Below are 57671 nucleotides of genomic sequence, written 5' to 3'. Positions count from 1 at the left end.
GAGCAGGTAGAGCGCCGTCAGGTAGGCGCCGTAGAGGAAGGCCGGGACCGCCAGCAGGATGCCGCAGGCGCTGACCGCGCGCAGCGGCCAGTTGGTGAAGGCCGTCAGGCCGTCCAGCGCCAGGCGCGCCAGGTGGACGGGACGGAACTTCGTCTCGCCGTGCGCGCGCGCGGCGGGGGTGTAGGGCAGCGCCAGCGTGTTGAAGCCGACCCAGGCGTACAGGCCCTTCATGAAACGGTTGCGCTCGGGCAGGGCCAGCAGCGTGTCCACCACGCGGCGATCCATCAGGCGGAAGTCACCGGCGTCGGCCGGCACCTGGAAACGCGCGCCGCGGTTGAGCAGCGTGTAGAAGCCGCGGCTGCCCCAGCGCTTGAGCGCGCCCTCGTCCTCGCGGTGCTCGCGCACGGCGTAGACCATGTCGGCACCGCGCCGCCAGGCCTGCAGGAACGCGGGGATCAACGCCGGATCGTGCTGCAGGTCGGCGTCCATCATGAGGACCAGGTCGCCATGCGCCTCGACCAGGCCGGCGCTCAGCGCGGCCTCCTTGCCGAAGTTGCGGGACAGGCGGATGCCGCGCACGCCGGGCTCCAGGCTCCATCGGCGCAGCAGCTCGGCCGTGCCGTCGGCGCTGCCGTCGTCGACGACCAGGATCTCCCAGCCGCCCAGGCCCGTCGCGGCGCAGGCCTCCAGCGTCGCGCGCAGGCGCGGCAGCAGCTCGCGCAGGTTGGCGGCCTCGTTGAACGCCGGGACGATGCAGGAGAGCGTCGGCGTCGCGGCGCCGCGATGGACGCCGTCCAGGCGCACCGCGCTCGCGGGCGACGCCACGTCGATCGCCGGCGCGGCCGAGCCGGCGGCCCAGGCCGTCGGGCCCTCGCCGTCGGGATGGAAGGAGACATGCATCCCCTCAGGGTGAACCCGGAGGCTGAGCGGATGCTGAAGAAGGCTGTCCGCAAGCCTTCTGATCGCTGACGGTCCCGTGACACCGGGCGCGGACCGATCGGATTTCAGCCGCGCTTCAGAGCGGCTTCAGTCGGCCTTCAGCAGAAGACCTCGCCGCCGACGAAGACCTTCAGCGTGCCGGGCTCGATCGGGCACCAGGCCTCGCCGCGGGTCAGCGGCTCGGTGGCGACGATGGCGATGCGATCGTCCTCGGTGGTCTTGGCCGCCAGATCCACCGTCAGGTCCTCGTCCTGCAGCGTCACCGCGCCGAAGGGCGGCTGGCGCAGCAGGTAGTGCAGATGGGTCGAGCCGTGCGCCCACAGCGCCTGCCCGTTGGACAGCAGCATGTTGAAGGTGCCGTGGCGGTTGAGCTGGGGCAGCAGCTCGCGCAGCGTGTGGTTGAGCTCCTCGATCGCCGGCATCCGCGCATGCGCCTTGGACAGCTCCTGCATCAGCCAGCAGAAGGCCTGCTCGCTGTCGGTCTGGCCCACCGGCTTGAAGGCCGCGTGCAGCCGCGGGCTGAAGCCCTTCAGGTCGCCGTTGTGGGCGAAGACCCAGTAGCGGCCCCACAGCTCGCGCACGAACGGATGCGTGTTCTCCAGCGAGACCACGCCCTGCGTGGCCTTGCGGATGTGGGCGATGACGACGTCGCTGCGGATCGGGTAGGTCTTGACCAGCTCCGCCAGCGGCGAGACGCGCGCGCTGTGGTGGTCGACGAAATGGCGCAGGCCGCGGCCCTCGAAGAAGGCGATGCCGAAGCCGTCCTTGTGTTCATGCGCCCGCGTGGTCAGGCCCGCGAAGCTGAACATCACGTCGGTCGGTCGGCGGGCATTCATGCCCATGAGCTGGCACATGGCGGTCTCCGGCCCGGGTCACTCGAGGAACAGCCGCGTCAGGCCCTTGAGGCTGACGAGGTTGCCGGGGTTGCTGGTCTCGTTGAGCACGCCGCTCATGCGGCGCAGCAGGCGGTCGCTCTTCTTCGCGCGCCAGATCAGCAGATCCGCCAGCCAGGGGAAGCGGTTGACGCGGTTGCCACGCTCGTAGAGGTCGTACTTGGGTTGCAGCGCGCGCAGGCCCTGCTCGTACAGCTCGCGCACGCGTGCGTCCTCGGCGACAGCGGCGCCGCGATGCGCCAGGATGGCCTCGGCGGCCAGCAGGCCCGTCTCCATCGCCTTGCCGATGCCCTCGCCGGTGAAGGAGTAGGTGGAGCCGGCCGCCTCGCCGGTCACCAGCAGACCGGGGCGGCTCCAGCGCGCGCCCTTGAGCGTGCAGCGCAGTGGGGCGCCCTTGAGTTCGCCGATCAGCTCGCCCTCGGCCATCAGGCGCTTGGCGGGCGGGTAATGCTCGACGAAGGCGTCGAAGATGGCGCGCAGGTTGACGTCCTTCTTCTGGCCCTTGCCGGCCATGTCCTTGTGGCTGTCGGTCACGCCGACGCCGATGTTGAAGCTGCCGTCCGGCGCCGGGAAGATCCAGCCGTAACCCGGCTGCACCGGCTTGCACCACACGACTTCCAGCGCCTTGATCTCGCCCACCAGCGCGGGCGCGCGGACGTAGCCGCGCAGCGCGACGCCGCTCGGGGTGTGGCGCTCGCACATGCCGGCGGCGGTCAGCGCCTTGGGCACGGCGCCGGTGGCCAGCACGACCCAGTCGGCGGCGATCTCGTGGGCCTGGCCGTCGATCAGCAGGCGGGCGCCGCGCACGCGGCCCCGCGCGTCCTCCAGCGCCGCCTCGAAGCGGGCCGGGGCGATGAAGCGGGCGCCCGATTCCTGCGCGCCCAGGTTGAGGATCTCGTCCAGCACCTTGCGCGGCAGCACGGCCAGGTGGCCGGGCACGTCGATGCGGCCGCCGCGCGGCCCGATGCAGCCGACGTGCGAGGCGCGCTGCGCGCGCGCCATCACGCGGTCCAGCAGGCCCAGGCGCTCCAGCGCCTTGTGGGCATCGGGGATCAGGCCGTCGCCGCAGACCTTGTCGCGGCCCAGCGGCTGCTGGTCCACCATCACCACGTCCAGCCCCGCGCGGGCCAGCCAGCGCGCGGTGGCGCTGCCGGCGGGACCGGCGCCGATGATCAGGACTTGGCAGGACGTGGGCAGGGCCGAGGTCGACACGACGGACATGAATGGATTTCGCGAGGGTGGCGGGAATCGGCCATTCTAGGGAGCCCGCGTCCGGCATGGCCCGGAATGAGCCCTGGAACGAAAAAGGGCGGGAGGGTCTCCCCTCCCGCCCTGTCGCGGGGCGAGGGCCCGAAGGCCCGTCGCCGCTGGCGATCCGACGTTCCTCAGAACGAGTAGGTCGCGCGCACGTAGTAGGCGCGGCCCGTCGGGTCGACGTAGCGCGAATCCCAGCCACCGCCCTGGAACAGGTCTTCCTGGTTGGTGAACGGGGGAGCGCGGTCGAACAGGTTGCGCACGCCCAGCGTCAGCGCCAGGTCCTTGCGCGGCGCCCAGCTGCCGAACAGGTCGAAGGTCGTGTACGACGCGACGCGGGCATGGGTGCTCGGGTCGAAGTCGGCGTAGCCCGACTTGTAGCGCATCACGACGCCGGCACCGAAGGTGTCGTACTTCCAGTTCGTCGTCAGGTTGTGCTGCCAGCGGAAGACCGGGCCGGACTCGCCGTAGGTGCCCACGTTCTGGACCCAGTAGCCGTCCTTGAAGTCCTGGAACTCGTACTTGGCGACGTAGGTGCTGTTCAGCGCGAAGTCGAACTGGCCGATCTTGGTCGGCAGACGGTACTGCGCGCTCAGGTCCAGGCCGTTGGTGCGGACCTTGCCCAGGTTCAGCAGCGTCTGGTCGACGTAGCCGCAGTTCGTGCCCGGGCAGCCCAGGCTCGACAGCGACAGCGTGTTGCCCGGCGCGAAGTGGAAGTACTGCTGCAGCGCGGGGTAGTCGTAGTAGCTGTTGAACAGCGCGAACTGCGGGATCGAGCCGATGTGATCCTTCAGCTGCACCCACCAGAAGTCGATGCCGAAGCTGGCGTTCGAGATCGGCTCGTACACGAAGCCCAGGGTGGCGGTCTTGGACTTCTCGGGCTTCAGGTTCGGGTTGCCCGAGTTCATGACCTGGAACTGGCCCTTGCACTGCGTGCCGGTGCCGTCGGGGCAGGTCAGCGGGTTGGCGTAGTTGCCGCCCGTGTTCGTGAACGACGAGTTGCCGTACAGCTCATACAGCGTCGGGGCGCGGAAGCCGGTCGAGGCCGAGCCGCGCACCAGCAGTTCCTTCATCGGCTGGAAGCGGAAGCTGACCTTGGGGTTGGTCGAGCTGCCGAAGTCGCTGTACTTGTCATGACGCAGCGAGGCGGTCAGGTCCAGCGTCTTGAGCACCGGCACGTTCAGCTCGCCGTACAGCGCGTAGACCTTGCGCGACCCTTCCGAGCGGAAGTTGGGGTCCACGCCGGTGGAGGCGACCACCTTCTGGGCGAAGTCGACGTCGGCGGCCGACTCGAACTTCTCGTGGCGGAACTCGACGCCCAGCGCCAGCTGCGCGGCGCGGCCGACGTTCAGCCAGTCGCCCACTTCACGGCTGGCGTGCGCGTTCAGGTTCTCCACGGTGCCGGTGGCGTACTGCAGACGGCCGCTCAGGGCGGCGTCCTGCAGCAGCTGCGTGGCCGCGGCGGACTGCTGGCCGAACGGGTTGATCACGCCGGTCAGCAGGCCTTCGCCGATCATGTCGCCGTTGGCGTAGCCGCCCACCAGGTACTGGTCGACCTTGTTGCGGTTGTACGAGAACGCGCCGGAGTAATCCCAGCCCAGGCCGTTGCCTTCCGCGGTCAGCAGCAGGCGGCTCTGGTTGTTCTTGTTCATCTGGACGCGATCCCCGTTGGGGAAGTCACGCCAGTAGACGTACGCGTAGCCGGGCTGCACCACCGCCGGGTTGGGGAAGGCGCTCGACGGGGCGTTGAAGGTCTGGCCGGCCAGACCGTCGTTGAAGGTCGGGCTCAGGGCCGGGTTGTTCGGGTAGTACTGGGTGCCCGGGTTGATCACGTAGCCGCCGTAAGGCACGGGGGCGACGGTGGTGGTCACCTTGTTCTGGGTGACGAACAGCTCGGCGCCCAGGGTCAGGTCCGCGTTGACCGCGAAGGTGCCCTTGAGCATGCCGGAGGCGGTCTCGGTCTTGGGCGCGTAGTCCACGAACGAGGAGGTCGTCAGCAGGCAGTCGCCGTCGACGTTGACCATCTGCTGGCCGCCGCAGGCGCTGCCGGCGGGGTTGTAGAAGGTCTTGCCGTCCTGCGTGTAGTTGGCCGGGTCGGTGCTGTAGGACAGGCCGCCGTTGGTGCGCGCGTTGTAGGGGCGCTGCAGGCCGTTGATCGGGTCCGACTTGCGGTAGCTGGCGAAACCGAAGATGTTGAAGCCCTGCTTGTCCAGGTCGCCGTAGCCGAAGCCGGCGTTGACGGTGCGGGACTTGCCGCCGGACTTCTCGGGCGAGTCGAAACCGACGGTGATGGTGCCGCCCTGGTAGTTCGACTTGGTGATGAAGTTGATCACGCCGCCGATGGCGTCGGTGCCGTACAGCGACGAGGCGCCGTCACGCAGCACTTCGATGCGGTCGATGGCCGCGAACGGGATCATGTTCAGGTCGGGCGCCGAGCCGTCGACCGCGTTGTTGGCGATGCGCTGGCCGTTCAGCAGCACCAGGGTCTTGTCGGCACCGATGCCGCGCATGTCGGCGAACGAGGCGCCGCCGCTGCTCGAGCCCACCGACTGGGTCGTGTTGGTCGAGGCCTGGACCGAGGTCAGGTTGGCCATGACCTGCTCGACCGACGTGATGCCCGACTTGCGCAGGTCATCCATCTTCACGACCGTCACCGGGACCGCGGTCTCGGCGTCGATGCGCTTGATGGCGGAGCCCGTGACGACCACGCGCTCCAGCTTGGTCTGGTCCTGTTCCTGGGCCAGCGTCGGGAACGACGCGGCCGCGACGGTGGCGGCGACTGCCAGGCTCACCGCGTTCAGCTTGTACATCTCTGCACTCCTATGCATGGACGGCGCGTGTAAACGCCGAGACGGCGCGGTAGCGCCGCGAAAAAGCGCCAATGGACAGGTGTCGTCATGGCGCTGACAAAACAGTGTGCTGAGCGTCGTGTTTCCCGATGTTGCTCCCGTGCGCATGCCGGGTAGAAACCCGGCTATCGAGGGTTAACCCTTAACAAATTTACGCAATGAAGTCGCACGTGAGCAACGGATGCGCCCCGGTGTGGTGCGAGGGCAAACGGCGCACCAGGGTGGGGCGACGCGACGGGTGAGGCGGAGATGGCGCCTCAGAGGCGGGCGAATGGCGGACAAGGATCCGAACGGCTCATTCGCAAGGCCCGGTGCGATGTTGCTTATGACCAACGTCATCCCCATGCCGTTTCTCATGTGCAACAAGACATACTTCTTTACATGTGGGCGATAGTCCAAATTGGTGCGCAAAAATTTGTTAGTTAAATCAAAGGGTTAGCCGATGTTTATTTGTGCACTTGGCTACTGAACGTATCTTCACGAAGGCGCATGGAGCGGGCGCATTAGGCGGTTACCCGAAGCAGTCGGCCCGGTGACGGTCTCTAGAATCGACCGCTCATCTCGCCCGGCGCGACGTCCCGCCCCATCCGACCTGGATCGGGACAGGGAGGCCGGGCCAGCGGACAGGTCCACAAGCCCACACGCATTCCTTCGGAGAAGTCATGCACCAACGTTCAAAGATCGCCTTTGCGGCAGCCCTCGCGCTGGGCACCCTGGCCGGCGCGGCCTCGGCCCAGCAGGCGTCCCCCCAGCAAATCGAACGCGTCGAGATCACCGGCTCGCGTATCCGCCAGGTCGACTCGGAAACCGCCCAGCCGGTCGAGAAGATCACCGCGGAAGCCATCCAGCGCACCGGCCTGGTCACCCTGGGCGACGTGCTGAACCAGCTCACCTCGGCGGGCACGCCCGACTTCAGCAAGGGCTCGGTGCTGACCTCCAACCGTGAACAGGGCGGCCAGTACATCAACCTGCGCAACCTGGGCTCGCAGCGTCTGCTGGTGCTGCTGAACGGCAAGCGCTGGACGCAGTCCGTCGACGGCTACACCGACATCTCCACCATCCCCTCCGCGCTGGTCGACCACATCGACGTGCTGAAGGACGGCGCCTCCTCGATCTACGGTTCCGACGCCATCGCCGGCGTGGTGAACGTGGTGCTGAAGAAGAGCCTGGACGGCGGCAAGCTGAGCCTGTACTACGGCGCCAACGAAAAGGGCGACGGTCAGGCCCAGGACGCCTCGCTGGCCTACGGCATCAGCAGCGACAAGGGCTCGCTGATGTTCTCGGTCAACGTCAACAAGACCGACCCGGTCTGGGCGAAGGACCGCGCGATCACCGCGGCTTCCTACGGTCCGGACCCGGATCGCTTCAGCAGCTCCTTCGGTACCGGCCCCTGGGGTCGCATCCGCCAGGTCGGCCCGAAGGGCACGGCCGTGGGCTTCAACCAGTACCTGAACCACACTGGCACCTACCTGGGTGAAGGCACGGGCTCGGCCTCCAACAATCCCGCGAACTATCACACCTATGCCGGCGCGCTGAACGACACGTTCAACTCGACCAGCCAGATGATGTTCCAGGGCGAGAACGAGCAGAAGTCGTTCTTCGTGAAGGGCAATCTGGACATCACGCCGGACATCCGCTTCAACAGCACCGCGATGTTCTCGGAGCGCAAGTCCGTCGGCCAGGTCGCCGGCTACCCGCTCAACAGCCTGAGCCAGCCCAACTTCCCGGTCTACGTCGACAAGGACAGCTACTACAACCCGTACGGCAACCAGGTCGCTGGCGCCGGCAACGGCCAGAACCTGTTCTTCTATCGCCGCACCGTCGAAGTGCCGCGCGTGACGAGCAACACCAACCGCACCACCCACCTGGACGCGGGCCTGGAAGGCGATTTCTCGCTGCTGGGCAACCCCTGGACCTGGGACGTGGGCGTGAACTTCAGCAAGCAGGACGGCACGGTGCTGAGCACCGGCAACCTGAACCTGCAGCATCTGAAGGCGGCCCTGGGCCCGTCGTTCAAGAACGCCGATGGCGTCGTCCAGTGCGGCACCGCGGCCTCGCCGATCCCGCTGACGCAGTGCACGCCGTTCGACATCCTGGGTGGCCCCTCGGCCTCGACCCCGGCCGCCATCGACTACGTCATGGCCAAGCTGAACTCGCAGTACGGCTCGACCACGAAGTCCGCCACGGCCAACGTGTCGGGTGAACTGTTCAAGCTGCCCGCGGGCGCCGTCGGCATCGCCGCGGGCTTCGAATACCGCACCCAGGAAGGCTACGACCTGCCTGACGAGCTGGCCCATTCCGGCCTGTCGACCGACCTGGCCGGCAACGCCACCCGCGGCAACTACAACGTCAAGGAGGCCTACGCCGAACTGAACGTGCCGCTGCTGAAGAAGGTGCCGATGGCCGAGCTGCTGAGCCTGAACCTGGCTTCGCGCTACTCGGATTACAGCAACTTCGGCAACACGACCAACAGCAAGGTCAGCTTCATGTGGAAGCCGATCACCGACGTGCTGGCTCGCGGCACCTGGGCGCAAGGCTTCCGCGCGCCCCCGGTGGGCAACACCTTCGGTGGCGGTCAGCAGTCCTTCGACTCCTACCTGGATCCTTGCGATTCCAAGTACGGCGCGGCGGCTTCCGACCCTGCCGTGGCGGCGCGTTGCGCTGCCGGCGGCGCGCCGGCTGGCTTCCGCCAGACCGTGCAGTCCGGCGCCCAAGTGCAGGGCGGCGGCGGCCAGGGCATCTACCCGTTCAACGCCAGCCTGGGCAACGGCGGCCTGACGCCTGAGAAGGCCACCACCAAGACGCTGGGCGTGGTCTACAACCCGTCCTGGCTGCCTGGCCTGGAAACGGGTCTGGACTGGTACAACGTGAAGGTCAAGAACGCCATCTCCGCTTACAGCGCGGGTGACATCCTGAACCGCTGCTACGTCCAGGGCATCTCGTCGTTCTGCTCCAGCATCACCCGTGATGCCGCCGGCATGGTCGCGACGCTGTCGCGTGGTTACGCCAACCTGGCCGCGCTGGAAACCGCCGGTCTGGACCTGAGCGTGAACTACCGCTTCAAGACCTCGTACGGTCAGTTCTACGTTCGTACCGAGACCAGCTTCGTCACCAAGTACCGTCGTCAGGACCAGCCGGGTGCGGACTTCGTGAGCTACCTGGGCGAGTACGGCTACAACCGCGTCAAGTCCAACCTGTCGCTGACCTGGAACAACGGTCCCTGGACCGCGACCTGGGGCACCCGCTACTACAGCGCGGTGAAGGACCAGTGCTGGGACACGACCGAGACCGCGACCTGCACGAACCCGACCGGCAGCGCCTCCTGGGGTGACGGCGCGGGCTACAACAAGCAGTCCGCCCTGTTCTATCACGACCTGAGCGTGGGCTACACGACGCCTTGGAAGGGCCAGATCATGGTCGGCGCCAACAACGTGCTGGACAAGAAGCCGCGCGTCGTCCTGAACGCCAACTACACGCTGGGCGGCAACTCGTCGTCGTCGGCCGTCGATCCGGATCTGCCGATCGACCGCTTCCTGTGGGTCCGCTACAACCAGCCGTTCTGATCCCCGGATCACTCGGCTGACCGGAGTCGCCCCGCGTGAGCGGGGCGGTCTTCCGGATTCCCACGCACCCCGGTCGCCTCGGCGTCCGGGGTGTTTTCATTTCCGGCGGCCGATCCACCGATCGGCCGCCGTCTGATCTCCCGACCAGACGCCCGATCAGAAGCCGGCGCTCACGCGGACGAAGACCGCGCGGCCGGTCGCGTCCGTGTAGCGGGAGTCGAAGCCGCGCTGCGATCGGCTCGACTGGTTCGAGAACGGCGGGTCGGTATCGAAGAGATTGCGCACGCCCAGCGTGACCGAGGTGGCCTTCCCGAACTGGTAGCTGCCCGACAGGTCCACCAGGGTGTAGGGCTTCACGTCCCCGTAGAACGAGGGACCGCCCACCACGGTCGCCGCGTCGTTCTGGTCCCGGTAGCCGCTCTGGTGCCGCACCGCCAGCCGGCCGCCCCAGGCACCCCGGGACCAGCTCGCGGACAGGTGGTGCTTCCAGCGGAACATCACGCTCTCGTCCCGGTAATAGGCCAGGCGGCTCTTGAACGGATCGTCCGGGCTGTCCTGGTAGAGGTAGCGGTGGACGTAGGTGCCCTCGTAGCTCAAGGACAGGTTGCCCCAGGCGCCCAGACTCTGCTGGTAGGCCGCGCCCAGATCCAGGCCGTCGGTCTTCACGCGACCGATGTTGTCGGCGATGGTGGCCAGATAGCCGATCGCGGGGCTGCCGCCCCACAGGCCCTGGCAACGCTGCAGCTCGGCCTGCTCGCTGGCGGACAGGGCGTTGCAGCGGAAGATGCGGGCGGCGTAGCGGTCCGGGTTGGCCAGGATGGTGTCGACCGGCAGCGCGGAGATCTGGTCGCGCAACTGGATGTTCCAGTAGTCCACGGTGAAGGTCAGCTGCTTGACCGGCTCGAAGACCGCGCCCACGGTGAAGGTCCTGGACTTCTCCGGCTTGAGCTTCGGATTGCCGCCCAGCTGCACCTGCGGCTGCTGGCTGCAGTCGCGACTGCCGATCCCGCCCTTGGCGATCAGGGGCTTGCCGTTGGCGTCGCACAGCAGCGGGTCGTTCTTGGCGCCGGCCGCGTAGGTGACGGACTGTGGCGCGTAGAGGTCGTCCAGGGCGGGGGCGCGGAAGCCGGTGTTGTAGGAGGCGCGCAGCGCCAGCGACTTCATCGGCTGCACCCGCAGGCCGATCTTGGGATTGGTCGTGCGGCCGGCGTCGGAGTAATCGTCCGTGCGCAGCGCCAACTGGACCTCCGCCATCTTGTGCAGCGGCAGCAGGAGCTCGATCCCCAGCGCCTTCACGTCACGGCGACCGCTCACGTGGTTGGGCGAGCGTCCGGCCGACGGGATGGACAGCACCACCTCGTCGTGGGTGTCGTTGCGGTAGTCCTCCTTGCGGAACTCGCCGGAAATCGCCATCGCCGCGCGCCCGCCGGGCAGCGCGAACAGCTCGCCGCTGACGCGCGCGTCGATGCTCCGGGTCGTGCCGACCGCGTCGCTGAACACGCCGCGTCGCTTGGCCTGCTCGATGATCGCCAGCTGCGCCGGCGTGGCCGGCGCGAAGGGATTCAGCCGGCCGGCGGCGACCTGGTCGCGCACGAAGGCCGCGTTCACGTAGCCGTCGACCGCCTCGTCGCTGGCCCGGCTGCGCGAGTACAGCGCGCCGACCTTGTAGTCCCAGTCCCTCACCGTGCCCGAGACGTCGGCCACCAGCCGCTCGGCGCTCGAGTGCGCGCCATTGGTCCGGGGGCCCGCCGGCACCATGCGCCAGCCGGCGCTGACGGGCCGGGTCGTGTCCAGCCCCGGATAGGTGCTCGGGTAGAAGGGGTTGTCCGGCCGGATCGTGAGGCCGGAGACCGGATCCGGGGCGACGCGCGAGGTGTTGTCGTTGGTCGTCGACATGCCGTCCAGCGTGAACAGGTGGTCCTCGCCCAGCTTCGCGCTGAAGCGCCCGGCCAGCGTCTGCTGGCGGACGTCGGGCAGGATGTCGATGGTCGAGCTGAAGTCGAAGATGCAGGCGCCGGGATTGGTCGGACTGAGCAGCGACAGCGGCGGCGCGCAGCCGGGGGCGGCGGGATTGCCGCTGAGGTTGCCCTGGCTGAAGTTGCCCGGGAAGGTGGTGCCGGAGCTGCCCGACACGCCGCGCGCGGGCAGGATGCCGGTCTTGGCGAAGTCGCGGTCCAGGGCACGCACGCGCTGCTGGCGCCGCTGGTCGAAGCTGCCCCAGACGTTGATGCGGTCCTTCTCCAGGTCGCCGAAGCCCAGCGACACGGAACCGCCCTCCTTGCGACCGCCCGCCTGCTGCGGCCGGCTGGCCTCGACGACGAGCTGGCCGCCGCGGTAGCTGTTGCGGGTGATGAAGTTGATGACGCCGCCGATCGCATCGGTCCCGTAGACCGCGGACGCGCCGTCGCGCAGCACCTCGACGCGGTCGATCACCGCGAAGGGGATGGCGTTCAGGTCGACCGCGTCGGCGCCGAAGGCGAAGGCCGTGACGCGGCGGCCGTTCAGCAGGATCAGGGTCTTGTTGCTGCCCAGGCCGCGCAGGTTGGCGTAGCTGGCGCCGCCGGTGCTCGCGCCGATGGAGTTGGAGCCCGTGTTGCTGGACTGGCTGGCGGCCAGCAGGTCCACGATCTGTTCGACGCTGCTGACGCCGGATCGGCGCAGGTCCTCGACCTTGAGCACCGAGATCGGCAACGCGCCCTCATCCGCGATCGACCGCTTGATCGCGGAGCCGGTGATCTCGATGCGTCCGAGCTGCTGGGGCGTGGTCGGGGCGGCGGTCTGGGCGTGGGCGGTGCCCAGCGAGGCGACGGCCAGCAGCGCGGCCAGGCCCACGGGATGGCGACGAGGCGTTGGGGTCATGAGTTTTCTAAAGTGATAAAACTGAAACTTTAGAAAGGCGCGACGCCCGTGGTAGATCCGGAATGACCCCTATTTGATAAAAATGATCGCCGTGCGATTCGGGCGCGCGGCCTCAAGGAGGAAGCGGCCCACTCGGGGCCGCTTCCGCTTCAGGGGGCAGGCGCCGCGTCAGCGGGCCTTGCGCTTCTGGCGCCAGGCGTGCAGCAGCGGCTCGGTGTAGCCGCTGGGCTGCTCGCGGCCCTTGAACACCAGGTCCAGCGCGGCCTGGTAGGCCATGCTCTCCGGATGGCCGGCCATGGGTTCGTAGAGGGCATCCCCGGCGTTCTGGCCGTCGACTACCGCGGCCATGCGCTCGAAGGTCGCGCGCACCTGTTGCTCGGTGACGACGCCATGGAGCAGCCAGTTGGCCACGTGCTGGCTGGAGATGCGCAGCGTGGCGCGGTCCTCCATCAGGCCGACCCCATTGATGTCCGGCACCTTGGAGCAGCCCACCCCCTGGTCGATCCAGCGCACCACATAGCCCAGGATGCCCTGGATGTTGTTGTCCAGCTCCTGCTGCTTCTCGGTGTCGGACCAGGTCGGCGAGGCGGCCACCGGCACGGTGAGCAGGCGCGCCAGCAGCTCGGCGCGGTCGACGGATGGCGCCTCGGCCTCGATCTGCTGCTGGACCTGGGCGACGCTGACGCGGTGGTAGTGCAGCGCGTGCAGGGTGGCGGCCGTCGGGCTCGGGACCCAGGCGGTGTTGGCGCCGGCCTTGGGATGGGCGATCTTCTGCTCCAGCATCGCGGCCATCAGGTCGGGCATGGCCCACATGCCCTTGCCGATCTGGGCGCGGCCGCGCAGGCCGGCCGACAGGCCCACCAGCACGTTGCTGCGCTCATAGGCCTGGATCCAGGCGCTGGACTTCATGTCGCCCTTGCGCAGCATCGGACCGGCCAGCATGGCGGTGTGCATCTCGTCGCCGGTGCGGTCCAGGAAGCCGGTGTTGATGAAGGCCACGCGGCTGGGCGCGGCGGCGATGCAGGCCGCCAGGTTGACGCTGGTGCGGCGCTCCTCGTCCATGATGCCCAGCTTCACCGTGGAGGCCGGCAGGCCCAGCAGCTGCTCGACGCGGCCGAACAGCTCGTTGGCGAAGGCCACCTCGGCCGGACCGTGCATCTTGGGCTTGACGATGTAGATCGAGCCCTGGCGCGAGTTGCGCAGGCCCGAGCCCGACAGCTGGCGCAGGTCGTGCAGCGCGATCAGCGTGGTGATGACCGCGTCCATGATCCCCTCGGGGATCTCCTTGCCGCCGTCGAGCAGGATGGCCGGGTTGGTCATCAGGTGGCCGACGTTGCGCACGAACAGCAGCGAGCGGCCGGCCAGCACCACGTCCTCGCCGCCCTTGGCGGACTTGTAGACGCGGTCCGGATTGAGGCGGCGCACGAAGCTGCGGCCGCCCTTGCTGACCTCCTCCGTCAGCGAGCCGCGCAGGATGCCCAGCCAGTTGCGGTAGGCCAGGAGCTTGTCCTCGGCGTCGACCGCGGCGATCGAGTCCTCCAGGTCCAGGATGGTCGACAGCGCGGCTTCCATCAGCAGGTCGGACACGCCGGCCGCGTCGGTCTTGCCGATGGCCGAGGCGCGGTCGATCTGGATCTCGAGGTGCAGGCCGTTGTGGCGCAGCAGGACGGCGGTCGGTGCGTTCGCCTCGCCCAGGTAGCCGATGAACTGGGCCGGATCGGCCAGCGCGGCGACGCGGCCGTCCCGGAGCGTCACCGCGAGCGCGGTGCCGTCGACGCGATAGCCCGCGGCGTCCACGTGCGAGGCGCCCGCCAGCGGCGCCGCCTGATCCAGCACCTCGCGGGCGAAGGCGATCACCTTGGCGCCGCGCGCCGGGTTGTAGCCGCCGGCGCGCTCGGCGCCATCGGTCTCGGGGATCACGTCGGTCCCGTAGAGCGCGTCGTACAGCGAGCCCCAACGCGCGTTGGCGGCGTTCAGCGCGTAGCGGGCGTTGAGGATGGGCACCACCAGTTGCGGGCCGGCCTGGATGGCGAGCTCGGCGTCGACGTTCGAGGTCGTGGCGCGCGGATCGGCCGGTTGCGGCACAAGGTAGCCGATGCTCGTCAGGAAGGCCTGGTAGGCGGCCATGTCCTGGATCGGACCGGGATGCGCGCGGTGCCAGCCGTCGATCTCGGTCTGGAGCCGATCGCGCTCGGCCAGCAGGGCGGCGTTCTTCGGGGCCAGGTCATGCGCCAGCGCGTCGAAGCCGGACCAGAAGGCGGCCGGCTCGATGCCGGTGCCGGCCAGGGCCTCGGTCTCGATGAACCGGGCCAGGGCGGCGTCGATGTGGAGGCGATGGTGTTGGCTGCGTGCGCTCATGGCGGCTCCTGCAAGAGACGGTGGAAGGTCGAGGAACGGGGGGGAGACGGGTGATCCACGGAGGATCCGATGCGTCCGACTGTAGGCCGGGAAGGCGGGCCGATTCATGTCGGCCCTGGTCGGAGATCCCTGACTTTTTTGCACAAATCGCAACGACAAGGGTCTTCATTCATTGCCTGAGGCGATGGAACGGTCCAACAATCGCCGGCCATGGATCGCCTCAAACAGATCGAGTCCTTCGTGCTGGTCGCCACCAAGGGCAGCCTGACCGCGGCGGCGCAGGCCGAGGGCGTCGCCCCGGCGGTGATGGGCCGGCGCCTCGACGCGCTGGAGGCGCGGCTGGGCGTGAAGCTGCTGCTGCGCACGACGCGCAAGCTCACGCTGACGCACGAGGGCAGCGCCTTCCTCGAGGACTGTCAGCGCCTGCTGGTGGAGTTCGCCAGCGCGGAGGCCAGCGTCAGCGCCGGCGGCATCCAGGCCAGCGGGCATCTGCGCATCACCGCGCCGGCGGGTTTCGGGCGGCGCCACGTCGCGCCGCTGGTGCCGGACTTCCTCGCGACGCACCCGGAGGTCAGCGTGTCGCTGAACCTCAGCGATCGGGTGGTCGACATCGTGAACGAGGGCTTCGACTGCGCGGTGCGCGTGGGGGATCTGAGCGACTCCAGCCTGATCAGCTCGCGGCTGGCCGACAACCGCCGGCTGTGCGTCGCCGCGCCGTCCTACCTGAAGCGGGCCGGAACGCCCAGGCATCCGTCGGAGCTGATGCGGCACGAGTGCCTGACGCTGAGTTCCGACGCCAGCCAGACGCGCGGCTGGGCCTTCCGCGTCGACGGCCAGGTGCAGCATCTGCGGCCCAGCGGCCGCCTCGATTGCAGCGATGGCCAGGTCTTGCACGACTGGTGCCGGCAGGGACTGGGGCTCGCGTGGCGCAGCACCTGGGAGGTCGCCGCGGCCATCGCCAAGGGCGAGCTGGTCAGCGTGCTGGACGACTTCGCCGCGCCGCCCAACGGCATCTTCGCGATGCTGCCGCAGCGCAAGCACCTGCCGCTGCGGGTGCGGCTCTGGATAGACTTTCTCAAGCAACACTACGGCAGCGCCGACTACTGGGCGCGCGCCTCCACCTGGGAGACCTCATGAAGCAAGAAGCCCTGCTCGCCGGCCTGCACCTCCTGGCGATCCTCAGCCTGGTCGTGTTCCTGTCGAGCCAGGCGGCGCTGTGCCGCATGGAATGGCTGAACGCCGCGGTGGTGCGGCGTCTCGCGCGGCTGGACGCGATCTACGGCGCGACCGCGGTGGCGGTGCTGCTGACCGGCATCGCGCGCACGGTGTGGGGCATGAAGGGCACGGACTGGTACTGGCACCAGCCGCTGCTGCATGTGAAGGTGACGCTGTTCGTGGTGATCGGGCTGATGTCGATCAAGCCGACGCTGACCTACCGCCGCTGGGTCAAGGCGCTCGATGCCGGCGCGGGCCTGCCCGCCGAGACCGAGGTCCGCGCCACGCGCCGCCTCGTGATGATCCAGGCGCACCTGCTGATGCTGATCCCGATCGCCGCGGTGATGCTCGCGCGCGGCGTCCTGACGACGTAGGAACGACAAGGCCCTCTCGCGAGGGCCTTGCTTCATCTCGTCGACGGACGTCGAGGCGGCGACGCGCGCCGCCCTCGCCGCTCAACTCACTTCGCCGACAGGCATTCCTTCATGAAGGCCTTGCGGGCATCGCCGGTCTTGCCCTTGGCATCGGCGTTGCAGGTCTTCATCTTGGTCTGCTGATCGGTCATCGCCGGGGCGGAGGCGGCGGCGGACTCGCCCTTCAGGCAGCTGCTCATGAAGGCCTTGCGCTCATCGCCCTTCTTGCCCTTGGCATCGGCGTTGCAGCTCTTCATGCGCTGCTGTTGCGCGGTCGGCTCCTTCTTGGCCTCGTCGGCGGCATGGGCGCCCACGGAAGCCAGGGCCAGCAGCGCGCCAGCGATCAGCGTCATCGTCGATTGCTTCATCACTCTCTCCTACAGGGGGTTGGGAACAGGACCTCGTGGCCAGTGGAGCACACCAACGGCAGGCTCTCAATCGCGGTTGACGGCTGTGGCGGATTTGGCTCACTGGAACAAGGGGACATGAATCGCGTGCCCCGCTGACTCGCATGCGCGAGTCGCCAACTCACATGATTCGGCGTGGATGAGCCAGCGCCTCATGGGCAAGGTGGAGTCGCCTGACCAGAACCTGGATGAAAGCCCGGTCGAAACGGTGTTGGCATTCAGGGCTCAACTGGCCCAGGGACTCCGGGGTGAAGGACACCGTCGTGCAAAGATCGGTCACCCGGATGTCGGTGCTGTGGCGACGCAGGTCGGGATTCGGCGCCAGGTAGGCCATCTCGCCGACCGAGGTCCCGGTCCCCAGGGTCGCCACCAGCGCGCCGTCCCGCCAGACCTCGACCTCGCCCTGCGTGATGATGTGGAAGGTGTTGCCCTCCTGGCCCTTCTTGAACAGCAGGTAGTCCAGCGGATAGCGGCGCCAGCGCGCGCGCCGCACCACCTCCCACAGCTCGACGTCGCCGAAGGCGGCGAAGAACTCCAGGCCGCGCAGCAGGTTGAAACGCTCCGAGTCCTTGACCTCGTTGAGCCGCGCCAGCGGCACCAGCTGCCGCGCGACCAGGTCCGACAGCGCCTGGCCGAAGGACTCCCAGTCCGGATAGCGCTCGTGCGGGTGCTTGGCCAGCGCGCGCAGGACGACGGCGTCGAGCTCGGCCGTGACGCCACCGCGCTGACCCAGCAGCGACTGCGGCGCCTGGTGGTAGATCTGATGCATCAGCGCCATCTGGTTGGGCGCGTCGAACGGGGGGCGGCCGCAGACCAGGTGGTAGAGCACCGCGCCCAGCGCGTAGATGTCGGCCTGCGCGCCGACGTCGCCGCCCTCGATCTGCTCGGGCGGCATGTAGGCCAGCGAGCCGACGCGATGCACCTGCGTCATGTCGGCGTTCAGGTTGAGCGCGCTGCCGAAGTCGCTGACCTTCACGTCGGTGACCTGCCCCTGGTTGTCCAGCACGGCCAGCAGGTTGGCGGGCTTGATGTCGCGGTGGACCACGCCCTGGCGGAACACGTAGGACAGCGCCATCGCGCACTTGAACCCGAGTTCGACGATCTGGTCCAGCGGCAGCAGCCGGTCGCTGCGGCAGAAGTGCTTGAGTGTCACGCCATGGACGTACTCCATGACGAGATACGGGAGGTCCCCGTCCTGCACCGCGTCCAGGATCTGGACGACGTTGGGATGCTGCAGCCGGCCGGCCAGCGCGGCCTCGGCGGCGAAGAAGCGGATGCTGAGGGTGTCCTCCTCGCCGCGGCCGCCGCCGGACCAGCTGCGCATGCGCTTGATCGCGACTTCCTGTCCCTTGAAGTCGTCCATCGCCAGGAAGACGTCGCTGGTCGCTCCCTCGCCCAGACGCCGCAGCACGCGGTATTTGCCGATCTGCTCCGGCAGGTCGGCCAGGCCGGCGAGGGTGGTGTCCTCGGGGAAGGCCGACAGGGGGGAATCGGTGGGGGGCGTCATCGGTGGGGCATCCTGCCCCAGGGGGATGACGCCCGCAAGAGGGCTCACGGTCTCTTACAGGGACGCGCCCCCTAAAATGCGGCCCCATGATCCAAGCCAAGCAGGAATTGCTCGCCGCCCTGGGGACCGTGCTCCAGTCGCTGAGCCACGAGGCCGTCGCCAGCGGCGCGATCGCCGCCGCCCCGGCCGCCGCGTTCGAGAACCCCAAGCAGGCCTCGCACGGCGACTACGCCTGCACGGCCGCGATGCAGCTGTCCAAGGCGCTGAAGAAGAACCCGCGCGAACTGGCGCAGACGCTGATCGCCCAGCTGCAGGCCCAGCCCGCCTTCGAGCGCTGGGTCGAGGCGCTGGAGATCGCCGGCCCCGGCTTCATCAACATCCGGCTCAAGCCGGCCGCCAGGCAGGCGGTGGTGAGCGAGGTGCAGGCCGCGACCGCGTCCTTCGGCCACCAGCCCGCGCGCGAGACCTCGGCCCTGGTGGAGTTCGTCTCCGCCAACCCGACCGGTCCGCTGCACGTCGGCCACGCGCGCCAGGCGGCGCTGGGCGACTCGCTGTGCCACCTGTTCGCGACGCAAGGCTGGAACGTCAAGCGCGAGTTCTATTACAACGACGCCGGCGTCCAGATCGGCACGCTGGCCCACAGCACGCAGCTGCGCATCAAGGGCTTCAAGCCGGGCGACGCGATCTGGCCGACGGATCCCGAGAATCCCGAGAGCAAGAAGTTCTACAACGGCGACTACATCCAGGACATCGCCGACGCGTTCATGCGCAAGGAGACGGTCAAGGCCGACGACCGCGAGTTCACCGGCTCCGGCGATCCGGACGACCTGGACTCGATCCGCCAGTTCGCCGTGGCCTTCCTGCGCCATGAGCAGGACCTGGACCTGCAAGCCTTCGGCCTGCGCTTCGACAACTACTTCCTCGAGTCCTCGCTGTACACCGGCGGGCAGGTCGAGGACGCGGTGTCGCGCATGATCGCCAACGGCAAGACCTACGAGGACGGCGGCGCGCTGTGGCTGCGCTCGACCGAGTACGGCGACGACAAGGACCGCGTGATGCGCAAGTCCGACGGCACGTACACCTACTTCGTTCCCGACGTCGCGTACCACGTCAACAAGTTCAAGCGCGGCTTCTCCAAGTGCATCAACATCCAGGGCACCGACCACCACGGCACGATCGCCCGGGTGCGCGGCGGCCTGCAGGCCACCGACGTCGGCATCCCGCAGGGCTTCCCCGACTACGTGCTGCACAAGATGGTCACGGTCATGAAGGGCGGCCAGGAGGTCAAGATCTCCAAGCGCGCCGGCAGCTACGTGACGCTGCGCGACCTGATCGACTGGACCAGCCGCGACGCGGTGCGCTTCTTCCTGATCAGCCGCAAGGCCGACACCGAATTCGTCTTCGACGTCGATCTGGCGCTCAAGGCCAACGACGAGAACCCGGTGTTCTACGTCCAGTACGCGCATGCGCGCATCTGCTCGGTGCTGCGCAAGGGCGCGGAGCAGGGGCACGACGAGGCCTCGCTGGTCGGCGCCGACCTGTCGCTGCTGACGGCCCCGACGGAATACGCGCTGATGCTCAAGCTCGCGGACTATCCGCGCATGCTGACCGCCGCCGCGCAAGACCTGGCCCCGCACGATGTCGCGTTCTACCTGCGCGATCTGGCGGGCGCGTTCCACAGCTACTATGGCGCCGAACGCGTGCTGGGCGACGACCCGGCCCTGACCCGCGCCCGGCTCACGCTGCTGGCGGCCACGCGTCAGGTGGTGCGCAACGCGTTGGCGGTCCTGGGCGTGTCGGCCCCGGACGTCATGGAACGTGACTCGCAGGAGCAGCAATGAGCAAGGAGAAGCAGCGCGGCGGATTCGCCATGGGCCTGATCGTGGGCCTGCTGCTGGGGCTGGGGATCGCCCTGGGCGTGGCGCTGTACGTGACGAAGGCGCCCGTGCCCTTCGTCAACAAGCTCCCGCAGCGGACCGCCGAGCAGGACGCGCAGGAAGCCGAGCGCAACAAGAACTGGGACCCGAACGCGCCGCTGGCCGGCCGCGCCGGCGCGAAGGCCGCGTCGGGCGTGGTGACGCCGGCCCCCGCGCCGACGACGCCCGCCCCCGCGGTGACCGCCGGCAACACGCCCGCGCCGGCCGTCGAGGGCCGCCCGGTCGAACGCCCCGCCCCCGTCCAGACCGCTCCGGCGACCAAGCCCGAGCAGAAGCCGGCGGACACCCGCCAGGCCGAGTCGAAGCCGGCCGAATCGCGCAACGCCGACGGCGCGCGCGCCGATGGCTCCAAGGGCAGCTTCTTCGTCCAGGCCGGCGCGTTCACGCGCATGGAGGACGCCGAGCAGCAGCGCGCCAAGCTGGCGATCCAGGGCTTCTCGGCCAAGGTGATGGAGCGCGAGCAGTCGGGTCGCACCGTCTTCCGCGTGCGCCTGGGCCCGTTCGACACCCGCGACGAGGCCGAGTCCCAGCAGAAGAAGCTGGCCGATGCCGGTGTCGAGGCCAACCTGGTCGCCATCCAGCGCTGAGCCCGGCGCGTTAATGCCGCTCTAAGTCTCCGTTTTTAGGATGGCCGCCGCCGCCGGGTGGCCCACCGCCCGGAACCAACAAGGAATCGAAATGAAGCGTCGCGAATTCACCGCCCTCACGGCCCTGTCGACCGCCGGTGCCGGCGCCCTGTCGCTGGCCTCGCTCCCCGCGCAGGCGCAAGGCGGGCCCACCGAGGGCCGCCAGTACGTCAAGCTGTCGACGCCGGTGCCGACCTCGGTGCCGGGCAAGATCGAGGTGATCGAGTTCTTCTGGTACGGCTGCCCGCACTGCTACGTGTTCGAGCCCACCATCGAGGCCTGGGCCAAGCAGCTGCCCGCCGACGTGGTCTACCGCAAGGTGCACGTGGCCTTCCGCGAGAACGTGAAGGTGCACCAGCGCCTGTTCTTCACGCTGGAGGCGATGGGCAAGGAAGCGCAGGTCCGCCCGGCCATCTTCAACGCGATCCATCGCGGCGGCCAGTCGCTGACCGACCCCAAGGCCATGGCCGCCTTCCTGGCGCCGCTGGGCGTGGACCAGGCCAAGTTCCTGGAGAACTACAACTCCTTCTCCGTGCAGGCCAAGTGCCAGCAGGCCGCGAAGCTGCAGGACCAGTACAACATCGACGGCGTCCCCACCGTGGCGATCGGTGGCCGCTTCATGACCTCCCCCGCCCAGGCCGGTTTCGGTCTGCGCGTGAGCGAGGAGGAACTGGGCCAGCGCTGCATCCTGGTCTCGAACTACCTGCTGGACCTGGCCCGCAAGAAGGCCTGATCGCGACGCGTGCCGCGCCTCGCGTCCGGCATCGCTCCCGAACGAAGCGCCCTGAGTGGGCGCTTTTTTCATGGGGCATCGCCGAGCTCTTCCTTCCCTTGGGGGAGGGACTTGCGGAAACGGGGGATCGAGGCTTAAAGTGATATCACCTTTTTTGGAGGAACGGTGATGAGCACCAAGGCGGTCACTCGCAAGGACGAGCACAACAACACCCCGCAGGAGCGCAGTGGCGGGCACATGAACGGCTATGCCACCTTCACCGTCGGCGTGGCGCTGGTGGGGCTGGCGATCTTCATGGCCATCTCCTCGCGCGGCGAGGCGGTCGGCCCCACCTGGGTCCTGACGCTGCTGGTCGGTCTGGTCCTGATGACCGGCCTCTACATCCAGCAACCCAACGAGGCGCGCGTGCTGACGCTGTTCGGCCGCTATGTCGGCACCGACCGCAACTCCGGCCTGCGCTGGACCGTGCCGCTGCTGATGGCCAAGCGCCGCATCTCGCTGCGGGCCCGCAACTTCGACGCGCCCACGCTCAAGGTCAACGACAAGCGCGGCAACCCGGTCGAGATCAGCGCCGCCATCGTCTGGCGCGTCGACGACACGGCCCGCGCCGTCTTCGAGGTCGAGAACTACGAGCAGTACGTGAGCATCCAGGCCGAGGCCTCGATCCGTCACCTGGCCTCGCAGTTCGCCTACGACGAGGGCGAGGACACCGAGGCGCGCGAGGTCACCCTGCGCGGTGGCGCCGACGAGGTGATCGCCGCCCTGACGGCCGAGCTGCGCGAGCGCTTCCGCCCGGCCGGCGTGTCGGTGGAGACCGCCATGCTGACCCACCTGGCCTACGCGCCGGAAATCGCCCAGGTGATGCTGCGCCGCCAGCAGGCGGAGGCCATCATCAGCGCCCGCAAGAAGATCGTGCACGGCGCGGTCAGCATGGTCGAGGAGGCGCTCAAGGGCCTGAGCGAACGCGAGATCGTCCAGCTCGACGACGAGCGCAAGGCCGCCATGGTGTCCAACCTGCTGGTGGTGCTGTGCTCCGACAAGGACACCCAGCCCATCGTCAACGCGGGCACGCTCTACAACTGAGGTCCGCCGCGCATGGCCAGCCCCGCCAAGAAGCAGTTTCCGCTCCGACTCGATCCCGCGCTGTGGGACGAGATCGAGCGCCTGGCCGCGCGCGAGCTGCGCTCCTCCAATGCCCAGATCGAGCTGCTGCTGCGGGAGGCGCTCAAGCGGCGCGGGATCAAGCCCGCGGAATCGCCGGCGCCGCGCCGCGGCCGGCCGCCCGGCGCGGTGGACGAGGATCCCACCCGGGAAGCCGGCGGCGAGACCGGCGCCGAGGACCCGGCCGGCGAGACGCGCCCGCCCGGCGAGGGCTCGGCGGCCTGAGCGTCCGGCCCCTGTCCCCGGCCTGTCCCCTGCCGACGCGGCGGGATCGCCCGCGGCGCCCGATGTCCGAACATGACGCGATTTGTCGTCGATCGGCGGCGATGCGTCGCCAAAGACCAGCATGCGGCGCGACACCGCGTCAAGCCTCAGACAGGGAAGCCGGTCACCGGACTTGTCCGGGGTCGCGATGCCATGCCCCCTCACTACACTCGATGGCTCCCAGCATTGAGGTGAATCCATGGCGTGGTTGATGCGCTGGCGGCCGGTGACCGTCGGCCCCGAGACGGCGGTAGCCCCTGACGAGCGCCTGTCCTGGCCGCAGACCGCGGCCCTCGGTGTGCAACACGTGATCGCGATGTTCGGCGCCACGGTGCTGGCGCCGCTGCTGATGGGCTTCGACCCCAACGTCGCGGTGCTGATGAGCGGCGTCGGCACGCTGCTGTTCTTCTTCCTGGTCGGCGGACGGGTCCCCAGCTACCTGGGCTCCAGCTTCGCCTTCATCGGTGTGGTCATCGCCGCGACCGGCTACGGCGGCAGCGGCCCCAATCCCCATCTGGCGGTGGCCCTGGGCGGCATCGTCGCCTGCGGCGTGCTGTACACGCTGATCGGGCTGGTCGTGTCGGCCTCGGGCAGCGGCTGGGTCGAGAAGCTGATGCCGCCGGTGGGCACCGGCGCGGTCGTCGCGGTGATCGGCCTGAACCTGGCCGCGGTCCCGATCAAGAACATGGCCCCCACGCCCTTCGACGCATGGATGCAGGGCGCGACCTTCGTCAGCGTCGCGCTGGTGGCGGTCTTCGCGCGCGGCATGCTGCAGCGGCTGCTGATCCTGGCCGGCCTGATCCAGGCCAGCCTGATCTACGCGCTGCTGACCAACGGCTTCGGGCTGGGCAAGCCCATCGACCTGTCGGGCGTGATCGCGGCGCCGTGGTTCGGCCTGCCGCATTTCCAGGCGCCGGTCTTCGAGGGTCAGGCCATGCTCATGATCGCGCCGGTGGCGCTGATCCTGGTGGCGGAGAACCTCGGCCACCTGAAGGCGGTCGGCGCGATGACCGGCCGGGACCTGTCGCCCTGGCTGGGCCGCGCCTTCATCGGCGACGGCCTGGCCACCATCGTGAGCGGGGCCAGCGGCGGCACCGGCGTGACCACCTACGCCGAGAACATCGGCGTGATGGCCGCCACCCGCATCTATTCGACGGCCGTGTTCGTGGTCGCGGCGCTGATGGCGCTGGTGCTGGGCTTCTCGCCCAAGTTCGGCGCGCTGATCCAGGCCATCCCGCTGGCGGTGATGGGCGGCGTCAGCATCGTGGTGTTCGGCCTGATCGCCGTGGCCGGCGCCCGCATCTGGGTCGACAACCGCGTCGACTTCCGCGACCCGCGCAACCTGATGGTGGCCGCGATCACGCTGGTGATCGGCACCGGTGACTACACGCTCAAGCTGGGGGCCTTCACGCTGGGAGGCATCGGGACCGCCACCTTCGGCGCCATCCTGTTGCAGGCGCTGCTCGCACGGGCCCGTCCCGAGCGCGACACCTCGGCGGTGAAGTAGTTCACCGAAGCGCGTCGCGGCGCGAAGTCGTGCACGCTTCACGCCGGCAACTCGTCCGCCCCTCAAGTAACAAGACGTACAACACGACATCAGGTTCGATGAGCATGGCAGGGGATCCGTACACGACAGGCAAGGACGAGGCAGCGCCGCAGGGCGCGGGCCGCGCGTGCGCCTGCGCGAGTCCCGGCGGCGCATCGCCGTCGCGGCGCTGTCGCGCGCCGCTGGCGGTGTTGCTGCTGGTCGTGGCGAGTGCCATGCCCTTGCTGACCGGCTGCGATCGCTCGCCGGCGGCGGACACGCCGACCGTGGAGGTGAGGGACCGCGCGCTGCAAGGCGAGCTCGAACAGCTCGAGCGCATCGGCACCGCGCATCCGCGCGAGCACGTGAAGGATCTGCTGGCGCTGGAGGCGCGCGCCGCGCCCGGCAGCGCCGAGCGGCTGGAAGCGCTCAGCCAGCGCGCCGCGCTGCTGGCGCAGGTGCGCGACCGGCCCGGTCACGAGGCCGCGGTGGAGGCGCTCAAGCAATGGCCCGAGTCCTCGCCGGTGCGCGCGCAGGTGCCGCTGGCGCTGATGCTGGCCAAGGCCCAGTGGCTCAAGGCCAACGGCGAGCTGGGCGCCGGCGTGCGCCTGCTGGCCGGCCTCTCCGACCTGGACCCGGCCAAGGCCGATCCGCGGCTGCTGTGGCGCGCCACCGCGCTGCTGGCCTACATGCAGGGCGACTACGGCGAGGTCGACGCGTCGGTCGAGAGCGGCCTGAAGGCGCTGGACCTGGCGCGATCGATGAACGCCAGCTGGCGCGCGGCCTCGGCGCAGGCGACGCTCGCCTTCAACTACTTCCGCAGCCAGCAGATCGACCATGCCAAGCGCACCGCGCAGGAGGGCCTGGCCGCGGCGCAGCAGGATCCGGATCCGGTGCTGATGTACTCGCTGCACACGATCCGGGGCATCGTCTACTCGCAGGACAGCGACGCCAAGGTCAGTCAGATGGCACGCGAGCAGGCGCTCCAATACGCGCGCGAGGCGCAGTCGCCGACGCTGCAGGCCCTGGCGCTGGGCAACCTGGCGGACTTCGAGCTGCGCAGCGGCAACTTCCCGCGCGCGCTGGCCTTGTCCGAGCAGAGCATGGCGCTCGCGCACGACAGCCAGGAGATCTCCACCGAGATCCTGGCGCGGCACAACATGGGCATCGCCAAGATCGGCATGCGCCGCCTGGACGAGGGCAAGCGCGACGTGCTGCAGGCCATCACCATGGACGCGCAGCGCGAGGCCGGCAGCTACACCGCCGATGCCTGGCTGGAGCTGGGCAGCTACCTGGAGCAGGTCGACGACCTGGCCGGCGCGACCGACGCCTTCCATCGCTCGCGCAAGCTCTTCGACCAGGTGCTGCGCGACGAGACGCGCAAGGCGGTGCTGGAGGCGCAGGCCCGCTTCGAGGACCAGCAGCGCCAGCGCGAGATCCGCCTGCTCAACCAGGACAACAGCCTCAAGACCGAGCAGATCCGCTCGCGCGACCTGCAGCTCAAGCTGTGGGCGGAAGTGGGGGGCTGCGTGCTGCTGTCGGGCGCCCTGCTGGCGCTGGCCTATCGCCGCATCCGCCGGACCAACGCGGCCCTGGCGCAGACCAACGAATCGCTGCGCGTGCAGAGCGAGCGCGACCCGCTGACCGGCCTGGCCAACCGCCGCCATTTCCAGCAGGCCATCGCGCAGCTCACCCGCGACCAGCAGGGGCTGCGCGGCAGCCTGTTCCTGATCGACATCGACCACTTCAAGCGCATCAACGACCAGTGGGGCCATGCGGCCGGCGACACCGTGCTGGTGGAAGTCGCGCGGCGCCTGCGCAGCGTGCTGCGCGAGCAGGACCTGGTGGTGCGCTGGGGCGGCGAGGAATTCCTGATCCTGGTGAAGTCCGAGGATCCGGAGGACGCGCGCCAGCTCGGCCAGCGGCTGCTGGATCAGATGGGCGGCGCGCCGGTCGACCACGGCCCGCTGCGCATCCCGATCAGCGCGTCCATCGGCTTCGCCAGCTTCCCGATGGCGCCGCAGGACCTGCTGCTCGAATGGGAACGGGCGATCGATCTGGTGGACACGGTGATGTACATGGCGAAGGCCCACGGCCGCAACAAGGCCTACGGCGTGGCGGCGATGGCGGCGCGCGACCGCGACCAGCTGCTGGCGCTGGCGGCCCGCATCGAGTCGGCCTGGCATCAGGGCCAGGTGCAGCTGGTCAGCCTGCTCGGTCCGGTGCAGGAGGGGCGCGCATGACGCGATCGGTCCCGATGCGGCGATCGACGTCCGCGCGCGCGCGGGTGGCGGGGCTCGGACTGGCGTTCGGCGTCATGTTCGGCTCGATGCTGGGCGTCTGCGAGGCCGCGGTGCCGCGGCCGGTGCATCCGGACGCGTCGACGCCCGCCCCCTCGGCGCCGGCGCCGGCCGCGGCGATCGCACCGGCCCCGACGGGCGCGTCGACCGCGCCGGCCGGCGTGCTGCCCTTGCCCGATCACGCGCTGGACGCGCAGCTGGCCCAGCTCGATCGACAGGGCCTGAACGATCCGGACCGCGCGGCGCAGCAACTGCGCCTGCTGTTGGCCGAGCCCGCGCATGCGGCGCAGCGCGCGCACGTCGAGTACACCTTGGGCCGGGTGGAGTCCTCCGCCGGTCACCCCGACGCGGTCCAGCGCATCGCCGACGCCCTGCAGGCGCGGCCCGGCGGGCGCCCGCTGGCGCTGATGCTGCTGGCCGAGCAACAGGACCGGCTCGGTCAGACCGGCCGCGCCGGCGGCCTGGCGCAGCAGGCGCTGCAGATGCTGTCGCCCGCCTGCCCGCCGCCACAGGGTCAGTCCTTGCCCCCGGGCTGCGACGCGCGCGTCACGGTGCAGGCCCTGCGCCTGGTGGCGCGGGCCGAGGGCGCGCGCGGGGAGTACGCCTTCGTCGAGAACTCGCTGCGGCGCGCGCTGGCGCTGGCCCAGGCGCTGCAGGACACCAACCTGAGCGGCTGGTTGATGGCGCAGCTGGCCGTCAACAGCCAGACGCGCGACGAGTCCGCGGCGGCGCAGCAGTGGATGTCGCAGTCCTGGCAACTGGCGCAGGGCGACGTGCTGGCGATGAGCCGCGCGCGCATGTACGAATCGATGGTCGCCTCGCGGCGCGGCGATCGCGCGCTGCAGCAGACGGCGCTGGAGGAGGCGCTGCGGCTGGCGCGTCAGGCGGGCGCGCGTCGCGACGTGGCGCAGATGCAGAACAACCTGACCGACGCCTACATCCACACCGACCAGGCCGCCGCCGCGGTGCGGGTCGCGCGGGAGGCGCTGCCGGTCCTGCAGTCCTACAACGACCAGACGGGCGAGCGCACGCTGCGCCACAACCTGTCGGTGGCGCTGGTGCTGCAGCGTCAGTTCGAGCCGGCGCGGCGCGAGATCGCGCGGGTCGTGGAGCTGGCGCAGGGCGACAACGATCCGGTGCGGCGCGCGGTGCAACTGCGCGAGCTGGGCGAGGCTTATGCCAAGGTCGGCCAGTGGCGCGAGGCGCTGAGGCTGTATCACGAGGAGCGCGCGCTCAGCGCCGCCACCGCGCAGCGCAACCGCGAGTCCTCGCTGCAGCAGCTGCGCCTGAAGTACGACAGCGAGGCCAAGCAACGCGACCTCGAGCTGCTGCGGCGCGATCAGGCGCTCAAGGACCAGGAGCTGTCCAACCGCAGCCTGGCGCAGTACGTGGGTGTCGGGCTGGCGGTGCTGCTCGGGCTGTCGCTGGTGCTGATCGGCGTGATGCTGGCGCGGGTGCGGGAGGCCAATCGCAAGCTCAAGGCCAACCAGAGCCTGTTGCGCGCGCAGAGCGAGCGCGATCCGCTCACCGACCTGGCCAATCGCCGCCACTTCCTGGCCGTGATGGACCGTCATGCGAAGGACATGTTCACCGGCGCGCTGCTGATGATCGACATCGATCACTTCAAGCACGTCAACGACCGGCACGGCCACGCGGCCGGCGACGCGGTGATCGTCGAGGTCTCGCGTCGCATCAGCCAGGCGGTGCGGCAAGAGGACCTGGTGGTGCGCTGGGGGGGGGAGGAGTTCCTCGTCTTCGCGCGCAACGTCGCGCCGGACCAGCTGCAGCTGCTGGCCGAGCGCATCCTGTTCAGCGTCGGCCAGGAGCCGGTGCCGACCGCGGGCGGCGCGCTGGCGGTGACCTGCTCGATCGGCTTCGCGCATTTCCCGCTGCCGCCGGCGCAGCTCGCGCTGCACTGGGAGCAGGCGGTCAACTGGGCCGACATGGCGCTGTACACGGCCAAGTCGCAAGGCCGCAACCGCGCGCGTGGCATCGTCACCGTCGAGGCGGGCGACGCGCAGGCGCTCATCCAGATCGAGGCCGACTTCGACGCGGCGTGCAGCTCCGAGCGCGTGCAGCTGCAGACCATCCTCGGGCCGGTGCAGCCAGACGCCTGAACGAGCGGCTGACTGCGGTCCTCACCCCCTCCCGTCAGATGAGGCATCTCGGGGGAGCCCGAAGACCCTCACCCCAACCCTCTCCCGCAAGCGGGAGAGGGAGAAGAAGGAGAGGGAGAAGAAGGAGAGGGAGAAGAAGGAGAGGGAGAAGAAGGAGAGGGAGTCCATGGCGCGGGGTGACTCCCTCGCCCGCTTGCGGGAGAGGGTTGGGGTGAGGGTCTTCGCGCTCGCCGCATGGGGCAACCCCCCGCTTGGCGACCCCGCATCGCGGCTCCCATACTGGGGCATCACAACGAGGAGACGCCCCATGAGCCTGAACCGCCGCGCGTTGCTCGCGCTGTCCTCCGTCGCCTGCTGGCCGGGTCTGGTCCGCGCGCAGTCCACCTGGCCGGCGCGGCCGCTGCGGATCATCGTGCCCTTCCCGCCGGCGGGGACGACCGACATCCTCGCGCGCGCGCTGGCGCCGGAGCTGCAGAAGGCGCTCGGCCAGCCGGTGGTGATCGACAACCGGCCCGGCGCTGGCGGCAACACGGGCTCGGCCGACGTGGCGCATGCCACCGACGGCCACACGCTGGTGATGGGCACGGTCGGCACCCACGCGATCAACGCGTCGCTCTATCCCAGGATGCCCTACGACCCGGTGAAGGACTTCGCCCCGGTCTCGCTCGTGGCGGCGGTGCCCAACGTGCTGGTCATGAATCCCCAGCGAGCGCAGTACTACGGGGTCAACAGCGTCGCCGACCTCGTGCGCGCGGCCAAGGCCAACCCCGGCAAGATGAACATGAGCTCCAGCGGCAACGGCACGTCCATCCACCTGGCCGGGGAGCTCTTCAAGACGCTGACGGGGACCTACATGGTCCACTTCCCCTACCGCGGCTCGGGCCCGGCGCTCATCGACCTGATGGGCGGCAACATGGACCTGATGTTCGACAACCTGCCCTCGGCGCTGCCGCACATCCGCTCCGGCAAGCTCAAGGCCATCGCCGTCACCAGCGCCAAGCGCAGCGAGGCGCTGCCGGATCTGCCCACCATCGCCGAAAGCGGCGTCCCGGAGCTCAGGACCTACGAGGCCTCGTCGTGGTTCGGTCTGCTGGCGCCGAGCACGCAGCCGGCGGACCAGGTGGCGCTGCTGCAGCGCGAGGTGGCCAAGGCGCTGGCCACGCCGGTCCTGAAGGAGCGCCTGGCCGCGCAGGGCGCGGTGCCGGGGGGCGGCACCAGCGCCGCCTTCGCCGCGCTCATCGCGAGCGAGACGGCCAAGTGGGCGAAGGTGGTGAAGGCCTCGGGGGCGAAGGTCGACTGACCGTGGCAAGACCTGACCCCGAGCGGCGCCGGGCGGCGTCCGCCGGGGGCGGATCGATCCGCGCGGTCAGATCTTGAAGTCGTAATCGATGGTCAGCGGCGCGTGGTCGCTGAAGCGCTGGTCGAGGTAGATCGCCTCGCGCGTGGCCAGGTGGGCCATGCCGGGCGTGGCGAGGTGGTAGTCCAGGCGCCAGCCCACGTTCTTCGCCCAGGCCTGGCCGCGGTTGCTCCACCAGGTGTACTGCTCGGGCTTGTCGTTGAGCGTGCGGAACACGTCGACCAGGCCGACATCCTGCTCCAGCAGCCTGGTCATCCAGGCGCGCTCCTCCGGCAGGAAGCCGCTGTTCTTCTGGTTGCCCTTCCAGTTCTTGAGGTCGATCTCCTTGTGGGCGATGTTGACGTCGGCCACCAGGATGAACTCGCGCTCGGCGCGCAGCGCCATCAGGTAGGGGTACATCTCCGCCAGGAAGCGGAACTTGGCGGCCTGGCGCTCCTCGCCGCTGGAGCCGCTGGGGAAGTAGCAGCTGATCAGGCTGAGCTTGCGGCCGGGCTTGTCGAAGCGCTTCTCGATCCAGCGGCCTTCATGGTCGAACTCGGCGCTGCCGAAGCCGACGATCACGTCGCTGGGGTCTTCCTTCGTGTACAGGCCGACGCCGGAGTAGCCCTTCTTCTGCGCGTAATGGAAGTGGCCGCTGAGCGTGTCGTAGCCGGAGAACTGGCTCTCGACCACGTCGGCCTGGGCCTTCAGTTCCTGGACGCCGACCACGTCGGCCTGCTGCGGCGGCAGCCAGTCGAAGACGCCCTTGGTCGAGGCGGAGCGGATGCCGTTGAGATTGAGGGTGATGAAGCGCATGGCCGGACGGTTCCTGAGAGGCCGGCAGTATCGCAAAGCCGGTCGCCGAACCTGGCAGGAGGGCTCGCCGTCCGGGCGCGTCCCGCGGCGCCGCGCCGATGCGCCGTGCCGGCCCTAACGCCGTCTTGATGCCCCATCAACGGGTGTCCCCTGCGCCAGCGTCGCCCATCCGGGCGAGGGTCGCCGGGTTGCGGTGTTTCGACAACAGTTCATGCACCGCGATGGTGCCTGGGGTGACGGCGTGATGACGAAGTTGCCAGAATCGCGCTCACGCGCCGACAGGCGCCCCTCTTTTTGCCATCTTCGAACCGGCCGTTTCCACCCGTTTCGCGCTTTTGCCCCGCCGTGTCGAAGCCGGCCCCCCGGTTTCCATCTACCCCCCCGGAGTTCCATCCATGAATCGATTCGCCACCCAGCGCGCCGTCCGTCCGGCGCTGCGCGAGGCCGCCGCGGCCGTGTCGCTGGCCCTGCTCGCCTGGCCCGCCTTCGCGCAGGACGCCGCCGCGCCGGCCGCCGACGCCGCCAAGGACAAGGGCCAGCTGGAGACGGTGACCATCACCGCCGAGCGCCGTGTCGAGAACATCAAGGAAGTGCCGAACGCGGTCACCAAGATCTCCGGCGAGAAGCTCGACGTGCTGAACTCCAGCGGCCAGGACGTGCGTTTCCTGTCCGGCCGCGTGCCCAGCCTGAACATCGAATCCTCGTTCGGCCGCGCCTTCCCCCGCTTCTACATCCGCGGCTACGGCAACACCGACTTCCGCCTGAACGCCTCGCAGCCGGTGTCGCTGGTCTATGACGACGTCGTGCAGGAGAACCCCATCCTGAAGGGCTTCCCCGCGTTCGACCTGGCCGCCATCGAAGTCGTGGCCGGTCCGCAGGGCACGCTGTACGGCCGCAACACGCCGGCCGGCGTGGTGAAGTTCGACTCGGTGAAGCCGTCGCATCGCCAGGAGGGCTACTTCAACATCTCCTACGGCACCTACGGCACGATGAATGTCGAAGGCGCCGCCAACGTGCCGCTGACCGGCGACTGGTCGGCGCGCATCTCGGCCCAGGTCCAGCACCGCGACAACTGGGTCAAGAACGAAGTCCCGGCCGGCAAGACCGGCAACCTCGAGGGCTACGACGACCGCGCCGTGCGCGTGCAGGCCCTGTACGAGCCGCACAAGGACTTCAGCGCCCTGTTCAACTTCCACGGCCGTGACCTGAAGGGCAGCGCCCGTCTGTTCCGCGCCTCGATCATCAAGCCGGGCACCAACAACCTGGTCGACGGCTTCGATCCCGAGAAGGCCTACACCGACGGCGTGAACGAGCAGAGCCTGCACGCCACCGGTGGCAGCGCCCGTCTGCGCTGGGGCCTGGGCGACATCAACCTGTACTCGATCACCGGTTTCGAGTCGGTGCGTCCGTTCAGCCGCGGCGACGTGGACGGCGGCTACATCTATGGCCAGAAGCGCCCCTACCTGCAGGAAGGCCTGGCCGGCTTCCCGAGCGAGTCCTCCAGCTCGATGACCGGCCACCGCCAGATCACGCAGGAGTTCCGCGTCGAGTCCGCCACGGCCGGTCCGCTGCGCTGGCAAGGCGGCCTGTACCTCTTCGACGAGCGCTACACCGCCCGCAGCACCGACTACACGACCTCGACCGGCGCGGCCGCCGGCTACGTCGACACGTACCAGAAGAACACCGCGTGGGCGGCGTTCGGCTCCGTCAACTACGCGGTGACCAAGGACTGGGGCCTGCGTGGCGGTATCCGCTTCACGAAGGACAAGAAGGACGTGGCCGTCACCAGCAGCTACGCCGACCTGAACACCAGCACCGGCACCACGGCGCACACCTCCGATTCCAAGTGGAACTGGGACGTGTCGACCACCTATGCGGTGACCAAGGACACGAACGTGTACGCCCGCGTGGCGACCGGCTTCCGTGCCTCGTCGGTGCAGGGCGCGTCGCGCTTCGCGGGCCAGTCGCAGGCCTCGCCGGAAAACGTGACCTCCTATGAGATCGGCGTGAAGTCGGACTTCTGGGATCGTCGCGCGCGTCTGTCGGCCAGCGTCTTCGACTACACCGTCAAGGACCTGCAGCTGACCGCCGTGGGTGGCCAGAACAACGCCAACCGTCTGCTGAACGCCAAGAAGGCCACCGGCAACGGCGTCGAGCTGAACCTGGAGATCCTGCCGGTCGATCAACTCCTGATCACCGTCGGCGGCAGCCTGAACAACACCAAGATCCGCGACGCCAGCCTGTCGCTGCCCGCCTGCGGCGGCGGCTGCACGATGCTGGATCCGCTGGTCGCGGGTTCGACCACCAACTACAGCATCGACGGCAACAGCCTGCCGAACGCGCCGAAGTGGGTGGGCAACCTGACCGCGCGCTACTCGATCCCGACCCCGGCCGGCAACGAGTTCTACATCTACACCGACTGGGCCTACCGTTCGAAGGTCAACTTCTTCCTGTACCAGTCGACCGAGTTCACCGGCAAGTCGCTGACCGAAGGCGGCCTGCGCGTGGGCTACGTGTGGAACAACGGCAAGTACGAGGTCGCCGGCTTCGTCCGCAACATCACGAACCAGATCCGCGTCACCGGCGCGATCGACTTCAACAACCTGACGGGCTTCATCAACGACCCGCGCACCTACGGCGTCCAGTTCAAGGCGATCTTCTGATCGTCCGCGGCGAGAGCCGCTGCTGGAACGGCGGCCCACGGGCCGTCGCGCGCAAGGCCTGCTCCGGCGACGGGGCAGGCCTTTTTCCTTGGCCTCGCGCGAGGGCAGGCGCCGGCCCCGGCGGGGCGCGGGGGATGTTCAGGCGATCGGCAGATCGCCCAGCGCGCGGCTGAGCTCGTCGTGCAGCGCCCGCACCGGCGCGACCTCGGGATGCTCGGCCGCCTGGCCCGACTCGCTCACGAAGCGGCAGGCGGCGAAGGCCTGGGCGCGGCGGTCGTAGTCGTCGGTCCAGGCGCGGCGGTCGGCCAGGCGCTCGGGCTTGATCGGCCACACGCCGGGCCGCGGCGCGATGTGACGGGCGATGCCCATGCGCCAGGGCTTGCCGGTCACCCGGGCACGGAAGCAGCGCTGCGACAGCGAGATCCGCCGATACAGGGGATCCGCGCCCAGCACGGCCATCGCGGCCTGCGCCTCGGGATCGGCGGGATCGAAGGGCCGGTGCGTGACCAGCAAGCGGTAGCCGGCGGGCGTCTCGTAGAGCCGCACGCGCCAGTCGTCGTGGGTGCGCAGGAAACCGTCCACGCGCTCGCGGGTGCGCAGGCGCGGGGTCGGGTCGTGCTTGCGGTTGAGGCTGTCGATCTTGGCGCGCACGTAGGCCGCCAGGACCAGCGAGATCAGGAACGCGCCGATGTGCCAGCCCAGGCCGCGGCCCCAGATCGCCAGCTGCAGGCCCACGACCACGGCGAGGAAGATGCCGCCGGACACGCGGGCGGGCAGTGTCGACTCGGGCACGTCCACGTCGATGAACAGCGCGGACGGCGCGTTCAGGCAATGCGCGCCGTAGGCATTGCGCGTGACCACGCAGTCGCCGTGGCGGGCCAGGATCTCCTCGCGGATCGGCAGGCCCTCCTCGCCGTAGGCGGTCTTCAGGTCGCGCGGCGGCACCTGCTCGCCCGCCAGCGCCCGGGCGAGCGCCTCGGCCGCGCGTTCGTCGGCGTGACGCTGCGCGTCGTCCGGGTCGAGATCGGACCAGCCGAAACGGCGGATCGTCCGCTGGCGCCCGCCGGCGCGATGGTGGGCGCGGCCCTCGGCCCAGTAGGCGGGCACCTGCATGTCGATTCCTTCCTCGGGATCCGGCGTCGTGGAGGCCGCACCATACCGGATTGCGGCGACATCGCGACGAGGGAACGCCGCCTCGCGCGGCACCCCGCGTCCTACAATCCCGGCCCAATTTCACTGTCGAGCCCCGCCCATGACCACCGCCCACGCCCAGGACGCCCTGGCCCAGGAATTCGTCCAGTTCGCCGTCGACGCGGGGGTGCTGCGCTTCGGTGAGTTCAAGACCAAGGCGGGCCGGCTCAGCCCCTATTTCTTCAATGCCGGCCTGTTCGACGACGGCCTGAAGGTGGGGCGCCTGGCGCAGTTCTACGCGCAGCGCCTGCTGGCCTCGGGCCTGGAGTTCGACATGATCTTCGGCCCCGCCTACAAGGGCATCACGCTGGCCGCGGCCGTCGCCATCGAGCTGGCGCGCCTGGGCCACAACAAGCCCTTCGCCTACAACCGCAAGGAAGCCAAGGACCACGGCGAGGGCGGCACGCTGGTCGGCGCCAAGGTGCAGGGCCGGGTGTTGATCATCGACGACGTGATCTCGGCCGGCACCTCGGTGCGCGAGTCCATCGCCATGATCCAGGCCGCCGGCGCCACGCCCTGCGGCGTGACCATCGCGCTGGACCGCCAGGAGAAGGCGGCCGAGAACGGCCAGGATCTGCCCTGGTCGGCAGTACAGTACGTGCGTGACCAGTTGAAACTGCCGGTGGTCGCGATCGCGGGTCTGTCCGACCTGCTGCAGTACCTGCAGACCACCAGCAGTGCCTCGGTGGCCGCCCATGCGGCCGCCGTCCACGCCTACCGCGATCGCTACGGAGTCTGATGCGCCCCTCCGCTTCTCGACGTCTGCTGTCCCGCCCGGCCGTGCTCGCGATGAGCCTGGCCGGTGTCCTGTCGGCGTGGCTCGCGCCGTCGGCCTCCTTCGCGCAGGCCAAGGCGCAGCAATCGTCCTCCGGCATCTACACCTGCACCTCGCCGGACGGGCGCAAGCTCACGTCCGACCGTCCCATCCCCGAGTGCCAGCAACGCGAGCAGCGGCTGCTGAACTCCGACGGTTCGGTGCGCAAGATGGTGCCGCCGTCGATGTCGCCCGAGGAGCAGGCCGCCGCCGACCAGCGGCGCCGCGCCGAGGAGCTGCAGCGCGCCATCCAGCAGGACGCCATCCGGCGCGACCGCAACCTGGTGCAGCGCTTCCCCGACGAGTCGGCGCACAAGCGCGCCCGCGAGTCGGCGCTGGACGACATCCGTCAGGCGATGGAGCAGTCGGAGAAGCGGCTCAAGGAACTCGCGGCCGAGCGCAAGCCGATGCTGGACGAGGCCGAGTTCTACAAGGGCAAGCGGCTGCCGGTGAAGCTGCAGCACCAGCTCGAGACCAACGAGGCCGCGGCCGACGCGCAGCAGCAGTCGATCGAGAACCAGAAGGCCGAGATCGTCCGCGTGAACAAGCTCTACGACGAGGACCTGGCACGCCTGCGGCGCCTGTGGGCCGGCGCCGCGCCGGGCACGCTGGAGCGGCCGCAGCCGCCCGCCAGCGGCCGGTGAGAGATCGCTGAGCGTCGGCTGAGCGGTCGTTCGGTCCCGCGATCGGGGCCCCATCGTCGGCATCAAATGAAAACGCGGGTGGATCGCTCCACCCGCGTTCTGCTTTTCAGGCGAGGCGCCGTGACGACGGCCCCTCGCGCGATCAGGCGCCGAGCTTCTTCTTCAGCAGCTCGTTGACGGTGGCCGGATTGGCCTTGCCCTTGGCCGCCTTCATCGCCTGACCGACCAGCGCGTTGAAGGCCTTCTCCTTGCCGGCGCGGAACTCCTCGACCGACTTGGCGTTGGCCGCCAGCACCTCGTCGAGGATGCGCTCGATCTCGCCGGTGTCGTTGGACTGCTTCAGGTCCTTGGCCGCGATGATCGCGTCGACATCGCTGCCCTCGCCGGTCCACAGCGCCTCGAACACCTGCTTGGCCGAGTTGTTGTTGATCGAGCCGTCCTGGATGCGCTGGATCAGCGTGGCCAGCAGCGCCGGGGTCACCGGGGCGGACTCGATGCCGCGTTCCTCGCTGTTGAGTCGGCGCGAGACCTCGCCCATCAGCCAGTTGGCGACCAGCTTCGGCGCGCCGCACAGCGCGCGCGCGGCCTCGTAGAAGCGCGCCATCGCCAGCGACTGGGTCATCATCGTCGCGTCATACGCGGGCAGGCCGTCGGCCTCCTGGAAGCGAGTGGCCATCACGGTCGGCAGCTCGGGCATCTCGCCGCGCACGCGCTCGACCCAGTCGGCCGAGATCATCAGCGGCGGCAGGTCCGGATCCGGGAAGTAGCGGTAATCGGCCGCGTCCTCCTTGGTCCGCATCGAGCGCGTCTCGCCCGTGTCCGGGTTGTAGAGCACCGTCGCCTGCTGGATCTCCAGACCGTCCTCGATCTGGTCGATCTGCCAGTTCACCTCGTAGTTCACCGCGTCGACCAGGTAGCGGAAGCTGTTGAGGTTCTTGATCTCGCGGCGCGTGCCGAAGGGCTCACCAGGCTTGCGCACCGAGACGTTGACGTCGCAGCGGAAGGAGCCTTCCTGCATGTTGCCGTCGCAGATGCCCAGCCACATCACCAGCGCGTGCAGCGTCTTGGCGTACTCCACGGCCTCGGCGCCGGAGCGCATTTCGGGCTCGGAGACGATCTCCAGCAGCGGCGTGCCGGCGCGGTTCAGGTCGATGCCCGACTGGCCGTGATAGTCCTCGTGCAGGCTCTTGCCGGCGTCCTCTTCCAGGTGGGCGCGGGTCAGCTTGACGACCTTCTTCTCGTCGCCGACGAAGAACTCGATCTGGCCGCCCTGCACGACCGGGATCTCGTACTGGCTGATCTGGTAGCCCTTGGGCAGGTCGGGATAGAAGTAGTTCTTGCGCGCGAAGATGGACAGCGGGGCGACCTTGGCGCCGACCGACAGGCCGAAGCGGATCGCGCGCTCGACGGCGCCGCGGTTGAGCACCGGCAGCGTGCCCGGCAGCGCCAGGTCCACCGCGCTGGCCTGCGTGTTGGGTTCGGCGCCGAAGGCGGTCGAGGAGCCGCTGAAGATCTTCGAGGCGGTCGAGAGTTGGACGTGGTTCTCCAGGCCGATGACGACCTCGTAGCCCCGCACCAGTTTGCTGTTCTTGCTCATGACGTTCACACCCCCGCCGGACGCTGGCGATGCCAGTCCGTGGCCTGCTGCAGCGCGTGCGCGGCGTGCAGCAGCGTGCCTTCCTTGAAATAGTTGCCCAGCAGCTGCAGGCCCACCGGCATGCCGCCCTCGCCCGGGCCCACCGGCACGCTCATGCCGGGCAGGCCGGCCAGGGACCCTGGGAGCGTGAAGATGTCGGCCAGGTAGGCCTTGACCGGATCGTCCGCGCCCTCGCCCTGCTTCCACGCGACCGTCGGCGCCACCGGGCCGGCGATCAGGTCGCAGTGCTGGAACGCTTGCTGGAAATCGTCCGCGATCATGCGGCGCAGCTTCTGCGCCTGCAGGTAATACGCGTCGTAGTAGCCGTGCGAGAGCACGTAGCTGCCGATCATGATCCGGCGCTTGACCTCGGCGCCGAAGCCTTCGGCGCGGGTCTTCTCGTACATGTCGAGCAGGTTGCCGTAGTCCTTGGCGCGGTGCCCGAACTTCACGCCGTCGAAGCGCGAGAGGTTGGAGCTCGCCTCGGCCGGGGCAATGATGTAGTAGACCGGGATCGCCAGCTCGGTGCGGGGCAGCGAGACGTCGACCAGGGTCGCGCCCAGCTTCTCCAGCTCCGCCAGACCCGCGCGCACGGCGCCGTTCACGTCGGCGGACAGCGCGGCGGGGAAGAACTCCTTGGGCAGGCCGATGCGCAGCCCCTTGAGCGGCTGCGCGGCGCTCGCGCCTTCGCGCGTGGCCAGCATCTGGGCGTTGAAGTCCTGCGGGGGCTGCTGGACGCTGGTGGCGTCGCGCTCGTCGAAGCCGCTCATCGCGGACAGCAGCAGCGCGCAGTCCTCGGCCGTGCGGGCGAAGACGCCGGCCTGGTCCAGGCTGGACGCGAAGGCGATCATCCCGTAGCGCGAGCACACGCCGTAGGTCGGCTTGATGCCGGTGATGCCGGTGAAGCTGGCCGGTTGGCGGATCGAGCCGCCGGTGTCGGTGCCGGTGGTCGCCGGGACCAGACCCGCCGCGACCGCGACGGCCGAGCCGCCCGAGGAGCCGCCCGGCACGCGCGTGCGGTCCCACGGGTTCAGCGCCTTGAAGTAGGCGCTGTTCTCGTTGGCCGAGCCCATCGCGAACTCGTCGCAGTTGAGCTTGCCCAGCGACACGGTGCCGGCGGCGTTGAGCCGGTCCACCACCGTGGCGTCGAAGGGGCTCATGTAACCCTCGAGCATCTTGGAGCCGGCCGTGGTCGGCATGTCGCGGGTGACGAAGATGTCCTTGTGAGCGAGCGGGACGCCGGTCAGCGCGCCGGCCTCGCCACGGGCGATGCGGGCGTCGGCCTCCTGGGCGCGGGCCAGGGCGTAGGCCTCGTCGACATGCAGGAAGGCCCCCAGATCCTTCGCCGCGGCAACACGCGAAAGCAGATGTTGCGTCAGTTCGGTGCTGGAGACGGTCTTGTCGCGCAGCGCGCGGCCGAGCTCGGCCACGCCGAGCGTGTGCAGGGGCGAAGTCATTCGATCACTTTCGGGACGAGGAACAGGCCGTCCTGCACGGACGGGGCGCTGCGTTGGTTGAGGTCGCGCTGGTCGGTCTCGGTGACGCGGTCCTCGCGCAGGCGCAAGGCCACTTCCTGCACCGCCGACAGAGGCGTGTAGAGCGGATCCACGCCACTGGTGTCGACCGCGCTCATCTGCTCGACGATCGAGAAGAAGCCGTTGAGCTGCGGGAGCAGGGCGGCCTGCTCGTCGCTGGAAAGTTCCAGCCGGGACAGTTTGGCGATGCGGAGGACGTCGTCGTGGGTGAGGGCCATAAGCTTCGTTGGATGCAGGGGCGCGCCTACCGTTCCGGACACACGATGAATCGCGGAAGAACGGCTTGGCGAGGGGCCAAACCTGGGGGTGATCAGTTATTATCCCCGCTTATCTCCATGGCGCCGGGGCTGCTTCTGCAGCCTCGTCGTTTATGGCAAGGAATCTCGCTCGCGCGGACATCGCCGGTCCGCGCGGTTACCCGTCGCAAGCCCTCGAATCGCAGCCGCCCGGACAGAACGCAGACGAAGCCGCCTGATGCCGCTGAATGCCGCCGATTGATGTCGGTCGCGCTTGCTTCGGCGACGCATGAGGTGGCACAGGTGCCGAAGCTTTTTGTCCTGGCCTCCAACACCCATGCTCGCCTCTCTGCGCCGCTACTTCTCCACCGACCTCGCCATCGACCTGGGCACCGCCAACACGCTGATCTATGTCCGCGGCAAGGGCGTCGTGCTGGATGAACCCTCCGTCGTCGCCATCCGCCATGAAGGCGGCCCCAACGGCAAGAAGACCATCCAGGCCGTCGGCCACGAGGCCAAGGCCATGCTGGGCAAGGTGCCCGGCAACATCGAGGCGATCCGCCCGATGAAGGACGGCGTGATCGCCGACTTCGTGGTGACGGAGCAGATGATCAAGCAGTTCATCAAGATGGTGCACGACACCAAGCTGCTGCGTCCGTCTCCCCGCATCATCATCTGCGTCCCCTGCGGCTCCACGCAGGTCGAGAAGCGCGCCATCCGTGACGCCGCCCTGGGCGCCGGCGCCTCCGAGGTCTATCTGATCGAGGAACCGATGGCCGCCGCGATCGGCGCGGGCCTCCCGGTGTCCGAAGCCTCGGGCTCGATGGTCATCGACATCGGCGGCGGCACGACGGAAGTCGGCGTGATCTCGCTGGGCGGCATGGTCTACAAGGGCTCGGTCCGCGTCGGCGGCGACAAGTTCGACGAGGCCATCATCAACTACATCCGCCGCAACTACGGCATGTTGATCGGCGAGCCCACCGCGGAATCCATCAAGAAGAACATCGGCTCGGCCTTCCCCGGCTCCGAGGTCAAGGAGATGGAAGTCAAGGGCCGCAACCTGAGCGAAGGCGTGCCGCGCAGCTTCACGATCTCGAGCAACGAGATCCTGGAAGCGCTCACCGACCCGCTGAACCAGATCGTCTCGGCCGTGAAGAACGCGCTGGAACAGACCCCGCCCGAGCTGGGCGCCGACATCGCCGAGCGCGGCATGATGCTGACCGGCGGCGGCGCGCTGCTGCGCGATCTGGATCGGCTGCTGGCCGAGGAAACCGGCCTGCCGGTGCTGGTCGCGGAAGATCCGCTGACCTGCGTCGTGCGTGGCTGCGGCATGGCCCTGGAACGCATGGAACGCCTCGGATCGATCTTCACGAACGAGTAAATCGATGCGGCCTTCGGGCCGCTTTGCGTTGAATCTCCTCTGCTGAGATCTTCATGCCTCTCGGCACCCTCGATAGAAACCCGCCACCGCTGTTTCGTGAAGGCCCGTCCGCGCTGACGAAGCTGGCCTTCTGCGCGGCGCTGGCGGTGTTCCTCATGGTCGCGGACGCCCGCTTCCAGATCACCGCACCGGCCCGCGCCGGCCTCGCCCTGGCGCTGCATCCGCTGCAGCGCGCGCTGCTCGCGCCCGTCGACGCCTGGGACCAGGCCGGCGACTACGCCCGCGGCATGGAGAAGGCCACCGAGGCCGAGAACCAGGCCCGCCAGCAGCTCGCCTCGCAAGCGGTGATCCTGAGCCGCGCGGCGCAGCTGCAGGCCGAGAACACGCGTCTGCGCGCCCTGCTCGACCTGCGCGAGGCGCTGCCCGTGAAGGGCCTGGCCGCCGAGGTGCTCTACGAGGCGCCCGATCCCTTCTCCCGCCGCATCGTGATCGATCGCGGCAGCCATCGCGGCGTCCGTCTGGGCGCGCCGGTCGTCAACGACGCCGGCGTGCTGGGCCAGGTCACGCGTGTCTATCCGCTGTCGTCGGAGGTCACCCTGTTGACCGACCGCGACGCCACCATTCCCGTGCTCAACACCCGCACCCAGCAACGCGGCGTCGCCTATGGCGGCGAGCGCGGCGTGATGGAGCTGCGCTTCATCGCCGCCAACGCCGACATCAAGCCCGGCGACGCGCTCGCGACCTCCGGCCTGGACGGCCTGTACCCGCCGGGCCTGCCCGTGGCCAAGGTGGCCGAGGTCGAGCGCCGCGGCGACACCAGCTTCGCCCGCGTCGGCCTGTCGCCGGTCGCGCAGCCCGACAGCGCCCGCCACGTGCTGGTGCTCGAACCGCTGGAAGGCCAGGAAGCCGCGCGCATGGAAGCCGCGCAGGAAGCGGCCAGCGCCGCCACCGCGGCCGAGGCCGCCGCCGCTTCCCGGCCCGCGCGCGGCCGCGCCGCGTCCGGCCCGAAGGGAGGCACGCGATGATCATGCCGCGCGGCGCCAGCCAGCTCCTGCTGCCGGCCAACCCCCTCTTCATCGCCTTCAGCCTGGTCGTCGGTCTGTTGATCGACATGGTCCCGGTGGGCCGCCAGCCCTGGATGCCGGACGTGCTCGCGCTGATCCTGGTGTTCTGGAACGTGCACCAACCGCGCCGTGTCGGCGTGGGCTGGGCCTTCGTCTTCGGTCTGATGATCGACGTCCACCACGGCGCGCTGCTGGGCCAGCACGCGTTGTCCTACAGCCTGCTGGCGTTCGGCGCCGTGGCGCTGCATCGCCGGCTGCTGTGGTTCTCGCTGGGCGCGCAGGCGCTGCACGTGCTGCCGCTGTTCGTGCTGGCGCAGGCGATCGCCGTGATCGTGCGGCTGGTCGTCGGCGGCATGTGGCCGGGCTGGGGTCTGGTGCTGGCGCCGCTGCTGCAGGCCGCGCTGTGGCCGATCACCGCCGCGCTGCTGCTCGCGCCGCAGCGCCGCGCGCCGGATCCCGACGCGCATCGTCCGCTCTGAGGTCCGGCCCGACATGACGGTTCTGAAGAACCTGCACCAGGAGCTGGCGCGCTTCCGCCTGCGACTGGTCGTCGCCGCGGCCTTCGTGCTGTTCTGCTTCGGCCTGCTGGTCGCGCGCCTGAGCTTCCTGCAGATCGCGCAGCACGACGCGCTGCTCGAGCGCGCCGAGACCAACCGCGTCTCCGTCGTCCCCATCGTGCCCAACCGCGGCCTGATCGTGGACCGCAACGGCGTGGTGCTGGCGAGCAACTACTCGGCCTACACGCTCGAGATCACCCCGTCGAAGGTGCCGGACCTGGAGCGCACCATCGATCAGCTGTCCGCGGTCATCGAGATCCAGCAGCGCGACCGCCGCCGCTTCAAGCGTCTGATGGAGGAGAGCAAGAACTTCGAGTCGCTCCCCATCCGCACCAAGCTGACCGACACCGAGGTCGCGCGCTTCGCGGCGCAGCGCTTCCGCTTCCCGGGCGTGGACATCAAGGCGCGGCTGTTCCGCAGCTATCCGCTGGGCGACGTCGGCGCCCATCTGCTGGGCTACATCGGGCGCATCAACCAGGCCGAGAAGAAGGCGATGGACGACTGGTCCGAGGAGGACGTCGCCAACTACCGCGGCACCGAGTACATCGGCAAGCTGGGCCTGGAGCAGGCCTACGAGCGCGAGCTCCACGGCCAGACCGGCTTCGAGGAGATGGAGACCAGCGCGGGCGGCCGCGCGGTGCGCCGCCTGCGCAGCCGTCCGCCGACACCGGGCAACACGCTGCACCTGTCCATCGACATCAAGCTGCAGGCGCTGGTGGAGCGGCTCTTCGGCGAGCGTCGCGGCGCGCTGGTGGCGATCGATCCGCGCAATGGCGAGGTGCTGGCCTTCGTCTCCAAGCCGAGCTTCGACCCCAACCTCTTCGTCGACGGCATCGACGCCGACAGCTGGCGCGACCTGAACGAGAACATCGACAAGCCGCTGCTGAACCGCGCGCTGCGCGGCACCTATCCGCCGGGCTCGACCTTCAAGCCCTACATGGCGATGGCGGCGCTGAACACCGGCAAGCGCGCCGCCAACGTGGTGATCCAGGACAACCTGACCTACAGCTTCGGCGGCCGTGTCTTCGGCAGCGCGACCGGCGACCGGGCGGGTCCCAAGGACATGCGCCTGGCCATCGTCACCTCGTCCAACGTCTACTTCTATTCGCTGGCCAACGAGATGGGCGTGGACCTGATCCACGACCAGCTGGAGCCCTTCGGCTTCGGCCGAAAGACCGAGATCGACCTGCAGGGCGAAGTCACCGGCCTGCTGCCCAGCACCGAATGGAAGCGCCGCAACGGCAAGCGCCCCCAGGACCAGAAGTGGTATCCCGGCGAGACCATCTCGCTGGGCATCGGCCAGGGCCAGAACAGCTTCACCATGCTGCAGCTGGCGACGGCGGTGTCGACGCTGTCCTCCGGCGGCCAGCGTTACCGGCCGCGCCTGGTGCGCGAGATCGAGGACGTGGTCAAGCACACGCAACGCCGCACCGCGAGCGACGCGCTGGAGCCGCTCGCCCTGCGCCCCAATGATGTCGACGTGATCCGCAACGCGATGCACGACGTGACGCTGGAGGGGACCTCGCGCGTGGTCTTCGCCGGCGCGCAGTACCAGAGCGCCGGCAAGACCGGCACGGCCCAGGCGGTCGGCCTGCGCGCGGGCCAGACCTACAGCAGCATCAAGGCCGACGAACGCAAGCGCGACCACTCGCTGTACATCTCCTTCGCGCCCTACCAGGCGCCGACCATCGCGGTCGCGCTGATCGTGGAGAACGCGGGCTTCGGTTCCGGCTCGGCGGCGCCGATCGCGCGCCGCGTCTTCGATTACGTCCTCTCCGGCCAGTACCCGAGCGAGGAAGACATCGCCAAGACCCAGGTCGGCGAGAGCGGCGCGCCCATCGGCACGCCGCGCCGCGTCGAGGACGTGCCGCTGCCGGGCGCCGCGGCCAGCGATCCTGCCGCCGCCGCCTCGTCCCCGGTCGCGGCCGCGTCCATGCCCACGGTCGCCGCCTCCGCCGCCGGATTGACGGCCATGCGCCCGCCCCTGGCCGGCGCGAGCGCGCCAACCCGTTCGTCGACCGGTACGCCGGTCCCGCCGACGCGGGCCCCCGCGCCCGTCGCGCCGGCGGTGCCGTCGGCCTCGACCACGTCGGGGGCGTCGTCCGCGGCGCGCCGTTCCGTCCCGCCCGCTTCCGGCGCCGCGCCGGCCCACCGGGGAGCCTCACGATGAGCGCCGCCTTCAGCAAACCCAGCCTGCTGCAGCGCCTGAAGCCGCTGTTCGAGGGCTTCGACATTCCCCTGCTGCTGGCCGTGTTCTGGCTGATGGGTCTGGGCCTGATGTGCATGTACTCGGCCGGCTACGACCACGGCACGCGCTTCGTCGATCACGCGCGGAACATGGTGCTGGCGCTGGGCGTGCTGTTCGTGACCGCGCAGGTGCCGCCGCAGCGGCTGATGCAGCTGGCCTTGCCGCTCTACACGGCCGGCGTCGCGTTGCTGGTCGCGGTGGCGCTGTTCGGCATCACCAAGAAGGGCTCGACGCGCTGGCTCTACGTGGGCACGCAGATCCAGCCCTCGGAGCTGCTCAAGATCGGCATGCCGCTGATGCTGGCCTGGTGGTTCCAGAAGCGCGAGGGCCAGCTGCGCCTGCCCGACTTCATCGCGGCCTTCGTGCTGCTGGCGATTCCCGTCGGCATGATCGCGAAGCAGCCCGACCTGGGCACCTCGCTGCTGGTGCTGGGCGCGGGCCTGTACGTGATCTTCTTCGCCGGGCTGTCGTGGAAGCTGATCATCCCGGCGCTGGTGCTGGCGGCCGCGGGCGTCACCGCGCTGGTCATGAGCGAGGACCAGATCTGCCAGCCCGACGTGAAGTGGGTGGTGCTCAAGGAGTACCAGAAGGACCGCGTCTGCACGCTGCTGGATCCGACCAAGGATCCGCTGGGCAAGGGCTTCCACATCATCCAGGGCGAGATCGCGATCGGCTCGGGCGGCGTGACCGGCAAGGGCTTCATGAAGGGCACGCAGACCCACCTGGAGTTCATCCCCGAGCGCACCACCGACTTCATCTTCGCCGCCTACGGCGAGGAGTTCGGCCTGATCGGGGCGCTGGGGCTGCTGGTCGGATTCACCGCGCTGATCCTGCGCGGACTGGCGATCGCGCACGAGGCGCCGACCATGTTCTCGCGCCTGCTCGCGGGGGCGATCACGCTGAGCTTCTTCACCTACGTGTTCGTGAACATGGGGATGGTGACAGGCATCCTGCCCGTGGTGGGCGTGCCGCTGCCGTTCATCTCCTATGGGGGCACCGCGATGGTCACGCTGGGCCTCTCGCTCGGGATGCTGATGTCGATCGCGAAGAGCCGGGGCGGGACGCAGCGCTGATCAGGCGGCTCCGTCGGAAGCGATCCCCGGCGGGCTCAGTGCGCCGCGTTCGGCAACGGATGCGCCGCGAATCTCACCGTGAAGCGCGCGCCCGGGCCGACGCCCTCAGCTTCCGCCTGCCGGCGTGGGCGGGTGTCGTCGACGGCGATCTCGGCCTCGTGCTGCTGCACGATCTCGCGCACGATCGCCAGGCCCAGTCCCGAGCCGTCGACGTTCGTGCCCAGCGCGCGATAGAAGGGCTGGAACACCTTGTCGCGCTCGGATTCGGCGATGCCGGGCCCCGAGTCCTCGACCTGCAGCACGCAGACCTGGCCGAACGGGTCCTCGACCACCCGCACCGTGATCGTCCCGCCTCCGGGCGTGTACAGCAGCGCGTTGTCGACGAGGTTGCGGATCAGCTCCCGGATCAGCAGCGGATGGCCGCTGATGCGCAGGCTGGCCTGGCTCGCTTCCGGGCCTTCGTAGCCGAGGTCCAGCCGCTTCTCCATCGCCCGCGGCACGAAGTCGCGCACCGTCTCGATCGCCAGCACCGCGAGGTTCACCTCGCTGCGACGCGCGGCGTGCTCCTGATCCTCGGCGCGGGCCATGGCGAGCAGTTGATTCACCATGTGCGCCGCGCGCTGGCTCGACAGCGCGATGTGCTTGAGCGAGCGCCGCAGCTCCGCCGGGGAACTGCGGCCCTCGTCGATCTCGCGCTGCGCGAGCTCGGCCTGCGTGCGCAGCCCCGCCAGCGGCGTCTTGAGCTGATGCGCCGCATCGGCCAGGAAGTGCTTCTGCGAGCGGATGGACTGGTCCAGCCGCTCCAGCAGATCGTTGATCGCGCGCACCAGGGGCGCGACTTCCTCGGGAATGCGCTGCTCGTCGATGGGGCTGAGGTCGGAGCTGTCGCGCGAGCGGATGCGCCGCTGCAGATCGTTCAGGGGCGCGATGCCGCGCGCCAGCGCCAGCCACACCAGCAGCACCGCCAGCGGCAGGATCACGAACTGCGGCAGGATCACGCCCTTGATGATCTCGTTGGTCAGCCGCGAGCGCTTGCCCAGCGTCTCCGCCACCTGCACCAGCATCATCCTGTCGCTGCCGGCCTGGCCCTCGGGCACGACCCACAGGTAGGCCACCCGCACCGCCTCGTTGTTGATCTCGTCGAAGCGCTTGTTGACCTCCCACGGGACGATGGGCGGCTCGGCCTCGGGCACCGGCAGCTGCGCGTCGCCGCTGAGCAGCTCGCCACGCAGGCCCAGCACCTGGTAGTAGACGGTGTCGGACTCGTCCGCCCGCAGCAGCGCGGCCGCCTCCGGCGCCAGCGCGTAGCGCGAGCGCCCCTTGCGCGCCGTGGCGTCGCCGGGCGCGGGCTCGGTCGCCACCTGCAGGCCCAGCGTGCGCGCCATCTCGCCGAGTTCGCGGTCGTAGGGCTTGTTGGCGATGCCCTGCGCGACCAGCCAGGTCAGCGCGACGCTGATCGGCCAGATCACCAGCAGCGGCGCCAGCATCCAGTCCAGGATCTCCCCGAACAGCGAGCGATGGCTGGACGATTCAGCCGCCATGCCGCGCGTCGGGAGTCATGCCGCCTGCCCCGGGCATGGGTTCAGCCGGGAATCTTCTCGAGGCAGTAACCCAGCCCGCGCACCGTGGCGATGCGGATCGGCCCCTGCTCGATCTTCTTGCGCAGGCGGTGGATGTAGACCTCGATCGCGTTGTTGCTGACTTCCTCGCCCCATTCGCACAGGCGCTCCACGAGCTGGTCCTTGCTGACCAGCCGCCCGGCGCGCTGCAGCAGCACTTCCAGCAGCGAGAGCTCGCGCGCGGAGAGCTCGATCATCTGCTCGTTGATGTAGGCGACGCGGCCGGTGGCGTCGAAGGTCAGCGGGCCGTGGCGGATCACGCTGGAGGCGGTGCCCAGGCCGCGGCGCGTCAGCGCTCGCACGCGGGCCTCGAGCTCCTGCAGCGAGAAGGGCTTGGCCATGTAGTCGTCGGCGCCCAGGTCCAAGCCCTTGACGCGTTCCTCGATGCTGTCCGCGGCGGTCAGGATCAGCACCGGCACGGCCGAGCCGCGCGCGCGCAGCCGCCGCAGCACTTCCAGCCCATGCAGCTTGGGCAGGCCCAGGTCCAGGATCAGCAGGTCGAACTCGTGCGAGGCGAGCGCGGCGTCGGCCTCGCTGCCGCTGCTGACCTGATCGACCGCGCAGCCCGACGCGCGCAGCGAGCGCAACAGGCCGTCGGCCAGGACTTGGTCGTCTTCGGCGATCAGGATGCGCATGTGTCGTCCCCTCTGGTTATGGAGACATTCTATGAAGCGCACCCCGCCGCTTCCCTAGGCGTTTCCGAGCCGTGGCCCGGCCGCCCGGAAGGGGGCCGGGTCAGGCCCGCGACAGCTTGGCATGGGGCATTTCCCCCGGAGGTCGGAAAGAAGGGGGAATCGCGCGGACTGGCTCATCCAGTGAGCCACCAGCTGCCTAAGATGACCTCATCGATCGTCGTGGCAGGCGCCACAGCCGGCCCGGCGGTTTGAAAAGTACTGTACAGATATACAGATTCGGCCATAATCCGCCGCAGCCCAACAGGAGAAGCTTGCATGGACGCCCCCGTGAAGAACGCCAACACCGAAAAAGCCAAGGCCCTGCAGGCCGCCCTCGCCCAGATCGAAAAGCAGTTCGGCAAGGGCTCGATCATGCGGCTGGCCGAAGGCGAGAAGATCGAGGACATCCAGGTCGTCTCGACCGGCTCCCTGGGCCTGGACATCGCGCTGGGCGTCGGCGGCCTGCCGCGCGGCCGCGTGATCGAGATCTACGGCCCGGAATCCTCGGGCAAGACCACGCTGACGCTGCAGGTCATCGCCCAGATGCAGAAGCTGGACGGCGTGTGCGCCTTCATCGACGCCGAGCATGCGCTGGATGTCCAGTACGCGCAGAAGCTGGGCGTCAACCTGCAGGAGCTGCTGATCAGCCAGCCCGACACCGGTGAACAGGCGCTGGAGATCGTCGACTCGCTGGTGCGCTCGGGTTCCGTCGACCTGATCATCATCGACTCGGTCGCCGCGCTGACCCCCAAGGCGGAACTCGAAGGCGAGATGGGCGATGCGCTGCCCGGCCTGCAGGCCCGCCTGATGAGCCAGGCGCTGCGCAAGCTGACCGCCACCATCAAGAAGACCAACTGCACGGTCATCTTCATCAACCAGATCCGGATGAAGATCGGCGTGATGTTCGGCTCGCCCGAGACGACCACCGGCGGCAACGCGCTGAAGTTCTACGCCTCCGTGCGTCTGGACATCCGCCGCATCGGCTCGATCAAGAAGGGCGAAGAGGTCATCGGCTCCGAGACCAAGGTCAAGGTGGTCAAGAACAAGGTCGCGCCCCCGTTCAAGACGGCGGAGTTCGACATCCTCTACGGCGAAGGCATCAGCCGCGAGGGCGAGATCATCGACATGGGCGTGACCGCCAAGATCGTCGACAAGTCGGGCGCCTGGTACGCCTACTCCGGCGAGAAGATCGGCCAGGGCAAGGACAACGCCCGCGAGTTCCTGCGCGAGAACCCGGATCTGGCGGTCGAGATCGAGAACAAGATCCGCGACTCGCTGGGCATCCCGCTGCTGGGCGCCGCGCCCGGTGCGGCCGACGAGTAAACACAGGGTCAGGTCATGACCCCGCCCAGCGGCCGGCGAGGCCGGACCTCGCAGCCGCTGTCGCTGAAGGCGCGGGCGGTGGCGCTGCTCGCGCAGCGCGAGCACAGCGCGATGGAGTTGCGACGAAAGTTGCTGCGCATCGCGCGCGACCGCCGCGCGGCTGAGCGTGCCGCCGAGGCGGCCGCGGATGAGGCCGTCGAGGCTTTCGGAGGCGCAAGGCCTCTGGCCGGCCGCCGAGGCGTCGCGGAAGGCGACGACGGCGCGATCGATGCCTCCTTCGAGGAGGGTGTCGACGACGCGGCTGACGCGCCGCCCCTCGACGAGGAAGTCGAGGAGGTCCTGGTCTGGCTCAAGGCCAGCGGCTACCTGGACGAATCACGCTTCGTCGAATCCCGCATCCACGTGCGCTCGCAGCGATTTGGGCAGCGGCGCATCGAGCAGGAGCTCGCGCAACATGGGCTGGCGCTCGATCCGGATCAGCGGGCGACGCTGTCCGCAGGGGAGCTCGACCGCGCCAGCGACATGCTGCGCCGCAAGTTCGGTCCGGGCCGGGCGCCGGATGCGTCGGCGGAAGCCAAGCGGATGCGTTTCCTGATCGGGCGGGGTTTTGGCTCCGACGTCGTGCGACGCGCTCTGCGGCGCGTGGCCGAGGAGGACGCTGGCCTGCCCGACGCCGCCGATGCGTCTGGATCGTCGGATTGACCAGATCCCGCGGCGATAACCCTGCTGGGGACGGTACCGATACCGATCAAGTCGCCCAGGGTGAAATCGCCTGAAATTCCGTGCGCCATAAGCACCTTGCTGGCGTCTGACGACCCTCGCCGGTGCGCGCCGCAACCGCCGCAAGGGCTTGATGCAACGCAGCATGCTACATTTTCGGCTTCGCAAACCTGCCCGCTGACGCCTGTCCGCGGGCCTGTTTTTGCGTGTTTGCATCGGTTTTTATGTCTTCCACCGCTTCCCCCGAGCGCCATCCGCCGCATCCTCGTCGCACCGTCGACGCGCGGTCCTATGGCCGCGAGGACGGGGCGTCCGTCGCGGCGGGAAGGCTGAGTCCGGCCATGCGAACCTCATCTCCACGCCGGCTTCGCGGAACGACCGTGGCGTCGGCGTCCTCTTCCTGATTCACCCATCAAGCGAGACCTCCCTATGAAGATTCACGAGTACCAGGGCAAGGAAATCCTGCGCCAGTTCGGCGTGCCGGTGCCGCGCGGCATTCCCGCGTTCACGGTGCAAGAAGCGGTTGAAGCCGCGCAGAAGCTGGGCGGCCCGGTCTGGGTGGTCAAGGCGCAGATCCACGCCGGTGGTCGCGGCAAGGGCGGCGGCGTCAAGCTGGGCAAGAGCCTGGACGACGTGAAGGCGCTGTCCGAGCAGATCCTGGGCATGCAGCTGGTCACGCACCAGACCGGTCCGGAAGGCCAGAAGGTCCGCCGCCTGTACATCGAAGAAGGCGCGGACATCAAGAACGAGCTGTACGTCTCGCTGGTGACCGACCGCGGCACCCAGAAGGTGGCCTTCATCGCGTCGAGCGAAGGCGGCATGGACATCGAAGAGGTCGCGCACTCGACCCCCGAGAAGATCATCACCGAGTACATCGATCCGCTGACCGGCATCACGACCGAGCAATCGAAGAAGATCGCCGCGGCCATCGGTCTGACCGGCGCTTCGGTGGACCAGGCCGTCGACCTGTTCGCCAAGCTGTACAAGTGCTACATGGACACGGACGCGTCGCTGGTCGAGATCAACCCGCTGAACTGCGACTCCAAGGGCAACCTGATCGCCCTGGACGCCAAGTTCAACTTCGACGCCAACGCCCTGTTCCGCCACCCGGAAATCGTCGCCTACCGCGACCTGGACGAAGAGGATCCGGCGGAAGTCGAAGCCTCGAAGTTCGACCTGGCCTACATCTCGCTGGACGGCAACATCGGCTGCCTGGTGAACGGCGCCGGTCTGGCCATGGCCACGATGGACACCATCAAGCTGTTCGGCGGCGAGCCGGCCAACTTCCTGGACGTCGGCGGCGGCGCCACGGCCGAGAAGGTCACCGAAGCCTTCAAGATCATGCTGAAGAACCCCGAGGTGAAGGGCATCCTCGTGAACATCTTCGGCGGCATCATGAAGTGCGACACCATCGCCGAAGGCGTCATCACCGCCTGCAAGGCCGTCAACCTGAACGTGCCGCTGGTCGTGCGCATGAAGGGCACGAACGAAGAGCTGGGCAAGAAGATGCTGGCCGAGTCCGGCCTGCCCATCATCGCCGCCGACACCATGGCCGAAGCCGCGACCAAGATCGTCGCCGCCGTCAAGTAAACAGCCGCCCCAGCGCCAAGGAATACGACATGAGCATTTACATCAACAAGGACACGAAGGTCATCACCCAGGGCATCACGGGCAAGACCGGTCAGTTCCACACCCTGGGCTGCCAGGCCTACGCGAACGGCAAGAACGCCTTCGTCGCCGGCGTGAACCCGAAGAAGGCGGGCGAGAAGTTCTCGGACATCCCCATCTACGGCACCGTCAAGGAAGCCGCCGCGCAGACCGGCGCGACCGTGTCGGTGATCTACGTGCCGCCCGCCGGCGCCGCCGCCGCGATCTGGGAAGCCGTTGAAGCCGACCTGGACCTGGCGATCTGCATCACGGAAGGCATCCCCGTCCGCGACATGCTGGAAGTGCGCAACAAGATGAAGGCCAAGGAACTGGCCGGCGGCAAGAAGACGCTGCTGCTGGGCCCGAACTGCCCCGGCCTGATCACGCCCGACGAGATCAAGATCGGCATCATGCCCGGCCACATCCACCGCAAGGGCCGCATCGGCGTGGTCTCGCGCTCCGGCACGCTGACCTATGAAGCGGTCGCTCAGCTGACCGAAATCGGTCTGGGCCAATCGTCGGCCGTGGGCATCGGCGGCGACCCGATCAACGGTCTGAAGCACATCGACGTGATGAAGGCCTTCAACGACGATCCGGACACCGACGCCGTGATCATGATCGGCGAGATCGGCGGCCCGGACGAGGCCGAAGCCGCTCGCTGGTGCAAGGCCAACATGAAGAAGCCGGTCGTCGGCTTCATCGCCGGCGTCACCGCCCCTCCCGGAAAGCGCATGGGCCACGCCGGCGCGCTGATCTCGGGTGGTGCCGACACCGCCGACGCCAAGCTCGCCATCATGGAAGAGTGCGGCTTCACCGTGACGCGCAACCCGTCCGAGATGGGTCGCCTGCTCAAGGGCCTGCTGTAAGCCACAGGAAAAACCTGCGGGTACCCGCTGGTGCGTAATTCCACGCACGCGGGTTCCGGGGGACCGGCGCGGACAATTGATCCGTGCCACCGAAGGAAGGGGCCCCCGCGGCCCCTTCCTTCATTTCCCCCTCCAACGCTTTAGACTGGGCCTTCGCCGTGCGAAGCGCCTGGCGGGTTCCCATCCATGGACATGCTCACCAGCCCCGAGTTCTGGCTCGCCGTCGGCCAGATCATCCTGATCGACATCCTGCTCGGCGGGGACAACGCCGTCGTCATCGCGCTCGCTTGCCGCAAGCTGCCGCCCAACCTGCGTACTCGCGGGATCCTGTGGGGCACCGCGGGCGCGATCGTGCTGCGCGTCGTGCTGATCTTCTTCGCCCTGACGCTGCTCAAGCTGCCCTTCCTCAAGCTGGTCGGCGGCGGTCTGCTGCTGTGGATCGGCATCAAGCTGCTGATGCCCGAGGATGACGACGATCACTCGAAGATGGAAGCCAGCGACAAGCTTTGGGGCGCCGTCAAGACGGTCATCGTCGCCGACTTCGTGATGAGCCTGGACAACGTGATCGCCATCGCCGGCGCTGCCGAAGGCGCGGGCGGCGCGCATCAGATGCCGCTGGTGATCTTCGGCCTGCTGGTGTCGATCCCCATCATCGTCTGGGGCAGCCAGCTCGTGATCAAGCTGATGGACAAGTTCCCCGTCGTGATCACGCTGGGCGCGATGCTGCTGGGCTGGATCGCCGGCACGATGCTGGTCACCGACCCCGCGCTGAACGCCTGGGTGCCGACGCAGCCGGGCGACAAGGCCGGCACGACCGAAGTCCTGCCGCAGGTCTATTACGCGCTGGGCGTGATCGGCGCGCTGTTCGTCCTCATCGTGGGCAAGACGCTGGCCGCGCGTCGCCCGTCCGCCGCCTGACGAAAGGCCGACCATGTCATGAGCGCCTCCGGTTTCATCAAGCGATTGCTGGGACGAGGCGCGTCCGACCGCGACGGCACGGGGGCGTCCAGCACCCTGCCGACCACGCAACCGATGCCGCGCATGGCGGGCACGCCGCTCGACGATTACGTGCTGGGCGACGAGATCGGCCGCGGCGCGATGGCGGTGGTCAACCTGGCGGTGGACCGCCGCAGCGGTGCCACCGTCGCGATCAAGCGGCTGGCGCTGCAACGCGAGTTCTCCCCTGAAGACCTGGTCGACGTGCGCGACCGCTTCATGCGTGAGGCCAGCGCGGCGCGGCACCTCGAGCACCCCGACATCCTGCGGGTGCTCGACGCCGGCGAGAGCGCCGGCGACACCTGGATCGCGATGGAGTACGTCGTCGGCCAGGATCTCAGCCATCACACGCGTCCCGGGCAACTGCTGCCCTTGCGCGAGGTGCTGCTGCTCGGCGCCCGGCTCGCCCGGGCCCTCCATTACGCCCACAGCCACGGCGTCGTCCATCGCGACATCAAGCCCGCCAATGTGATGCTTGAGCGCGCCTCGGGCAGCGTGAAGATCATGGACTTCGGCATCGCCCGCGTCGCCGACGGCAGCCGGACGCGGACCGGCCTGGTGCTGGGCACCCCGTCCTACATGTCGCCGGAGCAACTGGCCGGTCTGCAGGTCGATGGACGCAGCGACCTGTACTCGCTGGGCGCGATGCTGTTCCAGCTGCTGACCGGGAACCTTCCGCACCAATCGGATTCCATGGCGAAACTGATGCAACAGATCGCCATCCATCCGGCGCCCGACATCCGGCAGCTGCGGCCCGAGCTGCCCGAGTCGCTGGCCCTGGTGATCGCGCTGGCGCTCGAGAAGCGGCCCGAGCTGCGCTATCAGCGCGGGGACGTGCTGTCGCAGGATCTGGAGTCGATCCTGGCGCACCTGCCCACCGAATTGGCCAATAGCACCGGCGCCACACCCCCCCCACCGGCGGGACAGGCATTCGAGCAAACTTTACGGCTACAGTCCCAGGGCGCAGTGCACAATCCCCTTCCCCCAGCCGACCCGACCCGCAACACATGACCCTGGAGTTCTTCAGCGCCACCGACACCGGCCGCGTGCGCGACAACAATGAAGACTCGGTGGCCCTTGAGCCCGGCGTGGGACTGGCGGTCCTGGCGGACGGCATGGGGGGCTACAACGCGGGCGAGGTTGCCAGCCAGATGCTGACGACCTTCATCAAGTCGGAGCTGGGGCGCTGGCTGTCGGAAGCCGGCCAGCACGCGACCGACATCGACGTGCGTCGCGCGATGGACATCTGCGTGGACAACGCGAACCGCGCCATCTTCAATGCCGCCAACACGAATCCGCGCTACGCCGGCATGGGCACGACGCTGGTGCTGGCGGTCTTCCGCGAGAACAGCCTGCTGATGGGGCACGTCGGCGACTCACGCGCCTACCGGCTGCGCGACGGTCAGCTGGTGCAGCTGACCCGGGACCATTCCTTGCTCCAGGAGCAGATCGACGCCGGTCTGCTGACGCCCGAGGAGGCGGTGTTCTCCAGCAACAAGAACCTGGTGACCCGCGCCGTCGGCGTGGAGGACACGGTGATGCTGGAAGTCCATCAGCACGAGCTGCTGCCCGGCGACCAGATCCTGCTGTGCAGCGACGGTCTGTCCGACATGGTCGATGACGCGAGCGTGGCACAGGTGTTGCAAAGCCACAGTGATCTGCCCGAAGCGGCGCAGGCGCTCGTGGATGCGGCCAATGACATGGGCGGCAAGGATAATATTGCGATCGTTCTGGTTCGCGCGGAAAGTCGCACCAAGCCATGGGCGTGGTGGCCATTCAGTCGTAACAATGGACGGCGCTGAGGTCGTCCTCGATAAATAAAGACAGGACTCGAGGTCAAGCATGGGCAAGCTGGTGGTGTCGCTCGACGGCGTGGTGATCAAGGAAGTGCAGATCACCAAGGACAAGACCACGCTCGGCCGCCGGCCGTACAACGACATCGTCATCGACAACCTCGCCGTGAGCGGCGAGCACGCGGTGTTGCAGATGGTCGGCGCGGACGTGTTCATCGAGGATCTGAACTCGACCAATGGCACGTACATCAACGGCAAGGCGATCAAGAAGCAGCTGCTGGCGCACAGCGATGTGATCGAGGTCGGCAAGTACAAGATCAAGTTCCTGGTCGAGGACAACGCCGACTACGAGAAGACGATGATCCTGCGCCCGGGCACGGCTCCGAGCAGCGGCTTCGGTCTCCCCAGCTCGTTCGGCGGCCTGGGCCCGGCCCCGGTGTCGACGACGCCGGCGGCGATCAAGGTGCTGAACGGCCCGGCCGCGGGTCGCGAGGTGACGCTGACCAAGGTCGTGACGACCGTCGGCAAGCCGGGCGTGCAGGTCGCGTCGATCACCAAGCGTCCGAGCGGCTACGTGTTCGCGCACGTCGAGGGCGGCGCCCGTCCGGTGGTCAACGGTGCGCCGTTGACGGCCGAATCGGTCCCGCTGAAGAACGGCGACGTGATCGAGCTGGCCGGCACGCAGATGCAGTTCGTCCAGGTCTGAGCGTCGCGACGCATCGATGAGAAGGGGCCGTGAGGCCCCTTTTTGCTGCGCCGAAGCCGGCGCGTCGGCTCCGAAGCCTGTATCGAGATGCATCCGGCTTGTCAGGCGATCGCCTACGCGCGTGCATGTTTTCACGGCATCGCCGGGGCGTCACGTAAGTGACGGCAATAAGTCCCCGGAACGCGGAATCGGCGCTTAGCAGCGGGCGGCGGGTCTTCTACAGTGCCCCCATGAAGATTCGCGTGCTCGGTTGCGCCGGCGCCATGGCGGCCGGCTACAGAACCACCTCGTTCCTGCTCGACGACGATGTGCTCATCGACGCGGGCAGCGGCGTGGCCGAATTGAGCGTCGAGGCCATGGCCAAGGTCGACCACATCCTGGTCACCCATTCCCATCTGGATCATGTGCTGTCGATCGGCCTGCTGGCCGACACCGTGCAGCGCCGCCGCGCCCAGGCCGGACGCCCCGCGGTGCAGGTCCACGCGCTCCCGGAGACGCTGCAGGCCTTGCGCCAGCACATCTTCAACGGGGTGATCTGGCCCGACTTCACCCGGCTGCCGACGGCCGAGCGCCCGGCCCTGAGCTTCCATCCCTTCGCTGTCGGCGAGCGCCTGAACCTGGGCGGCCGCGAGATCGAGGTCCTGAGCGCCGCGCACACCGTACCCGCGGTGGGATTCGCGGTGGATGGCGGCGCGGTCGGTCATTGGGTCTTCACCGGTGACACCGGCCCGAACCCAGCGTTGTGGGCGCGACTGAGCCAGTTGAAGCTGGCCCACCTGATCATCGAATGCGCTTTCGGCGACGACGAATGCGAGCTCGCCGGCATCAGCCAGCACCTGTGCCCGACCACGCTGGGCCAGGAGCTGGCCAAGCTCGAGGGCTCGATCGACGTCCACATCACCCACATCAAACCCGGCGAGCGTGCCGCGGTGATGGATGCGGTGGCCGGCCTGCGCGGCGACCATCGCGTGTCGGCGCTCGAGAACTTCCAAGAGTTCACCCTGGCCTGACAAAACTTTGCAGCGATCGTCACGCCTGACAAAGCGCGGCAGGTCGGACTGACAAAAAGCGTCACTTGAAGTTGGGCGGATCTCGACAGGGCGTGCGCTCCGTCACGGATCCGAGAATGAATCGCGTTGGCATGGGGCCTGCATTCAAATGGGAGGTCTCTACCCCAACAACTTTCCTTCTCAGGAGTTCCCCATGAAGCGCG

Annotated in this window: 44 protein-coding genes (1 of these 44 running past the window's edge); 29 read left to right on the top strand and 15 right to left on the bottom strand. The window is 68.8% G+C overall.

Annotated elements, in window-relative coordinates:
- From MCHT01_RS13695 to MCHT01_RS13680, 4 genes are all read right to left on the bottom strand, one after another.
- Window positions 1–900, bottom strand: partial view of a glycosyltransferase family 2 protein gene (locus MCHT01_RS13695; RefSeq protein WP_084452599.1) — the 5' portion only. It extends 186 nt beyond the left edge of the window; only the first 900 of its 1086 coding nucleotides appear in the window; the start codon lies at window positions 898–900; the stop codon falls past the left edge of the window.
- Between the two features lie 137 nt (window positions 901–1037).
- Window positions 1038–1793, bottom strand: a complete 756-nt coding sequence (locus tag MCHT01_RS13690; RefSeq protein WP_067065908.1) for a class II glutamine amidotransferase — start codon at window positions 1791–1793, stop codon at window positions 1038–1040.
- A gap of 18 nt (window positions 1794–1811) precedes the next feature.
- Window positions 1812–3053, bottom strand: coding sequence for a geranylgeranyl reductase family protein (locus MCHT01_RS13685; RefSeq protein ID WP_067065907.1), 1242 nt, complete (start codon window positions 3051–3053; stop codon window positions 1812–1814).
- 164 nt (window positions 3054–3217) lie between these two features.
- On the bottom strand, window positions 3218–5896 hold the full coding sequence (locus MCHT01_RS13680; RefSeq protein WP_067065906.1) for a TonB-dependent receptor plug domain-containing protein: 2679 nt from the start codon (window positions 5894–5896) through the stop codon (window positions 3218–3220).
- A 701-nt stretch (window positions 5897–6597) separates the two neighbouring features.
- Between MCHT01_RS13680 and MCHT01_RS13675 the strand changes: the two genes are divergently transcribed.
- The gene (locus MCHT01_RS13675; RefSeq protein ID WP_067065905.1) at window positions 6598–9498 is read left to right on the top strand and encodes a TonB-dependent receptor domain-containing protein; all 2901 of its coding nucleotides are present in this window, start codon (window positions 6598–6600) and stop codon (window positions 9496–9498) included.
- 156 nt (window positions 9499–9654) lie between these two features.
- Here MCHT01_RS13675 and MCHT01_RS13670 read toward each other — a convergent pair whose 3' ends face one another.
- Both MCHT01_RS13670 and MCHT01_RS13665 read right to left on the bottom strand, forming a co-directional pair.
- On the bottom strand, window positions 9655–12357 hold the full coding sequence (locus MCHT01_RS13670) for a TonB-dependent receptor (RefSeq protein WP_084452595.1): 2703 nt from the start codon (window positions 12355–12357) through the stop codon (window positions 9655–9657).
- A gap of 168 nt (window positions 12358–12525) precedes the next feature.
- The gene (locus tag MCHT01_RS13665) at window positions 12526–14715 is read right to left on the bottom strand and encodes a malate synthase G (protein WP_067065903.1); all 2190 of its coding nucleotides are present in this window, start codon (window positions 14713–14715) and stop codon (window positions 12526–12528) included.
- 210 nt (window positions 14716–14925) lie between these two features.
- Between MCHT01_RS13665 and MCHT01_RS13660 the strand changes: the two genes are divergently transcribed.
- Together MCHT01_RS13660 and MCHT01_RS13655 are read left to right on the top strand one after the other, a co-directional pair.
- The gene (locus MCHT01_RS13660; protein WP_067065902.1) at window positions 14926–15852 is read left to right on the top strand and encodes a LysR family transcriptional regulator; all 927 of its coding nucleotides are present in this window, start codon (window positions 14926–14928) and stop codon (window positions 15850–15852) included.
- A complete protein-coding gene (locus MCHT01_RS13655; protein ID WP_067065901.1) occupies window positions 15849–16304 on the top strand; it encodes a DUF2214 family protein in 456 nt (151 codons plus the stop codon). The genes MCHT01_RS13660 and MCHT01_RS13655 overlap by 4 nt, the downstream gene beginning before the upstream one ends.
- A gap of 86 nt (window positions 16305–16390) precedes the next feature.
- On the opposite strand, the gene MCHT01_RS13650 is transcribed toward MCHT01_RS13655, so the two are convergent.
- Together MCHT01_RS13650 and MCHT01_RS13645 are read right to left on the bottom strand one after the other, a co-directional pair.
- Window positions 16391–16711 carry a PsiF family protein gene (locus tag MCHT01_RS13650; RefSeq protein WP_067065900.1) on the bottom strand — a complete coding sequence of 107 codons (321 nt, stop codon included), beginning with the start codon at window positions 16709–16711 and terminating at the stop codon, window positions 16391–16393.
- Window positions 16712–16871: 160 nt separating this feature from the next.
- The gene (locus MCHT01_RS13645) at window positions 16872–18257 is read right to left on the bottom strand and encodes a serine/threonine-protein kinase (RefSeq protein ID WP_084452593.1); all 1386 of its coding nucleotides are present in this window, start codon (window positions 18255–18257) and stop codon (window positions 16872–16874) included.
- Window positions 18258–18343: 86 nt separating this feature from the next.
- On the opposite strand from MCHT01_RS13645, the gene argS reads away from it, so the two are divergent.
- The 9 genes from argS to MCHT01_RS13595 all read left to right on the top strand — a co-directional run bounded on the left by argS (window position 18344) and on the right by MCHT01_RS13595 (window position 30220).
- Window positions 18344–20098: an arginine--tRNA ligase gene (gene argS / locus MCHT01_RS13640; protein ID WP_067065899.1), complete on the top strand. Its 1755-nt coding sequence runs from the start codon at window positions 18344–18346 to the stop codon at window positions 20096–20098.
- Complete coding sequence (locus MCHT01_RS13635; protein ID WP_067065898.1) at window positions 20095–20781, top strand: SPOR domain-containing protein; 687 nt, start codon at window positions 20095–20097, stop codon at window positions 20779–20781. Before argS ends, MCHT01_RS13635 begins: the two co-directional genes overlap by 4 nt.
- A 91-nt stretch (window positions 20782–20872) precedes the next feature.
- Window positions 20873–21553, top strand: coding sequence for a thiol:disulfide interchange protein DsbA/DsbL (locus MCHT01_RS13630; RefSeq protein WP_067065897.1), 681 nt, complete (start codon window positions 20873–20875; stop codon window positions 21551–21553).
- A gap of 168 nt (window positions 21554–21721) precedes the next feature.
- A complete protein-coding gene (locus tag MCHT01_RS13625) occupies window positions 21722–22636 on the top strand; it encodes an SPFH domain-containing protein (protein ID WP_067065896.1) in 915 nt (304 codons plus the stop codon).
- Window positions 22637–22648: 12 nt separating this feature from the next.
- On the top strand, window positions 22649–22939 hold the full coding sequence (locus MCHT01_RS13620; protein WP_084452591.1) for a type II toxin-antitoxin system antitoxin: 291 nt from the start codon (window positions 22649–22651) through the stop codon (window positions 22937–22939).
- 238 nt (window positions 22940–23177) lie between these two features.
- Window positions 23178–24485, top strand: coding sequence for a solute carrier family 23 protein (locus MCHT01_RS13615; RefSeq protein WP_067065895.1), 1308 nt, complete (start codon window positions 23178–23180; stop codon window positions 24483–24485).
- Window positions 24486–24583: 98 nt separating this feature from the next.
- Window positions 24584–26746, top strand: coding sequence for a GGDEF domain-containing protein (locus tag MCHT01_RS13610; protein WP_067065894.1), 2163 nt, complete (start codon window positions 24584–24586; stop codon window positions 26744–26746).
- Window positions 26743–28920, top strand: coding sequence for a GGDEF domain-containing protein (locus MCHT01_RS13605; RefSeq protein ID WP_067065893.1), 2178 nt, complete (start codon window positions 26743–26745; stop codon window positions 28918–28920). Before MCHT01_RS13610 ends, MCHT01_RS13605 begins: the two co-directional genes overlap by 4 nt.
- A 307-nt stretch (window positions 28921–29227) precedes the next feature.
- Window positions 29228–30220: a Bug family tripartite tricarboxylate transporter substrate binding protein gene (locus MCHT01_RS13595; RefSeq protein ID WP_067065891.1), complete on the top strand. Its 993-nt coding sequence runs from the start codon at window positions 29228–29230 to the stop codon at window positions 30218–30220.
- Window positions 30221–30286: 66 nt separating this feature from the next.
- On the opposite strand, the gene MCHT01_RS13590 is transcribed toward MCHT01_RS13595, so the two are convergent.
- Window positions 30287–31072, bottom strand: a complete 786-nt coding sequence (locus MCHT01_RS13590) for an exodeoxyribonuclease III (RefSeq protein ID WP_067065890.1) — start codon at window positions 31070–31072, stop codon at window positions 30287–30289.
- A 395-nt stretch (window positions 31073–31467) separates the two neighbouring features.
- Between MCHT01_RS13590 and MCHT01_RS13585 the strand changes: the two genes are divergently transcribed.
- Window positions 31468–33735, top strand: a complete 2268-nt coding sequence (locus MCHT01_RS13585; RefSeq protein ID WP_067065889.1) for a TonB-dependent receptor — start codon at window positions 31468–31470, stop codon at window positions 33733–33735.
- A 138-nt stretch (window positions 33736–33873) separates the two neighbouring features.
- On the opposite strand, the gene MCHT01_RS13580 is transcribed toward MCHT01_RS13585, so the two are convergent.
- Complete coding sequence (locus MCHT01_RS13580; protein ID WP_067065888.1) at window positions 33874–34848, bottom strand: hypothetical protein; 975 nt, start codon at window positions 34846–34848, stop codon at window positions 33874–33876.
- A gap of 139 nt (window positions 34849–34987) precedes the next feature.
- On the opposite strand from MCHT01_RS13580, the gene pyrE reads away from it, so the two are divergent.
- Both pyrE and MCHT01_RS13570 read left to right on the top strand, forming a co-directional pair.
- A complete protein-coding gene (gene pyrE, locus MCHT01_RS13575) occupies window positions 34988–35665 on the top strand; it encodes an orotate phosphoribosyltransferase (RefSeq protein WP_067065887.1) in 678 nt (225 codons plus the stop codon).
- Window positions 35665–36384 carry a hypothetical protein gene (locus MCHT01_RS13570; protein ID WP_245643285.1) on the top strand — a complete coding sequence of 240 codons (720 nt, stop codon included), beginning with the start codon at window positions 35665–35667 and terminating at the stop codon, window positions 36382–36384. The genes pyrE and MCHT01_RS13570 overlap by 1 nt, the downstream gene beginning before the upstream one ends.
- Window positions 36385–36526: 142 nt before the next feature.
- Here MCHT01_RS13570 and gatB read toward each other — a convergent pair whose 3' ends face one another.
- Genes gatB through gatC form a run of 3 tightly spaced genes read right to left on the bottom strand, consistent with a single transcriptional unit; the run spans window position 36527 to window position 39773 of the window.
- Complete coding sequence (gene gatB / locus MCHT01_RS13565) at window positions 36527–37981, bottom strand: Asp-tRNA(Asn)/Glu-tRNA(Gln) amidotransferase subunit GatB (protein WP_067065974.1); 1455 nt, start codon at window positions 37979–37981, stop codon at window positions 36527–36529.
- Window positions 37982–37986: 5 nt separating this feature from the next.
- The gene (gatA, locus tag MCHT01_RS13560; protein ID WP_067065885.1) at window positions 37987–39477 is read right to left on the bottom strand and encodes an Asp-tRNA(Asn)/Glu-tRNA(Gln) amidotransferase subunit GatA; all 1491 of its coding nucleotides are present in this window, start codon (window positions 39475–39477) and stop codon (window positions 37987–37989) included.
- Window positions 39474–39773 carry an Asp-tRNA(Asn)/Glu-tRNA(Gln) amidotransferase subunit GatC gene (gatC, locus tag MCHT01_RS13555; RefSeq protein ID WP_067065884.1) on the bottom strand — a complete coding sequence of 100 codons (300 nt, stop codon included), beginning with the start codon at window positions 39771–39773 and terminating at the stop codon, window positions 39474–39476. Before gatC ends, gatA begins: the two co-directional genes overlap by 4 nt.
- 355 nt (window positions 39774–40128) lie before the next feature.
- Here gatC and MCHT01_RS13550 point away from each other — a divergent pair, with 355 nt between their 5' ends.
- The 5 genes from MCHT01_RS13550 to rodA are packed head-to-tail and all read left to right on the top strand — an operon-like array spanning window position 40129 to window position 46114.
- Window positions 40129–41172 carry a rod shape-determining protein gene (locus tag MCHT01_RS13550; protein ID WP_067065883.1) on the top strand — a complete coding sequence of 348 codons (1044 nt, stop codon included), beginning with the start codon at window positions 40129–40131 and terminating at the stop codon, window positions 41170–41172.
- A gap of 53 nt (window positions 41173–41225) precedes the next feature.
- Complete coding sequence (gene mreC / locus MCHT01_RS13545; RefSeq protein WP_084452589.1) at window positions 41226–42197, top strand: rod shape-determining protein MreC; 972 nt, start codon at window positions 41226–41228, stop codon at window positions 42195–42197.
- Complete coding sequence (gene mreD, locus MCHT01_RS13540; protein ID WP_067065882.1) at window positions 42194–42715, top strand: rod shape-determining protein MreD; 522 nt, start codon at window positions 42194–42196, stop codon at window positions 42713–42715. Before mreC ends, mreD begins: the two co-directional genes overlap by 4 nt.
- A 13-nt stretch (window positions 42716–42728) precedes the next feature.
- On the top strand, window positions 42729–44963 hold the full coding sequence (gene mrdA, locus MCHT01_RS13535; protein WP_084452587.1) for a penicillin-binding protein 2: 2235 nt from the start codon (window positions 42729–42731) through the stop codon (window positions 44961–44963).
- Window positions 44960–46114 carry a rod shape-determining protein RodA gene (gene rodA, locus MCHT01_RS13530; RefSeq protein WP_067065881.1) on the top strand — a complete coding sequence of 385 codons (1155 nt, stop codon included), beginning with the start codon at window positions 44960–44962 and terminating at the stop codon, window positions 46112–46114. The genes mrdA and rodA overlap by 4 nt, the downstream gene beginning before the upstream one ends.
- Window positions 46115–46149: 35 nt before the next feature.
- On the opposite strand, the gene MCHT01_RS13525 is transcribed toward rodA, so the two are convergent.
- Together MCHT01_RS13525 and MCHT01_RS13520 are read right to left on the bottom strand one after the other, a co-directional pair.
- On the bottom strand, window positions 46150–47655 hold the full coding sequence (locus tag MCHT01_RS13525; protein WP_067065880.1) for a sensor histidine kinase: 1506 nt from the start codon (window positions 47653–47655) through the stop codon (window positions 46150–46152).
- A gap of 41 nt (window positions 47656–47696) precedes the next feature.
- The gene (locus tag MCHT01_RS13520; protein WP_067065879.1) at window positions 47697–48368 is read right to left on the bottom strand and encodes a response regulator; all 672 of its coding nucleotides are present in this window, start codon (window positions 48366–48368) and stop codon (window positions 47697–47699) included.
- Window positions 48369–48683: 315 nt separating this feature from the next.
- Between MCHT01_RS13520 and recA the strand changes: the two genes are divergently transcribed.
- From recA to MCHT01_RS13475, 9 genes are all read left to right on the top strand, one after another.
- Window positions 48684–49730, top strand: coding sequence for a recombinase RecA (recA, locus tag MCHT01_RS13515; RefSeq protein ID WP_067065878.1), 1047 nt, complete (start codon window positions 48684–48686; stop codon window positions 49728–49730).
- Between the two features lie 15 nt (window positions 49731–49745).
- The gene (locus MCHT01_RS13510; RefSeq protein ID WP_067065877.1) at window positions 49746–50432 is read left to right on the top strand and encodes a regulatory protein RecX; all 687 of its coding nucleotides are present in this window, start codon (window positions 49746–49748) and stop codon (window positions 50430–50432) included.
- A 447-nt stretch (window positions 50433–50879) separates the two neighbouring features.
- Window positions 50880–52040: an ADP-forming succinate--CoA ligase subunit beta gene (gene sucC / locus MCHT01_RS13505; protein WP_067065876.1), complete on the top strand. Its 1161-nt coding sequence runs from the start codon at window positions 50880–50882 to the stop codon at window positions 52038–52040.
- A gap of 29 nt (window positions 52041–52069) precedes the next feature.
- Window positions 52070–52963: a succinate--CoA ligase subunit alpha gene (gene sucD, locus MCHT01_RS13500; RefSeq protein ID WP_067065875.1), complete on the top strand. Its 894-nt coding sequence runs from the start codon at window positions 52070–52072 to the stop codon at window positions 52961–52963.
- A 186-nt stretch (window positions 52964–53149) separates the two neighbouring features.
- Window positions 53150–53881: a TerC family protein gene (locus tag MCHT01_RS13495; RefSeq protein WP_067065874.1), complete on the top strand. Its 732-nt coding sequence runs from the start codon at window positions 53150–53152 to the stop codon at window positions 53879–53881.
- 18 nt (window positions 53882–53899) lie between these two features.
- Window positions 53900–54970, top strand: a complete 1071-nt coding sequence (locus MCHT01_RS13490; RefSeq protein WP_067065873.1) for a serine/threonine-protein kinase — start codon at window positions 53900–53902, stop codon at window positions 54968–54970.
- Window positions 54967–55761 (top strand): Stp1/IreP family PP2C-type Ser/Thr phosphatase, encoded by a 795-nt coding sequence (locus tag MCHT01_RS13485; protein ID WP_067065872.1) that lies wholly within the window; start codon window positions 54967–54969, stop codon window positions 55759–55761. The genes MCHT01_RS13490 and MCHT01_RS13485 overlap by 4 nt, the downstream gene beginning before the upstream one ends.
- A 40-nt stretch (window positions 55762–55801) precedes the next feature.
- The gene (locus MCHT01_RS13480; protein ID WP_067065871.1) at window positions 55802–56458 is read left to right on the top strand and encodes an FHA domain-containing protein; all 657 of its coding nucleotides are present in this window, start codon (window positions 55802–55804) and stop codon (window positions 56456–56458) included.
- Between the two features lie 230 nt (window positions 56459–56688).
- Window positions 56689–57468, top strand: coding sequence for a 3',5'-cyclic-nucleotide phosphodiesterase (locus tag MCHT01_RS13475; RefSeq protein ID WP_067065870.1), 780 nt, complete (start codon window positions 56689–56691; stop codon window positions 57466–57468).
- The last annotated feature ends 203 nt before the right edge of the window (window positions 57469–57671 follow it).

It is taken from the genome of Mitsuaria chitosanitabida ATCC BAA-476 = NBRC 102408, assembly GCF_001598255.1.
Lineage (GTDB): Bacteria > Pseudomonadota > Gammaproteobacteria > Burkholderiales > Burkholderiaceae_C > Roseateles > Roseateles chitosanitabidus.
Note: the sequence above shows the minus strand (reverse complement) of the source record. Positions and strands in the feature narration are given on the sequence as shown.

Bases quoted from the DNA above. Each gene is read 5' to 3' on its own strand.
- MCHT01_RS13480 (WP_067065871.1), top strand. From the start codon at position 55,802: ATGGGCAAGCTGGTGGTGTCGCTCGACGGCGTGGTGATCAAGGAAGTG.
- gatA (WP_067065885.1), bottom strand. From the start codon at position 39,477: ATGACTTCGCCCCTGCACACGCTCGGCGTGGCCGAGCTCGGCCGCGCG.
- MCHT01_RS13495 (WP_067065874.1), top strand. From the start codon at position 53,150: ATGGACATGCTCACCAGCCCCGAGTTCTGGCTCGCCGTCGGCCAGATC.
- MCHT01_RS13660 (WP_067065902.1), top strand. From the start codon at position 14,926: ATGGATCGCCTCAAACAGATCGAGTCCTTCGTGCTGGTCGCCACCAAG.
- MCHT01_RS13645 (WP_084452593.1), bottom strand. From the start codon at position 18,257: ATGACGCCCCCCACCGATTCCCCCCTGTCGGCCTTCCCCGAGGACACC.
- MCHT01_RS13510 (WP_067065877.1), top strand. From the start codon at position 49,746: ATGACCCCGCCCAGCGGCCGGCGAGGCCGGACCTCGCAGCCGCTGTCG.
- MCHT01_RS13580 (WP_067065888.1), bottom strand. From the start codon at position 34,848: ATGCAGGTGCCCGCCTACTGGGCCGAGGGCCGCGCCCACCATCGCGCC.
- MCHT01_RS13485 (WP_067065872.1), top strand. From the start codon at position 54,967: ATGACCCTGGAGTTCTTCAGCGCCACCGACACCGGCCGCGTGCGCGAC.
- MCHT01_RS13610 (WP_067065894.1), top strand. From the start codon at position 24,584: ATGAGCATGGCAGGGGATCCGTACACGACAGGCAAGGACGAGGCAGCG.
- recA (WP_067065878.1), top strand. From the start codon at position 48,684: ATGGACGCCCCCGTGAAGAACGCCAACACCGAAAAAGCCAAGGCCCTG.
- MCHT01_RS13605 (WP_067065893.1), top strand. From the start codon at position 26,743: ATGACGCGATCGGTCCCGATGCGGCGATCGACGTCCGCGCGCGCGCGG.
- mreC (WP_084452589.1), top strand. From the start codon at position 41,226: ATGCCTCTCGGCACCCTCGATAGAAACCCGCCACCGCTGTTTCGTGAA.
- MCHT01_RS13680 (WP_067065906.1), bottom strand. From the start codon at position 5,896: ATGTACAAGCTGAACGCGGTGAGCCTGGCAGTCGCCGCCACCGTCGCG.
- MCHT01_RS13670 (WP_084452595.1), bottom strand. From the start codon at position 12,357: ATGACCCCAACGCCTCGTCGCCATCCCGTGGGCCTGGCCGCGCTGCTG.
- gatB (WP_067065974.1), bottom strand. From the start codon at position 37,981: ATGAGCAAGAACAGCAAACTGGTGCGGGGCTACGAGGTCGTCATCGGC.
- MCHT01_RS13635 (WP_067065898.1), top strand. From the start codon at position 20,095: ATGAGCAAGGAGAAGCAGCGCGGCGGATTCGCCATGGGCCTGATCGTG.
- pyrE (WP_067065887.1), top strand. From the start codon at position 34,988: ATGACCACCGCCCACGCCCAGGACGCCCTGGCCCAGGAATTCGTCCAG.
- MCHT01_RS13625 (WP_067065896.1), top strand. From the start codon at position 21,722: ATGAGCACCAAGGCGGTCACTCGCAAGGACGAGCACAACAACACCCCG.
- MCHT01_RS13570 (WP_245643285.1), top strand. From the start codon at position 35,665: ATGCGCCCCTCCGCTTCTCGACGTCTGCTGTCCCGCCCGGCCGTGCTC.
- MCHT01_RS13590 (WP_067065890.1), bottom strand. From the start codon at position 31,072: ATGCGCTTCATCACCCTCAATCTCAACGGCATCCGCTCCGCCTCGACC.
- MCHT01_RS13520 (WP_067065879.1), bottom strand. From the start codon at position 48,368: ATGCGCATCCTGATCGCCGAAGACGACCAAGTCCTGGCCGACGGCCTG.
- mreD (WP_067065882.1), top strand. From the start codon at position 42,194: ATGATCATGCCGCGCGGCGCCAGCCAGCTCCTGCTGCCGGCCAACCCC.
- mrdA (WP_084452587.1), top strand. From the start codon at position 42,729: ATGACGGTTCTGAAGAACCTGCACCAGGAGCTGGCGCGCTTCCGCCTG.
- MCHT01_RS13655 (WP_067065901.1), top strand. From the start codon at position 15,849: ATGAAGCAAGAAGCCCTGCTCGCCGGCCTGCACCTCCTGGCGATCCTC.
- argS (WP_067065899.1), top strand. From the start codon at position 18,344: ATGATCCAAGCCAAGCAGGAATTGCTCGCCGCCCTGGGGACCGTGCTC.
- MCHT01_RS13525 (WP_067065880.1), bottom strand. From the start codon at position 47,655: ATGGCGGCTGAATCGTCCAGCCATCGCTCGCTGTTCGGGGAGATCCTG.
- rodA (WP_067065881.1), top strand. From the start codon at position 44,960: ATGAGCGCCGCCTTCAGCAAACCCAGCCTGCTGCAGCGCCTGAAGCCG.
- MCHT01_RS13665 (WP_067065903.1), bottom strand. From the start codon at position 14,715: ATGAGCGCACGCAGCCAACACCATCGCCTCCACATCGACGCCGCCCTG.
- MCHT01_RS13650 (WP_067065900.1), bottom strand. From the start codon at position 16,711: ATGAAGCAATCGACGATGACGCTGATCGCTGGCGCGCTGCTGGCCCTG.
- MCHT01_RS13615 (WP_067065895.1), top strand. From the start codon at position 23,178: ATGGCGTGGTTGATGCGCTGGCGGCCGGTGACCGTCGGCCCCGAGACG.
- MCHT01_RS13620 (WP_084452591.1), top strand. From the start codon at position 22,649: ATGGCCAGCCCCGCCAAGAAGCAGTTTCCGCTCCGACTCGATCCCGCG.
- MCHT01_RS13550 (WP_067065883.1), top strand. From the start codon at position 40,129: ATGCTCGCCTCTCTGCGCCGCTACTTCTCCACCGACCTCGCCATCGAC.
- MCHT01_RS13595 (WP_067065891.1), top strand. From the start codon at position 29,228: ATGAGCCTGAACCGCCGCGCGTTGCTCGCGCTGTCCTCCGTCGCCTGC.
- MCHT01_RS13475 (WP_067065870.1), top strand. From the start codon at position 56,689: ATGAAGATTCGCGTGCTCGGTTGCGCCGGCGCCATGGCGGCCGGCTAC.
- gatC (WP_067065884.1), bottom strand. From the start codon at position 39,773: ATGGCCCTCACCCACGACGACGTCCTCCGCATCGCCAAACTGTCCCGG.
- MCHT01_RS13585 (WP_067065889.1), top strand. From the start codon at position 31,468: ATGAATCGATTCGCCACCCAGCGCGCCGTCCGTCCGGCGCTGCGCGAG.
- MCHT01_RS13690 (WP_067065908.1), bottom strand. From the start codon at position 1,793: ATGTGCCAGCTCATGGGCATGAATGCCCGCCGACCGACCGACGTGATG.
- MCHT01_RS13490 (WP_067065873.1), top strand. From the start codon at position 53,900: ATGAGCGCCTCCGGTTTCATCAAGCGATTGCTGGGACGAGGCGCGTCC.
- sucD (WP_067065875.1), top strand. From the start codon at position 52,070: ATGAGCATTTACATCAACAAGGACACGAAGGTCATCACCCAGGGCATC.
- sucC (WP_067065876.1), top strand. From the start codon at position 50,880: ATGAAGATTCACGAGTACCAGGGCAAGGAAATCCTGCGCCAGTTCGGC.
- MCHT01_RS13685 (WP_067065907.1), bottom strand. From the start codon at position 3,053: ATGTCCGTCGTGTCGACCTCGGCCCTGCCCACGTCCTGCCAAGTCCTG.
- MCHT01_RS13630 (WP_067065897.1), top strand. From the start codon at position 20,873: ATGAAGCGTCGCGAATTCACCGCCCTCACGGCCCTGTCGACCGCCGGT.
- MCHT01_RS13675 (WP_067065905.1), top strand. From the start codon at position 6,598: ATGCACCAACGTTCAAAGATCGCCTTTGCGGCAGCCCTCGCGCTGGGC.